At 40.0% G+C, this 57,671-nt stretch carries 52 protein-coding genes (1 of these 52 cut by a window edge); 24 read left to right on the top strand and 28 right to left on the bottom strand.

All coding sequences use genetic code 11. The features are described 5' to 3' along the window. A protein-coding gene (locus AB4153_RS13290; protein WP_371997785.1) for an ABC transporter transmembrane domain-containing protein crosses the window boundary here: on the top strand, positions 1 to 385 show its 3' portion. Its footprint begins 1,355 nt before the window's first position; only the last 385 of its 1,740 coding nucleotides appear in the window; its start codon lies beyond the left edge, outside the window; its stop codon occupies positions 383 to 385. 123 nt (positions 386 to 508) lie between these two features. On the opposite strand, the gene AB4153_RS13285 is transcribed toward AB4153_RS13290, so the two are convergent. Beyond that, on the bottom strand, positions 509 to 2,107 hold the full coding sequence (locus AB4153_RS13285; protein WP_248954449.1) for an AMP-binding protein: 1,599 nt from the start codon (positions 2,105 to 2,107) through the stop codon (positions 509 to 511). 480 nt (positions 2,108 to 2,587) lie between these two features. Between AB4153_RS13285 and AB4153_RS13280 the strand changes: the two genes are divergently transcribed. Next, positions 2,588 to 5,155 (top strand): TonB-dependent receptor plug domain-containing protein, encoded by a 2,568-nt coding sequence (locus tag AB4153_RS13280; RefSeq protein ID WP_371997748.1) that lies wholly within the window; start codon positions 2,588 to 2,590, stop codon positions 5,153 to 5,155. A 97-nt stretch (positions 5,156 to 5,252) separates the two neighbouring features. On the opposite strand, the gene AB4153_RS13275 is transcribed toward AB4153_RS13280, so the two are convergent. Next, complete coding sequence (locus AB4153_RS13275) at positions 5,253 to 5,783, bottom strand: thioredoxin family protein (protein WP_102529865.1); 531 nt, start codon at positions 5,781 to 5,783, stop codon at positions 5,253 to 5,255. A gap of 173 nt (positions 5,784 to 5,956) precedes the next feature. On the opposite strand from AB4153_RS13275, the gene AB4153_RS13270 reads away from it, so the two are divergent. Then, on the top strand, positions 5,957 to 6,574 hold the full coding sequence (locus AB4153_RS13270; RefSeq protein ID WP_102529864.1) for a LysE family translocator: 618 nt from the start codon (positions 5,957 to 5,959) through the stop codon (positions 6,572 to 6,574). 74 nt (positions 6,575 to 6,648) lie between these two features. On the opposite strand, the gene AB4153_RS13265 is transcribed toward AB4153_RS13270, so the two are convergent. Together AB4153_RS13265 and AB4153_RS13260 are read right to left on the bottom strand one after the other, a co-directional pair. Further along, positions 6,649 to 6,972, bottom strand: coding sequence for a DUF3144 domain-containing protein (locus tag AB4153_RS13265; RefSeq protein WP_102529863.1), 324 nt, complete (start codon positions 6,970 to 6,972; stop codon positions 6,649 to 6,651). A gap of 71 nt (positions 6,973 to 7,043) precedes the next feature. Further along, positions 7,044 to 7,589, bottom strand: a complete 546-nt coding sequence (locus AB4153_RS13260; protein WP_102529862.1) for a prepilin-type N-terminal cleavage/methylation domain-containing protein — start codon at positions 7,587 to 7,589, stop codon at positions 7,044 to 7,046. A 95-nt stretch (positions 7,590 to 7,684) separates the two neighbouring features. On the opposite strand from AB4153_RS13260, the gene ung reads away from it, so the two are divergent. After that, positions 7,685 to 8,344 carry a uracil-DNA glycosylase gene (gene ung / locus AB4153_RS13255; RefSeq protein ID WP_371997746.1) on the top strand — a complete coding sequence of 220 codons (660 nt, stop codon included), beginning with the start codon at positions 7,685 to 7,687 and terminating at the stop codon, positions 8,342 to 8,344. Between the two features lie 101 nt (positions 8,345 to 8,445). Here ung and ispB read toward each other — a convergent pair whose 3' ends face one another. Then, positions 8,446 to 9,417, bottom strand: coding sequence for an octaprenyl diphosphate synthase (gene ispB / locus AB4153_RS13250; RefSeq protein ID WP_102529860.1), 972 nt, complete (start codon positions 9,415 to 9,417; stop codon positions 8,446 to 8,448). A gap of 277 nt (positions 9,418 to 9,694) precedes the next feature. On the opposite strand from ispB, the gene rplU reads away from it, so the two are divergent. The 7 genes from rplU (at position 9,695) to AB4153_RS13215 (ending at position 13,950) form a co-directional block, all read left to right on the top strand. Beyond that, a complete protein-coding gene (gene rplU / locus AB4153_RS13245) occupies positions 9,695 to 10,006 on the top strand; it encodes a 50S ribosomal protein L21 (protein ID WP_102529859.1) in 312 nt (103 codons plus the stop codon). Between the two features lie 16 nt (positions 10,007 to 10,022). Continuing rightward, positions 10,023 to 10,277 (top strand): 50S ribosomal protein L27, encoded by a 255-nt coding sequence (gene rpmA, locus AB4153_RS13240; protein WP_055024328.1) that lies wholly within the window; start codon positions 10,023 to 10,025, stop codon positions 10,275 to 10,277. Positions 10,278 to 10,508: 231 nt separating this feature from the next. Further along, the gene (gene cgtA, locus AB4153_RS13235) at positions 10,509 to 11,675 is read left to right on the top strand and encodes an Obg family GTPase CgtA (protein ID WP_102529858.1); all 1,167 of its coding nucleotides are present in this window, start codon (positions 10,509 to 10,511) and stop codon (positions 11,673 to 11,675) included. A gap of 62 nt (positions 11,676 to 11,737) precedes the next feature. After that, complete coding sequence (locus AB4153_RS13230; RefSeq protein WP_102529857.1) at positions 11,738 to 12,502, top strand: threonine/serine exporter ThrE family protein; 765 nt, start codon at positions 11,738 to 11,740, stop codon at positions 12,500 to 12,502. Further along, the gene (locus AB4153_RS13225; protein WP_102529856.1) at positions 12,499 to 12,966 is read left to right on the top strand and encodes a threonine/serine exporter family protein; all 468 of its coding nucleotides are present in this window, start codon (positions 12,499 to 12,501) and stop codon (positions 12,964 to 12,966) included. Before AB4153_RS13230 ends, AB4153_RS13225 begins: the two co-directional genes overlap by 4 nt. A gap of 27 nt (positions 12,967 to 12,993) precedes the next feature. Beyond that, positions 12,994 to 13,470 carry a type 3 dihydrofolate reductase gene (folA, locus tag AB4153_RS13220; RefSeq protein WP_102529855.1) on the top strand — a complete coding sequence of 159 codons (477 nt, stop codon included), beginning with the start codon at positions 12,994 to 12,996 and terminating at the stop codon, positions 13,468 to 13,470. An 87-nt stretch (positions 13,471 to 13,557) separates the two neighbouring features. Beyond that, on the top strand, positions 13,558 to 13,950 hold the full coding sequence (locus AB4153_RS13215; protein ID WP_102529854.1) for a DUF3718 domain-containing protein: 393 nt from the start codon (positions 13,558 to 13,560) through the stop codon (positions 13,948 to 13,950). A 435-nt stretch (positions 13,951 to 14,385) separates the two neighbouring features. Here AB4153_RS13215 and AB4153_RS13210 read toward each other — a convergent pair whose 3' ends face one another. From AB4153_RS13210 to lptD, 7 genes are all read right to left on the bottom strand, one after another. Further along, positions 14,386 to 16,407, bottom strand: a complete 2,022-nt coding sequence (locus AB4153_RS13210; protein WP_371997744.1) for a methyl-accepting chemotaxis protein — start codon at positions 16,405 to 16,407, stop codon at positions 14,386 to 14,388. 122 nt (positions 16,408 to 16,529) lie between these two features. Continuing rightward, a complete protein-coding gene (locus tag AB4153_RS13205; protein ID WP_371997743.1) occupies positions 16,530 to 17,345 on the bottom strand; it encodes a symmetrical bis(5'-nucleosyl)-tetraphosphatase in 816 nt (271 codons plus the stop codon). Positions 17,346 to 17,349: 4 nt separating this feature from the next. After that, complete coding sequence (gene apaG / locus AB4153_RS13200) at positions 17,350 to 17,730, bottom strand: Co2+/Mg2+ efflux protein ApaG (RefSeq protein ID WP_102529851.1); 381 nt, start codon at positions 17,728 to 17,730, stop codon at positions 17,350 to 17,352. Between the two features lie 48 nt (positions 17,731 to 17,778). Then, positions 17,779 to 18,585, bottom strand: coding sequence for a 16S rRNA (adenine(1518)-N(6)/adenine(1519)-N(6))-dimethyltransferase RsmA (gene rsmA / locus AB4153_RS13195; protein ID WP_371997740.1), 807 nt, complete (start codon positions 18,583 to 18,585; stop codon positions 17,779 to 17,781). A 7-nt stretch (positions 18,586 to 18,592) separates the two neighbouring features. Continuing rightward, complete coding sequence (gene pdxA, locus AB4153_RS13190; protein ID WP_102529849.1) at positions 18,593 to 19,579, bottom strand: 4-hydroxythreonine-4-phosphate dehydrogenase PdxA; 987 nt, start codon at positions 19,577 to 19,579, stop codon at positions 18,593 to 18,595. Positions 19,580 to 19,588: 9 nt separating this feature from the next. After that, positions 19,589 to 20,893 (bottom strand): peptidylprolyl isomerase SurA, encoded by a 1,305-nt coding sequence (gene surA / locus AB4153_RS13185; RefSeq protein ID WP_229367986.1) that lies wholly within the window; start codon positions 20,891 to 20,893, stop codon positions 19,589 to 19,591. A gap of 134 nt (positions 20,894 to 21,027) precedes the next feature. Next, positions 21,028 to 23,328 (bottom strand): LPS assembly protein LptD, encoded by a 2,301-nt coding sequence (lptD, locus tag AB4153_RS13180; protein ID WP_248954454.1) that lies wholly within the window; start codon positions 23,326 to 23,328, stop codon positions 21,028 to 21,030. A 176-nt stretch (positions 23,329 to 23,504) separates the two neighbouring features. Between lptD and AB4153_RS13175 the strand changes: the two genes are divergently transcribed. From AB4153_RS13175 to AB4153_RS13155, 5 genes are all read left to right on the top strand, one after another. After that, complete coding sequence (locus AB4153_RS13175) at positions 23,505 to 24,464, top strand: aminoglycoside phosphotransferase family protein (protein WP_371997737.1); 960 nt, start codon at positions 23,505 to 23,507, stop codon at positions 24,462 to 24,464. Between the two features lie 48 nt (positions 24,465 to 24,512). Then, positions 24,513 to 25,193: an N-acetylmuramate alpha-1-phosphate uridylyltransferase MurU gene (gene murU / locus AB4153_RS13170; protein ID WP_371997735.1), complete on the top strand. Its 681-nt coding sequence runs from the start codon at positions 24,513 to 24,515 to the stop codon at positions 25,191 to 25,193. 57 nt (positions 25,194 to 25,250) lie between these two features. Beyond that, positions 25,251 to 26,027 (top strand): co-chaperone DjlA, encoded by a 777-nt coding sequence (gene djlA, locus AB4153_RS13165; protein ID WP_371997734.1) that lies wholly within the window; start codon positions 25,251 to 25,253, stop codon positions 26,025 to 26,027. A gap of 171 nt (positions 26,028 to 26,198) precedes the next feature. Continuing rightward, a complete protein-coding gene (locus AB4153_RS13160; protein WP_102529844.1) occupies positions 26,199 to 26,822 on the top strand; it encodes an outer membrane beta-barrel protein in 624 nt (207 codons plus the stop codon). A gap of 14 nt (positions 26,823 to 26,836) precedes the next feature. Further along, positions 26,837 to 27,787 carry a D-2-hydroxyacid dehydrogenase gene (locus tag AB4153_RS13155; protein WP_371997731.1) on the top strand — a complete coding sequence of 317 codons (951 nt, stop codon included), beginning with the start codon at positions 26,837 to 26,839 and terminating at the stop codon, positions 27,785 to 27,787. A 92-nt stretch (positions 27,788 to 27,879) separates the two neighbouring features. On the opposite strand, the gene purT is transcribed toward AB4153_RS13155, so the two are convergent. Next, a complete protein-coding gene (purT, locus tag AB4153_RS13150) occupies positions 27,880 to 29,076 on the bottom strand; it encodes a formate-dependent phosphoribosylglycinamide formyltransferase (protein ID WP_371997730.1) in 1,197 nt (398 codons plus the stop codon). 265 nt (positions 29,077 to 29,341) lie between these two features. Here purT and AB4153_RS13145 point away from each other — a divergent pair, with 265 nt between their 5' ends. Continuing rightward, the gene (locus tag AB4153_RS13145; protein WP_102529841.1) at positions 29,342 to 29,725 is read left to right on the top strand and encodes a DUF3302 domain-containing protein; all 384 of its coding nucleotides are present in this window, start codon (positions 29,342 to 29,344) and stop codon (positions 29,723 to 29,725) included. A gap of 2 nt (positions 29,726 to 29,727) precedes the next feature. Continuing rightward, on the top strand, positions 29,728 to 30,876 hold the full coding sequence (locus AB4153_RS13140) for an HlyD family secretion protein (protein ID WP_303512323.1): 1,149 nt from the start codon (positions 29,728 to 29,730) through the stop codon (positions 30,874 to 30,876). A gap of 61 nt (positions 30,877 to 30,937) precedes the next feature. Here the strand turns inward: AB4153_RS13140 and AB4153_RS13135 are convergent, their stop codons facing one another. Beyond that, on the bottom strand, positions 30,938 to 31,480 hold the full coding sequence (locus tag AB4153_RS13135) for a DUF4136 domain-containing protein (protein ID WP_229367960.1): 543 nt from the start codon (positions 31,478 to 31,480) through the stop codon (positions 30,938 to 30,940). A gap of 235 nt (positions 31,481 to 31,715) precedes the next feature. Between AB4153_RS13135 and AB4153_RS13130 the strand changes: the two genes are divergently transcribed. Continuing rightward, positions 31,716 to 32,021, top strand: a complete 306-nt coding sequence (locus AB4153_RS13130; protein WP_102529838.1) for a DUF1289 domain-containing protein — start codon at positions 31,716 to 31,718, stop codon at positions 32,019 to 32,021. Between the two features lie 125 nt (positions 32,022 to 32,146). Here AB4153_RS13130 and AB4153_RS13125 read toward each other — a convergent pair whose 3' ends face one another. From AB4153_RS13125 to glnD, 7 genes are all read right to left on the bottom strand, one after another. Further along, on the bottom strand, positions 32,147 to 33,400 hold the full coding sequence (locus AB4153_RS13125; RefSeq protein ID WP_303512328.1) for an ATP-binding protein: 1,254 nt from the start codon (positions 33,398 to 33,400) through the stop codon (positions 32,147 to 32,149). Between the two features lie 17 nt (positions 33,401 to 33,417). Further along, positions 33,418 to 34,131 carry a winged helix-turn-helix domain-containing protein gene (locus tag AB4153_RS13120; protein WP_102529836.1) on the bottom strand — a complete coding sequence of 238 codons (714 nt, stop codon included), beginning with the start codon at positions 34,129 to 34,131 and terminating at the stop codon, positions 33,418 to 33,420. Continuing rightward, positions 34,131 to 34,547 (bottom strand): DUF3019 domain-containing protein, encoded by a 417-nt coding sequence (locus tag AB4153_RS13115; RefSeq protein ID WP_102529835.1) that lies wholly within the window; start codon positions 34,545 to 34,547, stop codon positions 34,131 to 34,133. Before AB4153_RS13115 ends, AB4153_RS13120 begins: the two co-directional genes overlap by 1 nt. A gap of 2 nt (positions 34,548 to 34,549) precedes the next feature. After that, the gene (locus tag AB4153_RS13110; protein ID WP_102529834.1) at positions 34,550 to 35,425 is read right to left on the bottom strand and encodes a MipA/OmpV family protein; all 876 of its coding nucleotides are present in this window, start codon (positions 35,423 to 35,425) and stop codon (positions 34,550 to 34,552) included. A 178-nt stretch (positions 35,426 to 35,603) separates the two neighbouring features. Continuing rightward, positions 35,604 to 35,864 carry a hypothetical protein gene (locus tag AB4153_RS13105; RefSeq protein WP_102529833.1) on the bottom strand — a complete coding sequence of 87 codons (261 nt, stop codon included), beginning with the start codon at positions 35,862 to 35,864 and terminating at the stop codon, positions 35,604 to 35,606. 150 nt (positions 35,865 to 36,014) lie between these two features. Further along, positions 36,015 to 36,533, bottom strand: a complete 519-nt coding sequence (locus tag AB4153_RS13100) for a YcxB family protein (protein ID WP_102529832.1) — start codon at positions 36,531 to 36,533, stop codon at positions 36,015 to 36,017. Positions 36,534 to 36,564: 31 nt separating this feature from the next. Beyond that, a complete protein-coding gene (gene glnD / locus AB4153_RS13095) occupies positions 36,565 to 39,213 on the bottom strand; it encodes a [protein-PII] uridylyltransferase (protein ID WP_371997727.1) in 2,649 nt (882 codons plus the stop codon). A 123-nt stretch (positions 39,214 to 39,336) separates the two neighbouring features. Between glnD and AB4153_RS13090 the strand changes: the two genes are divergently transcribed. The 4 genes from AB4153_RS13090 to AB4153_RS13075 all read left to right on the top strand — a co-directional run bounded on the left by AB4153_RS13090 (position 39,337) and on the right by AB4153_RS13075 (position 45,114). Then, complete coding sequence (locus AB4153_RS13090; RefSeq protein ID WP_102529830.1) at positions 39,337 to 40,059, top strand: pseudouridine synthase; 723 nt, start codon at positions 39,337 to 39,339, stop codon at positions 40,057 to 40,059. A gap of 76 nt (positions 40,060 to 40,135) precedes the next feature. Further along, positions 40,136 to 41,095, top strand: a complete 960-nt coding sequence (locus AB4153_RS13085; protein WP_102529829.1) for a LysR family transcriptional regulator — start codon at positions 40,136 to 40,138, stop codon at positions 41,093 to 41,095. A gap of 381 nt (positions 41,096 to 41,476) precedes the next feature. Beyond that, positions 41,477 to 43,846 carry an OmcA/MtrC family decaheme c-type cytochrome gene (locus AB4153_RS13080; RefSeq protein WP_371997724.1) on the top strand — a complete coding sequence of 790 codons (2,370 nt, stop codon included), beginning with the start codon at positions 41,477 to 41,479 and terminating at the stop codon, positions 43,844 to 43,846. 635 nt (positions 43,847 to 44,481) lie between these two features. After that, a complete protein-coding gene (locus tag AB4153_RS13075; protein ID WP_102529827.1) occupies positions 44,482 to 45,114 on the top strand; it encodes an acetate uptake transporter in 633 nt (210 codons plus the stop codon). A gap of 78 nt (positions 45,115 to 45,192) precedes the next feature. Here AB4153_RS13075 and AB4153_RS13070 read toward each other — a convergent pair whose 3' ends face one another. The 7 genes from AB4153_RS13070 to AB4153_RS13040 form a co-directional block, all read right to left on the bottom strand. Then, positions 45,193 to 46,719: an MFS transporter gene (locus AB4153_RS13070; RefSeq protein WP_229367936.1), complete on the bottom strand. Its 1,527-nt coding sequence runs from the start codon at positions 46,717 to 46,719 to the stop codon at positions 45,193 to 45,195. A gap of 485 nt (positions 46,720 to 47,204) precedes the next feature. Next, positions 47,205 to 50,249 (bottom strand): ImpA family metalloprotease, encoded by a 3,045-nt coding sequence (locus AB4153_RS13065; RefSeq protein WP_371997722.1) that lies wholly within the window; start codon positions 50,247 to 50,249, stop codon positions 47,205 to 47,207. A gap of 376 nt (positions 50,250 to 50,625) precedes the next feature. Then, positions 50,626 to 50,961 carry a PBPRA1643 family SWIM/SEC-C metal-binding motif protein gene (locus tag AB4153_RS13060; protein ID WP_229367928.1) on the bottom strand — a complete coding sequence of 112 codons (336 nt, stop codon included), beginning with the start codon at positions 50,959 to 50,961 and terminating at the stop codon, positions 50,626 to 50,628. Between the two features lie 305 nt (positions 50,962 to 51,266). Beyond that, positions 51,267 to 51,683 (bottom strand): DUF4402 domain-containing protein, encoded by a 417-nt coding sequence (locus AB4153_RS13055; RefSeq protein ID WP_371997720.1) that lies wholly within the window; start codon positions 51,681 to 51,683, stop codon positions 51,267 to 51,269. Positions 51,684 to 51,774: 91 nt separating this feature from the next. Then, positions 51,775 to 54,819 carry a carboxypeptidase regulatory-like domain-containing protein gene (locus AB4153_RS13050; RefSeq protein ID WP_371997719.1) on the bottom strand — a complete coding sequence of 1,015 codons (3,045 nt, stop codon included), beginning with the start codon at positions 54,817 to 54,819 and terminating at the stop codon, positions 51,775 to 51,777. Between the two features lie 141 nt (positions 54,820 to 54,960). Then, positions 54,961 to 55,755, bottom strand: coding sequence for a hypothetical protein (locus tag AB4153_RS13045; protein WP_371997717.1), 795 nt, complete (start codon positions 55,753 to 55,755; stop codon positions 54,961 to 54,963). Positions 55,756 to 55,989: 234 nt separating this feature from the next. Then, on the bottom strand, positions 55,990 to 56,457 hold the full coding sequence (locus AB4153_RS13040; protein WP_102529818.1) for a hypothetical protein: 468 nt from the start codon (positions 56,455 to 56,457) through the stop codon (positions 55,990 to 55,992). Between the two features lie 643 nt (positions 56,458 to 57,100). Here AB4153_RS13040 and AB4153_RS13035 point away from each other — a divergent pair. Then, complete coding sequence (locus tag AB4153_RS13035) at positions 57,101 to 57,595, top strand: hypothetical protein (RefSeq protein ID WP_371997716.1); 495 nt, start codon at positions 57,101 to 57,103, stop codon at positions 57,593 to 57,595. Positions 57,596 to 57,671: the final 76 nt, after the last annotated feature.

Raw genomic sequence — 57,671 nt, 5'->3', positions numbered from 1 at the left:
GGATGAGTTTATCCAGGAGTTATCGGACGGTTATGATACTTACCTTGGTGAGCGCGGGGTTAAGTTATCTGGCGGACAAAAACAGCGTATAGCCATTGCTAGGGCAATATTAGCTGATAGACCGATATTGTTATTAGATGAAGCCACGAGTGCGTTAGATGCTGTGAGCGAAGTCAAGGTTAAGCAAGGGTTAGACAACCTAATGCAGGGGAGAACAACGCTCATTATCGCCCATCGACTCGCGACAGTGATTAATGCCGACAGAATTGTCGTGCTTGAAAAAGGCCAAATAGTTGCCATAGGGACACATCAAGAGCTAATGCAGTCTAGTGATGTTTACCAAGAGTTTGCCAGCTTGCAGTTACTGACAGAGCAGAGTAGTTAATCGTAATTGACATGAGTTAAGCAATAACAACAAGAGTGTTTACATAAGCAAACGCCACTATCTAAGCTGATAGTGGCGTTTTTTATTAAGACTTGCCAATGAAGTATTAGCGACTTAATGAGATTACTTTCTGAGTTCACGCCTTAGAATTTTGCCCACAGTACTTTTAGGTAACTGGGGTGTAAATTCAATGATGCGCGGTACTTTATAAGCGGTTAATTGACTGCGGCAATAGTCAGATATTTGTTGCTTAGTTTGCGCTTCATCAGTTGTCGCTTCTTTTAATACAATAACAGCTTTGACTGCTTCACCTGACTTGTCATCTGCTACACCGACAACTGCACATTCAAGTACTAATTCATTTTGCGATAATACGTCTTCAACTTCGTTAGGGTACACATTAAAGCCTGATACGATGATCATGTCTTTTTTACGGTCAACTATTTTATGAAAGCCATCAGCTGTCGCGACAGCAATATCACCGGTTTTAAAGAAACCATCTTGGGTCATCACTTTGGCTGTTTCAGCTGGCTGTTGCCAATAGCCTTGCATAACTTGTGGCCCTTTTACTGCTAGTTCACCCGCATCTGCGAGTGGTACTTCTTCATCATTGATATCAAGGATCTTTACTTGAGTCTCAAGTACGGGTTTACCTATGGTACCTAGCTGCTGAAAACCCGGAGCATTAAGGCTTACAACTGGTGATGTCTCTGATAAACCGTAACCTTCTGAGATCATGCAATTGGTGGTTTGTTGCCAAATATTGGCTGCAGCGCTAGTGAGAGCGGTACCACCAGAGATAGTAATGGTCAACTTACTGAAGTCGAGAGCTTGAAATTCTGGCTGGTGGCATAAGCCAACAAATAAGGTATTTAGGCCGGCAAAACCGGTAAATGGGTAGCTGGCCATGGTCTTTATAAGGCCACTAATATCACGTGGGTTTGGAATGAGTACCGAGCAGCTGCCTGATTCAAAATACAGGACTAGATTCACCATGAATGCATAGATGTGATATATCGGTAAAGGCGCAACAAAAATATCTTCTCCTGGCGTCATGGTGCTAGCGATACGAGATTTAACTTGCGCTGAGTTAGCTAACATATTGCGATGACTTAACATTGCGCCTTTTGATAACCCTGTGGTGCCACCAGTGTATTGCAGTGCGGCAAGATCAGTTTGTAATGGTTTTACTGGGGTGTAATTGGATTGCGCGCCAAGTGCGAGCATCTGATTAAATTCAATCTTTTCAAATGGGGTATCAGCTTGAGGTTGCGGATTAATTAAGTCCAATGCATGCGTACTAATAACTAACGATACTGAAGTTTGTTCAATGACGTTATTTAGTGTTGGCAGTAAATCCGATAACACCACCAAGGCTTTGGCACCAGAATCATTAAATTGATGAATTAATTCACGCTCGGTATATAACGGGTTGGTATTAACAATAATCAGCCCTGCTCGAATCGCCCCGTAAGCTGCAATGACAAATTGGGTAATATTGGGAAGTTGAATTGCAATTCTATCTCCCACTTCAAGTCCACTGTGTTGTTGTAAGTAAGTGGCAAAATGACGTGATGCTGCTTCAATCTCATTAAAAGTGGTTTGCTTGCCTAAACAGGCATAAGCGACATTGTCTCCATACTGCTGACAAGTTTGTTCAATTAAATCTACCAGCGATTGATACTTTTCTAGGTTAAGTATTGTATCTGCGTCGTATGCCATGGTTATCACCTTTATTGTGTTTGTTCTTCTGATAATCAAACGAGCGTTTAGATTAGAGCTATTGTGCTCAAAAGGTCAACAGAATTCGCGATATATTTTTATTATCACATTAATATATATAGAGTTTTTACTCTACATATGTAATTTTATACTTGCACAACGAAGGTATTAATGCTGGTTTTTTAAACTAAATAAAGTTATCTGGATGGTGCTACTAATTAAGTAATGCCTAATTTGCAGGTTAATGTGCTGCTTAGTTGTATTTTTCTATATATATTTAGTTAATTTATCTTTTTTATTGGCTTAAAGGCGTTGATTATTTTGATGAATAATAGAAATTATTAGCAATTGTGTTTTATTTGTTATAAAAATGTAACTGCAAATGGAGTTACTTCATTTTGGGAGAGACGATGTTTACGTCATTGAATTGATTTAAACACCTGTCACAAGCATGAAATTATAATAAATAAAGAGACACCAATGATGACTAATTTAAAGAAAAGGAAGTTTGGCTTAAATTCATTAAGCCTTGCTGTAACAGTGGCTTTAGCCGGCTCTGTTATGTCAACACAAGTAATGGCCGAAGATGAAGAAGTCGCAGAGAATGTAGAAAAAATTGCTGTTGTGGGTAGTCGCGCAGCACCTCGTTCAGTGGGTGAGTCCCCAGTACCTGTGGATATTATTAGCGCTGATGATTTAAGGAAAAATGGCTCAACTGACATGATTGATATGTTAGTTACTTCTGTGCCTTCTTTTAACTCTCGTGCACAACCAATTAGTGATGCTGCAACCTTAGTTCGTCCAGTAAATTTACGTGGTCTTCCATCAGATAGTACTTTGATTTTAGTGAATGGCAAACGTCGCCATCGCGCTTCGGTAATTGCTTTCCAAGGTGGTGGTATTAACGATGGTGCTCAAGGGCCTGATATTTCAGTCATTCCAAGTATTGCTTTAAAGCAAGTTGAAGTACTTCGTGATGGAGCTGCTGCACAATACGGCTCAGATGCAATTGCAGGGGTGATGAACTTCCAATTAAAAGATAGCGCTGAAGGTGGCTCAATTAGTGTCAGCCATGGTGAGTATTATGAAGGCGACGGCGCAACAACGACAGTTGATGGTAACATCGGGTTACCACTAACAGATGCTGGTTTCGTGAATATTAGTGCACAATATAAAACCGCTGATGCTACAAGTCGAAGCGTACAGCGTCCGGATGCTGCGGGTTTAATTGCTGGAGGCAACACTTTTGTCAATGACCCTGCACAAGTATGGGGTAATCCAGAAATAAACGATGATTACACCATTTTTGCTAATCTTGGTTTTGATTTTAATGACAAACACAGGGTTTATGCATTTGGTAACGTTTCATCAAGAGAAGCAATTGGTGGCTTCTACTACCGTAACCCTCACAATCGTGGCAATGTCTATTCAGTTGACGGCGGAGAAACTTTATTAGTCGGTGCGGTCAATGGAGACCAATCAACTTGTGATGTTGTTCCTGCAAATGTTCCTAATGTACTTGATACGCCAGAGTATGCCGCTATGGTTGCGGATCCTAACTGTTTCTCTATGAACCAAGTTCGTCCAGGTGGTTACACGCCACAATTTGCCGGTACGATTGAAGATATGTCTTTCTTCTTCGGCTTTGAAGGTGAGATGGGTGAATGGAATTATGATGCTAGTGCTGGCACAGGTTCAAACAAATCTAGCTTTAGTCTTTATAATTCTTTAAACCCTTCACTTGGCCTTGCTGCTAACCCTGAAGATACGCAAACAGATTTTGATACTGGTGCTTATGAGCAGGTTGAAACAACGGTCAATTTGGATTTCTCTCGTTTCTTTACCCTAGGTTCAGTTGAAGATATTAGCTTTGCTACAGGTTTTGAATGGAGAGAAGAATCATTTGAAATTACTCAAGGTGAAGAAGCCTCTTGGATTGCTGGTCCTTATGCTGATCAAGGCTTTAATATCGGCTCACATGGTTTTAAGGGCTTTGGTCCAGAAGCAGCAGGTAAAAATGATCGTAGTAACATTGGTATTTATGCTGATGTTGAAGCCTATTTAACAGATGACTGGTTATTAGGTGTTGCACTTCGATATGAAGATTTCTCGACATTTGGTGATACGTTAAATTATAAAATCTCAACCCAATATTCATTTACTGATTATTGGTCTATGCGAGCATCTCACAGTACTGGATTTAGAGCGCCGACTGTAGGTCAGGAAAATGTTGTGAATACGCAAACATCGATTGTAAATGGCGATTTGATTCAGACATTTATTGCACCTCCAACGGATCCATTGGCGGCATTTTATGGCGGTGAAGTGTTAGAACCTGAAGAATCTGTAAACTATGCAATTGGTACAGTATTTGAGTATGAAGATTTCTTCTTAACAGTTGATTACTACAATATTGAAGTGACAGGTCGTATTGCGCAATCAAGTCAAATCGAAGTGAAAGCTGAAGATTATGATGACTTACGTGATGCAGGTGTTGAATTTCCTGAGTTGATTTCAGCGGTGACCTATTACACCAATGATTTTGATACAACGACTCAGGGTGTGGATATTGTCGGCTCTTACGAGACAGAGTTGATGTCTGGTGACACAATGTTCAGTCTTGCTTATGGCTGGACAGATACAAACGTTGATAAGTTCGATCCGGATACAACTGATGAGGGTAAGGTACGCCGTCTAGAAGATGGTATTCCAGCTCATCGTGCAACCCTGACATGGAATCAAACTTGGGATGATTTAAACGTTTCATTACGTGGTAATTACTTCGGTGAATACTACGCTACTCATGCAGATGATACTTCTGACTGGGGTTCTGAAACGGCTGATTCTGCAGTGACAGTAGATTTAGAGGTTAGCTACACAATGTTCGATCAGTTAACCCTTTCTGTCGGAGCAAACAACTTGTTTGATCAAGAAGCACAAGAGTTAAAAGATGGTACTCAAGGTGTGCTAGGTGCAGTTTACTATGAAAGTGGTCCATTTGATTACAATGGCGGTTTTTACTACGGTAAAGTTAGTTATGTATTCTAAGTTTATGGATATGATTTAATAAAAAACCTTGCCAGTTGGCAAGGTTTTTTTTTGGCTGATAGGTAGGTTTACATTTAACTTATCTTAATCAGACTGATTACTTAGCTGCTTCTAAAGATTGAAATACAGCGTTCATGGTTAACTCTACAGGAAGTAATATTCCTTGAGGATGACTGGGACCATAGACTTTGTTAAATGGTGTACCCATTCCACCATTTTTGCCTACATAGCTTTCAATCATGGGGTTGGGCTCTGTCCAGTTACCTTTCATTAGTACAATATTATCTGCTTCTAATGCATTTACTATCGTTTCACGACGAGTGACATTCGCTTTATTGCTTCGACACGGTAAACACCAGTCAGCGTATATATCCACAAAAACGGTATAACCTTGATCGACCAATGGGGCTATCTGTGCAGGGTTGAGAGGCTGCCATTGTAGTCGTTTATATGCATTATAATCTTCAGTTTTTTGTAAAAATGCATATATCCCAGTAAAGCATATCGTCATAAAACCTAACAATATAATAATGGCGGTCGGAATATTTTTCCCTTTGATTTTAAAGAAAATAAGTAACGCAATACCAGCAAGCAATAAACCAAGTAATATAGGAAACATTAAGGTCATGATGATGTTCTCTGAGATGTGTACAGTATATTGATATTCACTATATCAAGGATTACTTAATTTGAGGTTAAATGAATGTTGTTAATAGAAATTCATGGTAACGTACGGCTTTTAATGAGTTGATTCATACAGACTCAAAGAGTTAACAATGCAAAATATGGGAATCGAGTGTAATGGCGTTTAGTACTTGGTTAGGTTTACTAGCCATTTGTTGTTTAGGGGCGATGTCACCAGGGCCAAGTTTAGCTATGGTATTGAGGCATACTTTGTCAGGCGGGCGATTACATGGCGTTGTTTGTGCTTGGGCGCACTCAATCGGTATTGGCGTTTATGCATTGGTGACGTTATTAGGACTGGCTGTTGTTTTAGAAAAATCACCCATTATTTTTAACGCCATTGCGGTTGTTGGGGCACTTTATCTTGCATGGATGGGTTTTCAAGCACTTCAATCTAAAGGAGGCATGGAGCAAAAACTGCAATCTGGTGAGCCAAGTTCATTGCTTCAAGCGGCGAGAGATGGCTTAGCAATTTCATTATTTAACCCGAAAATCTTACTGTTTTTTCTCGCCCTATTTAGTCAATTCGTTATAGCGGCTGAAACGCTTACAGGGCAAACTTTGATTGTACTAACCCCGCTTGTGGTCGATGGTTTGTGGTATACGATTATTGCAGTGGTGTTGTCTCACGGGCCTGTTTTGTCACGGCTTCGCGACAAGGCGGCGATAATTGATAAGTTGTCAGGGGTAGTGCTTATTTTACTAGCAGTTAGGGTGATTATTAATTTGTTCTAGTGTTACAAGGTTGGTTTAGCCGAAAAATACAAAGCCATCGGTTAGATGGCTTTTTCGTATATTAAGTCTATCAATTAGCCTTTGAAGACTTGCACTGAATCATCAGCTTTTTCTTCTGTGGCTTTTTGTCCGCCTGGAGGGTTCTTGATATGGTCATTCAAGTTTTCGTTCAGCATGCCTTTGTATTCATCAGAGAACCAATTTAAGGCATTTTCTTTTTCTGCTTCTAAATCTGAAGACTTGATTGCAGCTTCGAAGGCATTGTAGCGCGCAGCAGCAAAGCGAAGCGCAGTACCGACTTTACCGATATCATTTTCAGTTTGACCAAGTTGATTTGCCAGGGCAATAAATTGATCCGCTAATTGGTACATGGTTGTTTCTGTTTTTTCTTCAGACATGAAAATCTTCTCACAATGATTTAAAAATTAGCCAAGAGTCTACCTACTTTACCGACAGAATAAAGTAGCAATTACGTATTCGGGTCAGAATCTGTGATCACTTGACCATTGCGTGAGTCGTAATAGATTGAGAGTGTGGCTAATGGATTATAGAAATACCGACATTGATCTGGATTGATATAAGTGGCTCTGTAAACTGAGTCGTCAGGGTTAGTGCTGGTTGTAATGGAAGGAGCATCTTGCAAGATAGTCTCCCAAACGGAAATACAGTCATTGGTGTTATTGAGTCTTGGGGATGATTCAAAAGGAGGCCAATTTTGCGCCGGATAGCCCCATTGATTAATGTCTAGCTGACCATCAGTACCTGCGTTTTCAAAAATCTGAAGATTATCAGCAGGGCCAGAATTTCCTAACGCTGCCCATTTCATATTAGCCAATGAAATACCGCTGGAAAAAGCGCCGCCAGTCCCTTGGACTGTAGAAACTTCAGCATCTTGTTTAATATTGATAAACTTGGGTAATGCGATAACGGCAATAACGCCTAATATAATAATAACAACGACTAATTCTATTAGGGTAAAACCAAATGTCTTTTTGGTGTTCAGTTTCTTGGGCATCAACGAACATCCTTTTTATTTTGTTATGAAATTAATTTTAAGTTAAAAAATATTTTTATGCGAGTTGTTGGCAATTCAATGGAGTAAATAATCTGATGGACAGTTGGATAGAGTTCATAGCACTAGAAAAAAAGAAAGCGTACTTTGTCGCGCTCGAGCAGTTTCTAGATAATCAAAGACGACTTGATAAAGTCATCTTTCCGCCATCGGAAGATATCTATAATGCGTTTGATTTAACCCCACTAGATAAGGTTAAAGTGGTAATTCTTGGGCAAGACCCTTATCACGGTGCAGGACAAGCTCATGGCTTATGCTTCTCGGTCCAAGCTGGAGTGAAAACGCCACCTTCATTGGTAAATATTTATAAAGAGCTGAAACAAGATATTGCAGGTTTTGAGATCCCGAAACAAGGTAACTTAACCCATTGGGCCGAACAAGGTGTGTTGTTGCTCAATACAGTATTAACGGTTGAAGAAAGTAAGGCTCACTCACACTCAAAGGCTGGCTGGGAGACTTTTACCGATAATGCCATGCATTGTCTTAATGAACGTGAGGAGTCTATTATATTTGTGTTGTGGGGCGCTCATGCCATTAAGAAGGGCAAGTTAATTAATGCTCCGCAGCATCAGGTTCTAACTGGGCCACATCCATCACCTTTATCAGCCTATCGTGGCTTCTTTGGCTGTCAGCATTTTTCAAAAGTTAATCAACTGCTGGCACAGAAGGGCAATATGCCGATTGATTGGCAGGTCTAGATATTCAGTAAATCTAACAAACATTTTTTGAACATAATAAAAATGCACTTGGCTAATGAAAGCGAAGTGCATTTTTTTATCGCAAACTTAACAGCTATAAATTAGTTGTTACGTTGAACTGATATTTTAGCTAATGAAATTAACGCTGTTTTATATTCACTATCTGGGATCGGAGCGAGTGCTGCGATCGCTTTATCAGCTTCTTGATCTGCTTTCTGCTTAGTGTATTCAAGCGCACCAGATTCTTTAAGTGCTGCAACAATCTCATCGATAGCCTTAGTACCGTCACCTTTTTCAATGGCTTCTTTAATCAGTGCTTTTGCAGTGTCGTTACCGTGTGCCATAGCGTAAATCAATGGCAATGTCGGTTTGCCTTCAGCTAAGTCATCACCGATATTTTTACCAAGCTCATCAGCATCAGCAGTGTAATCTAATAAGTCGTCGGTTAACTGGAATGCAGTTCCGAGGAATTTACCGTATTCGCCTAATGCGGTTTGCTGTTCTTGACTCACATCTGCAATCACACCTGTGAGTAAGGTCGCGGCTTCGAATAATTTAGCTGTTTTGCAGTAAATCACTCGCATATAATTTTCTTCCGTGGTTTCAGGGTCATTACAATTCATTAATTGTAAGACTTCACCTTCAGCAAGAATATTGGTGGTATCTGCTAAAACTCTTAGCACTTTCATGCTATCGAGTTCAGTCATCATCTGGAATGAACGGGTATATAAGAAGTCACCAACAAGTACGCTAGCACTATTTCCAAAAAGCGCATTAGCAGTTTTGCGGCCGCGCCTTAGGGTCGATTCATCTACTACATCATCATGCAATAAAGAAGCTGTGTGGATAAATTCAATAATGGCAGCTAACTTAAGATGTTCTTCACCTTTATAGTCAATAGCGCGAGCGGCTAATACAGAAAGCAGTGGACGAAGTCTCTTACCACCACCATTGATAATGTAAAAACCCAGTTGGTTTATTAATGCAACATCAGACTCAAGTTGTTTGTAAATTAACTGATTGACGGCTTGCATGTCATTATCAGCTAGTTGACGAATGGCGTTCAAATCCATAATGGTCTCTAGTTATTAGGCTATTGGGCAAATTATATTGCCCACTATATAAGGTTCAAATTGTATATTAACAAATTTTAACTAATTTTCATGCCTTAGACAGCTTTTGTTCTTAGATAGTGAGAGTTAAACCGAGCTTTTTTTAATGATTCAAATTTAACGCTTGCCAGACTGCTAATCTTGCCGTAGAATCCGCGCCCATTGTCATTAAAAGTTTTTAGCACCCGATATCTACTATTACGAATCGGAGTGTTAGTCCATTTGGAGTGAAATAGCTATGTACGCTGTTTTTCAAAGTGGCGGAAAGCAACATCGTGTTGCTGAAGGTCATACAGTTCGTTTAGAGAAAATTGAAGTTGCTACTGGTGAAACTGTAGAGTTTGATCAAGTATTATTGGTTGCTGATGGTGAGAACGTTCACGTTGGTACTCCTCTAGTTGCTAGTGGTAAAGTTGTTGCTGAAGTGGTTAGCCACGGTCGCGGTGAGAAAGTAACTATTCAAAAGTTCAATCGTCGTAAGCATCACGAAAAGAAAATGGGCCATCGTCAATGGTTCACTGAAGTTAAAATCACTGCGATCAGCGCATAATTTAGGAGTCTAACTCATGGCACATAAAAAAGCTGGCGGTTCTACTCGTAACGGCCGCGATTCAGAAAGCAAACGTCTTGGTGTTAAGCGTTTCGGTGGCGAATCAGTTGTTGCTGGTAACATCATCGTACGTCAACGTGGTACTAAGTTCCACGCTGGTGTAAACGTAGGTATCGGTCGTGACCATACTTTGTTTGCATTAACAGACGGTAAAGTTAAGTTTCAAGTAAAAGGTCCTAATAACCGTAAGTTTATTAGCATCGAAGCTTAATTCTAGACTCTAATCAGTCTTTGAAAGCCCCGCCTTCTGGCGGGGCTTTTGTGTTTTTTACCTCATTGTTGAATTTAGTTAACTAAACTTCAATGAAGTATTTCGATGTATCACATCGATAGTTATTTTTTTGCAGTAAGCGATTTATGGTGATTGTATCTTCTACGCTTCCCTGCACATCTCAGTCTTTTGAGGTTATAATTGGCACATTAAGTGGTGTCAGGAGTATGTATGAAGTTTATAGATGAGGCTAAAATCAAAGTTGAAGCGGGTAACGGTGGCAGTGGCTGCGTTAGCTTCAGACGTGAGAAATATGTGCCAGACGGCGGCCCAGACGGTGGTGACGGCGGTGATGGCGGTAACGTATTTTTAGTCGCAGACGAAAACATGAACACGCTTATTGATTTTCGATTTGTACGTTCTTATATCGCTGAACGCGGTAAGAATGGTCGTGGTCGTGACTGTACCGGTCATGGCGGCGAAGATACGTTATTAAAAGTACCAGTAGGTACGCGTGCAATGGATTTTGAAACTGAAGAGTTGCTAGGTGATTTAACCACTCATGGTCAGAAATTATTAGTGGCTAAAGGTGGTTTCCACGGTTTAGGTAATACTCGCTTTAAAAGCAGTACTAACCGCGCTCCAAGACAAAAAACCTTAGGAACAGCAGGCGAAGTACGCATGCTTAAACTTGAGTTATTGCTATTGGCTGACGTTGGTTTATTGGGATTACCTAATGCAGGTAAATCAACCTTTATACGTTCAGTTTCTCGTGCAACGCCAAAGGTTGCTGATTACCCGTTCACGACATTAGTACCTAACCTTGGTGTAGTAAACCCACGCCCAGGCCAAAGCTTTGTCATCGCAGATATCCCAGGTTTGATTGAAGGTGCTTCTGACGGTGCAGGTTTAGGTATTCGATTCTTAAAGCATTTAGAGCGTTGTCGTGTGTTATTACACATCATCGATATCGATCCTATTGATGGCAGCGATCCTGTTGAATCTGCTCGCTCAATTGTGGCTGAACTTGAGAAATACTCTCCAAAGTTAGCAGCCAAGCCTCGTTGGTTAGTGTTTAACAAAATAGACTTACTTCAAGAAGATGAGCTTGCTGAGAAAATGGAGCACATCGTTAAGGAAATCGATTGGAAAGGCGACATTTATACCATGTCGGCATTCAACCGTACCAATACAGAAGACCTCAGTCTGAAATTGTTAGACTTTATTTCTGCACTTCCTGCAGAAGATGAACTCGCAAATCCTGAAGATGAAGTTGAATTCAAGTGGGATAATTATCATCAAGCAAACGTTGAATCAGTCAATGAAGATTATGATGACGATTTTGATGATGACTTTGACGAAGATGATTATGATGTAGAGATTATTTATCAACGTTAATATTGAGAGATAAAATCGCCTAGATTATTATGGTGTTATTAATAGGGTAATAAGAGAGACCAGTGTACGCAGAAACTCAAAATGATATCACTCGTCTTGTGGTACGCAGTGCGCAATTACTCTTAGCTTACGGCGCTGAATCTGATCTTGTTGAAGAGATCAGCCAGCGCTTAGGCAAAGCTCTCGGCTTAGCCAGTATCGAACTTTCCATCTCCTCCAACTCCCTCGTTTTAACCAGCCTAGTTCATGGGCGTTGTATCACCACCACAAGACGTATTAGAGAGCATGGCATCAATATGATGATTGTGTGTGAGGTGCAACGAATTTGCCTACTTGCAGAAAAGGGCATTTATGGCGCGAAGCAGGTCAAAAGACGTTTAGAAAAAATTGAACCGAGGAGCTACCCAGCCAAGTATGTTATTGGCATGATAGGCCTATCTTGTGCGAGTTTTTGTCACTTATTTGGTGGTGATGTCGCGTCATGTATCATTACCTTTATCGCCTCAGCTGTCGGGATGTCAGTACGACTGTCATTAGTTAAAAAGCATTTTAATTTACTGATTATTTTTTCAATAACCGCTTTCATCACCACATTAATCGCCCAGCTTGGCTATGTCATTGATGTAACTGATACGCCTAAAACAGCCATGGCAGCCAGTGTACTAATGTTGGTGCCAGGTTTTCCCTTGATTAACGCTATTTCAGATATGGTTAAAGGCCATATGAATGTTGGAATATCCCGGTGGGGACATGCCACGTTGTTAACTCTGTCTACAGTGATAGGGATTACGTTGGCGATGGCACTGGGAGGGGAGTTTTTTCTATGAATCTCTTCCTAGAGTTACTCCATGATGCTTTCTTTTCTGCTATACCAGCGATCGGCTTTGCAATGGTGTTTAATGTTCCAAAGCGATTTTTACCTTACTGTGGTTTAGCTGGCGCCATTGGCCATAGCTTTCGATCTTTATTGATGCACTTTGATATGCCTATTGAGTGGGCAACCTTTGCTGCAGCTGCACTTGTTGGCGTGATGACTATCCGTTTTGCTAAGAAACATTTAGCGCCTCCGCTTATGTATTCTGTTGCTGCCATTATTCCTATGGTGCCTGGCACATACGCATACAATACTTTGATATCAATTGTACAACTCAGTGTTCAAGAACAAATAAGCAGTGATTTAACTTCGCTAGTGATTTTTAACGGCTTAAAAACGGTATTTATTCTGGGTGCTATCGCGGTGGGGCTGGCTATGCCATCACTGGTTTATTATCGCACTCGACCCATTATTTAAATTCTTAAGCATTTATAAGGACTATACATGCGCATCGCAATGATTGCCGCCATGGCAAATAATCGTGTTATCGGTAAAGACAATAAAATGCCTTGGCATTTACCTGAAGACTTAAAACACTTTAAAGCCATGACATTAGGAAAACCTGTGGTGATGGGGCGCAAGACTTTTGAATCTATTGGAAGGCCACTCCCAGGGCGTCATAATATTGTGATAACTCGTCAGAATGATTATCAGCCTGAAGGAGTCAGTTGCGTAAATTCTTTTGAGGCAGCAAAAGAACTTGTTAGCGATTGTGAGGAAATAGTTGTGATTGGTGGTGGACAACTCTATAAAGAAATTCTACCGCTAGCCGATACCCTTTATCTAACCTTCATAGAGTTAACTGTTGATGGTGACACCTTTTTTCCTGAGTGGGATGATGGTAGTTGGACATTAACTGAGAAGGTTGTTGAGATAAATGAATCACAATTGCAATATAGCTTTAACACTTTGGTGAAATAATGTTAAATTGTGTCCTGTGTTACCCTGAATTGATACTTACCCTTGATGGTAGGTACAAAAATAAAAATACCTAAAAAGGAGTGTCAGATGCGTTTATTGCCAGTGGCCTTAGCAGCCCTAATTGCAGCATCTTTTGTGTCAACCCCTGCCGAAGCGAATACCGATCAACTTGTCGCAAACATTTGTGATTATGTAAAATCTAATGACAAAAACCGTTTACGTAAAAAGTTGAAAGAAAGCCGCGTAAAATTACGCAATATTTACACTGGTGTTTCTTGTGACGGTAACAGCTTATTAAGAACAGCTTACAACTCTAATTCATTAGAAGTAGGTGAGTATATTGCAAAGCGTCTTCCTGCCGGTGACTTAAGCACACCAGAAGCTGACGGTAAAAGCATTCTTGATTGGGCAAATGCAAATGGTCATAGCGGAAGTGCTATTACTGCTGCAGTTCAAGATCGTATCAGCGGTGGTGAATAAACGTTAGTTTACGTATTGAGTCATTTGTTACGGTTTGGTGCAATAGAAAGTGTATTGCGTCATAACGAGCTAGATTGATTGTTGATTTGCGTCTTTCGTTAGTACAAATAGCAATTAATCTAAAAACCGCCATCATGGCGGTTTTTTTATGGCTTTAATTTGATGATTAATAACCGTCTTAAAAATGTTGGATATAGATGTTTGTTCACTGAACAAGCTAGCGTTACAAACTCACTTGCCTAACTAGTCAGCATAATTGAAGGAAGTGGTGGGTAAACGGCTTTATTCTTATCTGCTTCATGCTTCTTCGAAACCCTTTTCATCCTCTGAAGTGTTAAGTTGTGGCTGCAGGCGAAACGTCGGCTTTAAAGTGAATTTAAGGTATTAAAAAAGGCTCCTAAGAGCCTTTTTGTTTAAATGGTGATAGTTGGGTGTTTATACTCTAAATTCACCCACCGAGCTTTGTAGCTCTTCAGATAGCATTGCTACTTGATGGCTTGACTGCGCAGTTTGATCTGCACCTGTTGCCGTTTCTTCAGATATAGCGGCAATATGTTCTAGCATTTCTGATACTTGCTGGCTGACAAGGTTTTGCTCTTGTGCAGCTTGAGCAATATGATTACCAGAATCATAGGCTTTGTGAACCGATTGGCTAATGGTTTCTAGTGCTAAGTTCGCTTGCTCTGTTTTATCAACACAGCTACTTGCTTGTGAGCGACCTAATTCCATCACTGACACAGCTTGTTGAGCACCTTGCTGCAGTATCTCAATCATTTGCTGAATCTCACTTGTCGATTCTTGAGTTCGAGATGCTAAGCTTCTCACTTCATCTGCTACGACAGCGAATCCGCGCCCTTGTTCACCTGCACGTGCAGCTTCAATTGCAGCATTAAGTGCAAGTAAGTTTGTTTGTTCTGCAATACCACGAATAACATCAAGAATTGAACCAATAGAAGCACTATCAGAATGAACTTTATTAATCACTTGACCTGCTTTAGCAACTTCATCAGCGAGGGCAAGAATCGTTAGCTTGTTTTCTTCAGCAATTGTGCGCATATGCTGTGTTTCTTCATCAGCCTGTTTAATTTGCTCTAGTGCTTGATCAGCGCTCATTGACACTTGCTGAGCACTTGAACTTAATTGTGTTGTGGCTGTAGCGACTTGGTCAACTTGGCTCTTTTGCTCTTGGATACCACTGGTTGTTTGAGTGGTGATTGCAGACGTTTCTTCAGCTGCTGCTGCAAGTTGGTTTGAGCGGTCTAGAATACCAACAATCAGATTTCGTAGGCTATCGACTAAACTGTTACAGTTTTTAGCAAGCTCTGCAAATTCATCATGTCCCGTGTCATCAAGCTTATGAGTTAGATCACCCGAGGCGAGAATATTTAATGCCTGATTCACTTTCGCTAATGAACGAGTCAGTGGTTTAACCACTGCAATACTTACAACAATCGAAACGAGAATGGCAAGAATGACAACAAACATTGTTTTCAAACTTGCAGAGTCGATATTCTGAATAGCGCTGTCACTAATTTCACCTGTAAAACCTTCGATATTATTAGCTAAGTTAATCATCTTAGCGTTAACATCTAAACGGGCTTTATCGGTAGCAGCGAGCATTTTTTCAGCTTGTTGATCGTGACTCAGTTGCTGCCCTTTTATAGCAATAATGCCATTATTGTCGTTAATTAATTTAAAGACAGCTTCACTTTCAGTATTCAAGTCATTTAAGGTATTGTCACTGACGATACCGCGCCCCTGACGATTGATATGTTCAATCTTAACTCGTGTATCACTGACCATATAGTCAAGCTCATTAACTATTACGTTGTACTTGCTGTTGTCTTTTGCTGCAACTAAGTCGTATACCGTAGTGATAATGTTGATAAAGGTACTGTCTACAACGCTGGCTGTTGCAGCAATACTTTGCTCGGTTGCATCTTCACTCATTTCTAGATCAATCAGATCTAACAGAATTGACGATGCTTCATCTGCACTATCTTCTAAGTCACTTCGTAGTGATAAAAGCGTTTCATGCTTAATAAGTGCGCTTTCATGCTCTTCTAGCATGAGCTTGCTGTTTTTATCAAAACTTGAATAGCTAGATTTTAATTGCGAAAGATTACTTGAAAACTCTTGTCTATCGGAGATGAGGTTAGACAGCTTATTCAAGGTTTTAGTGAATTCTGCTGATTCTGTCTGGATCTTTTTCTCAACAGCTGGGATTTGTGCAGACTGATCTGTGTAATAGCCAAATAAAATTTGAATTTGCTGAGCACTTAAGTTTTGGGTTAATTCACCCGTTGCAGTGAGGGCTGGTAGGCTAACTCTTTGCAACGTTGTAGTGCTATCTTTAATGGTACTATTGGTAAGCAGTGATACACCTCCCAATATGATTAAAAGAAGTGTTACAACAGTAAAACCGCCAATGACTCTGGTGGCAACATTAATTTTCATAGCATACTCCGGCTGTTATTATTTTATCCCGAATTTATCTCTTGATCGCTCAGGGTAATGTGATCATGTGAGATCTATTAGCTTTATCGGCTAAGGTTATTATTAGTTTAACAATTTATTAATTATTTTAGTTTTTGCTGAATTATTTTTTCATTGGTTTCAGCATGCCAAAGTGTCATATATTCTCCCCAACAACAGCCCGTATCCAATGCCAAAACGTTATCTTGTTGAGTCACTCCCATAAGAGCGGCCCAATGGCCAAATACTAAAGTGTGGTTGTCTTTAAGCTCTGAATCGAATTCAAACCAAGGTGTTAACCCTGAGTTTTTATCTTTTATTGGCTTTTTACATCCAAAATCCAAACTACCATCTGGATGTAAGTAACGCATTCGCGTCAGCGCATTAATGCAGTACCTTAATCTAGGTAGCCCTTTAGACTTACTATCCCATAAATCAGGCGCTTCAGTGTACATTTTTGCGATAAGAGAGTTTAGATAATCATTCTCTTTTAGCGCATTGCTCACTGCAAGGGCTTCAGTTTGCAGTGTGGTTAAATCCCATTGCGGTGGGACACCTGCATGGGTCATGATGATATTATGCGAAGGTAGGGTTTGTACCAAGGGCTGTTGTCTTAGCCAATCAATCAAGTTAGAAATGTCATCAGCCGCGAGTAGTTCAGCTAGGTTATCTTTGGGGTTAGCTCTTTTAAGCTTACCGTGTAAAGCCAGTAAATGGAGGTCATGATTACCAAGGGTGACTTTAGCGCTGCCTTCTAAGGATTTTAAATAACGAAGCGTTTGCAGAGAACCATGGCCACGAGCAACTAAGTCACCGACTGCCCAAAGTTCATCCTTAGCTGGATTGAAGTCTACCTTTGCTAGCAGCAATTTAAGTTCGTCAAAACAGCCCTGTATATCGCCAACAAAATAATGTGCCATAGTGCTACTGTAAAATACCTGGAATCGCGAGTCTAAAAGTAGGAATACTAGCTTTAAAAGGCTCACCTTGTTCGGTCACCATGCCGTAGCTGCCTTCCATAAAGCCAACAGGGGTTTCCATAACGGTGCCACTTGAATATTGATAAGCGGTATCAGGAGCAATAGTTGGGGTTTCACCGACAACACCCGGCCCTTTGACTTCGCTAGTATCACCATTGGCGTTAGTGATGATCCAGTGACGGTCTTTTAGCGTGATTGGGATTTCGCTGAGATTAATGATGGTGATGGTATAACTGAACAAATACTTTTCATCTTCTGCTGATGATTGTTCTTCAAGGTAATTTGTTTCAACTTTTATTTTTACGTTAGCAGCTACAGAGGTCATCAAACTTCCTAAAAAAAGAAAGGGCATTTAATTAAAATGCCCTTGAATTTACTCACCTTTATCACAAACCAAATTGGCTAGCGCAACATATTGTTCAACGCTTATTTGCTCTGGTCTGAGTGTTGAATCAATGTTTAATTGACCAAACTCTTCGTCAGTGATCATTTGCTTTAAGTTATTTCTTAATGTTTTACGACGCATGTTAAAGGCTGTGGTACATAAATGGCGTAAAACATTCACATCTTTACAGGGGAAAGGCTTCACATCGTAAGGCAATAAACGCACCACTGCAGAATCTACTTTTGGTGCAGGCTTAAAGCTCTCTGGCGGAACTTCTAGAACAGGAACCACTTTACAGAAATACTGAGCCATGACAGTTAAGCGGCCATAAGCTTTTGTACCTGGACTTGCAGACAAGCGCAGTACCACTTCTTTTTGCAGCATAAAGTGCATGGTTTCGATGATTTCGGCAAATTCGAAAAGATGAAACATCAACGGCGTTGAGATGTTGTATGGCAAGTTGCCAAATACTTTCATCTTTTTACCGTCTTGTTGAAGCTGGCTAAAATCAAAATTAAGCGCATCACCTTGGTTAATGGTTAATTTATCTTTTAATACTGGGTGATTTTGTAAACGCTCTACAAGATCCTTATCCAGTTCAACAACAGTTAAATTATCAACTGCATCTGCAACGGGTTCAGTTAATGCACCTAAACCAGGACCAATTTCAACCATTACATGATCGTTGTCTGGTGAGATTGCGCCCACAATTCTACTGATGACACTTTCATCAGTTAAAAAGTTTTGCCCGAAACGTTTTCTAGCCGTGTGGCCTAAATGTACTTTATTGCTCATTGGAAATTTATTTACTTACTTTTGAGGCCAATTCAATGGCTTTGTTTAATGCACAGGTAAAACTACCGCAATCTGCTTCGCCAGTGCCCGCAAGTTCTAATGCAGTGCCATGATCGACAGAGGTTCTGATATACGGAAGACCTAAGGTGATATTAACCGATTTTCCAAAACCTAATGATTTAAGTACTGGAAGTCCTTGGTCGTGATACATAGCAAGAACCACATCTGCTTCTTGTAAGTATTTAGGTTGGAATAGTGTATCAGCAGGCAAAGGCCCGACAATATCAATACCCTGTTCACGCAGCTCATTAAGTGCTGGGATCATGATATCAATTTCTTCCCTTCCTAAGTGTCCATCTTCACCTGCATGAGGATTTAATCCACACACATATATTTTAGGTGAAGTGATGCCAAACTTTTGCACTAATTCGCTGTGCAAAATTTGGATAATATGGTGTAAACGTTCGCGAGTTATTGCCTTGGCAACATACGCTAATGGAATATGTGTGGTCATTAGCGCCACTTGTAAACCTGGCGCGGCAAGCATCATAACTACATCTTGGCAATTTGCTTGTAATGCAAAGAATTCAGTGTGGCCACTAAAAGGAATGCCTGCTTGGTTAATAATGCCTTTATGAACTGGGCCAGTGACCACTGCAGCAAATTCATTGCTCATGTTCTTTTCACCGGCATAACGCAGGGTATCTACAACATAAGCGCTGTTTATTTCGTTTAGTTTTCCGCATTCAACTTCTGCGGCTAATGTAAACGGAGCGATGGTCAATGTGCCAGCTTCTTGTGGTTTAGCATCAAGTGTAGGCTGGTAAGGACGTAGACTCAGCGGCAAACCTAACATTTTAGCTCGGCTGGTTAATAATTCCGGATCTGCACAAACAACTAACTCAGCAGGCCAAGCCTGCTGAGCAAGTTTAATTACAATATCTGGGCCGATACTCGCCGGTTCACCCGGCGTAATCGCAATTCTTTGTGTCATTAAATTAGGTTAACCTCGAGTACTCTCTGGTTCAAAAACTTCAATGTAAGCTTCTGTACGCATTTCATCTAACCAGTTCTGCAGTTCTTCGTTAAATTTACGACGATAGATTAACTGATGAGCACGGTTACTATTAAACTGATCCGTTGCATCAGTTGTACGCTTTTCTTCTAATTGAGCAATGTGCCAGCCGTGTGTGGTGCGGAATGGCTCACTTATCTCATATATTTCAAGACTGTTTAGTGTTTGAGCAAACTCAGGTACGTAAACTGTTGGTTCAGCCCAACCTAATTCGCCGCCTTTAGCCCCTGAACCAGGATCTTCTGAATATTGACGGGCTAGGTCTGCAAAGTCAGCTTCACCTGAACGAATTTGTGATAAGAAGCTTTCTAGCATTGCCTTGGCGCGATCTTCAGAAAGGATTGGTGACGGTTTCAGCAGAATATGGCGTGAACGTACTTCACTGATTTCTTGGGTTTGTAGACCTCGGGCATCCATGATTTTAATAATATGGAATCCAGAACCACTTTTAATTGGACCGATAACATCGCCATTTTTCGCATCAGTAACCACCTCAGCAAAAAGTGTAGGCATTTCATTGATGCTCATATAATCCCAAATACCGCCTTCTAGCGCTTTAGGTCCTGAAGAAGAGGCAATAGCTGTACGTCTGAAATCTTCACCCTCATTTAAGCGATCAAGTACGATGTTAGCACGCTTGCTTGATGCTTCAAGTTGCTCACTGGTTGGGTTGCTAGGCACTTCAATTAAGATATGACCTACTTGGAACTCAACATCTTTAAGGCCTTGCTCTTGAATCATCTTAACTAAGTTATTAATTTCTTGCGGAGAAACTTGAATACGACGCTGAACTTGAATACGTTGAATTTCACCAATGGTAATTTCTTCACGAAGTTGTTCACGGTATTGTCCGAAGCTCATGCCTTCGCTTTCGATCTGTTGTTGCATTTGGCTAACAGTTAACTGTTGCTCTTTAGCAATATTTTCGATGGTTTGATCTAATTGTAAATCACCAATTGAAAGGCCGATTCGTTCAGCCATTTGTAACTGTAAATGAGTTAAAATTAAGCGTTCAATAACTTGAGTGCGTAAGGCATTATCTGAAGGCAGACCTTGACCCGCTTTTTCAGCATTTGATTTAACCGAAGTGATCATATGGCTGATTTCGCTTTCGAGTATGATACCTTCATTGATTTGCACGGCAACGCTGTCTAGCGGCACAGGAGCAGCTATCGATACTTGGCTTGCAGCCAGAGTAAATAAAGCAAAAATCATTTTCTTACAGTGTTTCATCCACAGAATCCTTGGCACTTAAATTTTCTAATTATTATTGGCACTGTCGCCAAAATAGTGTTGTTAACGTTTAATAGGACTATTTGTTTTCCACTAGGTTCAGCAATCTATCACAAATGGTGCATAAATGATGGCTAATTGCTTAAGTAAAGTGGTTTGCGATAGTTAAATAATCCTTCGTTTAGCATATCTTCAACACCGAGAGGACCAGAACCACCTAAACCTTTAATAATAAAGTTGAGGTATACGCCACTCTCAAATTGTTCTCTAGTATCAATACTAGGGTTTAAATCATCGTCGTAATTGGTCTTGATGCGGTAATGATAACTTAAACGCATTGCCCAGCAACAAGCCTCATATTGCACCCCAGTGTAGGTTTCAATACTACGAGATTCGTTGAGGTCGTAATAAAAATTACCCACAAAATACAAATCGTCGCTAATAGGCCATGAGGTACGCATACCCACCTGAGAAATATCTACTCGGTCGTTGGTATTGGTATTTAATAGGTCTGGCACATAGCGATAACTAAACTGAAGCAACTTATCATTACTTGGACGAAAATCTAATGTCACTTCACTTTTCTTGGTTTCACCTTGTTCACTATCAAATTGCACAGCACCACTAATGAACCAATCTTGGTAAAGGTTAGCATCCACTTCAGCGGCTAATACTGAGGTTGACGGTGATACTTCAACATTCTCATCAGCAAAGTTAATTTTACTGTCTTGGAAATAAATAATTTGACCAATACTGACTTTTAATTTCTCGATATTCGCGTCATCAAATAAACGCGTTGTGAGACCTAATGTCATTTGGTTTGCATCAGCGATTCTATCAAGACCTGAGTAACGTCGGTCGCGGAATAAACCAAAGTAATCTTCTTGTAATTTAGCTGAATCGTAAATGCCAATACCATCTTGGTCTTCATAGCCGACATAAAGGTATTGAAATTGTGGCTCTAGTGTTTGCCTAAAATCGGCGTCAAACATATGGGTTTCACGCTCAAAGTTAATTTGACCGTGCAGTCGGGCTTGAGGGATGGTACGACTCACCGTATCTTCAAGTTCACTATCACTGGCAATATTATTTTGCCAATATTGAGTTTGAAGTAACTTTATTTCACTGGTCAATGAACCCGCTGGGCCCTGAATAGGTAGGGTAATACTCGGCTCCATGTGGAAACGCGTTGCCGTTGAGTATTCATTTTCTTTGTGCTGAAAGTTTGTTAATTCAGAATTAAATTTGAAATCTAACCCTTCCCAGAAATCATTAGTTTGATAATTAAAGTTAAGCTGTGGCATGACTTGATACGGCACTTCGTCTTCGCCCAGCACTTTAATATCTTGGACTTTCATACCAAAATCCCAATCTTTTTCAAAGTAATTGATTTCACCCACTCGCGATAACTGATTATCGGTAGAACGATTGACATCTGAACTTAAATCATTGAAATAGTTATTATCTGATACGTCTGTAAAGTTCGCTTGTACACGCCAATTTTCATTAATTGAACCTTGGTGACGCCAGTGGTAAAGGTAACGATCTGGACTATTGTCTAATTTGTCATCATTGGCGAGATATTCTAGGTTAAATTGGCCATCTTGGTCTTCACCTGCTAAATATCGAAATTCTGTTTTAGAGTAAAAACCACGTGCAGACATATAAGTCGGCGTGAAGGTTAGGTCATACTCAGGCGAAATATTCCAGTAATAAGGCGTGCTAACTTCAACACCATTGGTGGTGCTGGTGCTAAAGTCAGGGAATAAGAAACCCGACTTACGCTTATCAGAAATTGGAATCGTCATATAAGGCACATACATCACGGGTACACCCGCAATACGGATTTTAGCATCCCAAATTTCGCCCCACTCTTCAGTGCTATCAATGCGGATTTCTTCCGCTTCTAACAGCCACGAATTATCGCCTACAGGACAAGTGGTAAAATTGGTGTTGCGTAACTCAAGGTTATTTTGTTCAGTGACTTTTAGTTGTTCAGCATCGCCATGAATTTGCTGACCATGCAACCAATATTGCGCACCATTAAGTGTCGCGCTACTGGAAACCATTTGCGCATTGAGGGAGTCCGCTGTAACAGTGAACATCTCATCTGAGAAAATTAAGTTACCATTGGCATCTAATTGTTCATTTTTTTGGTCCAAAATAGCTTCGTCAGCGCTGATATGACGAGTACCTTGGCTAAAACTGACGTTACCTGAGAAATGTGCTTTATCGCCCATAGCAGCTTCTGAACGATCAGAAATGATCACAATATCTTCAGCTGATAAATTAGGGACTTGTTGGCGTTCGTCAATCGAACTAGAAACCGGTGGGTTAATCACACAATGAAGCTCAACCGCTTCTGTGTCAGTGGGTTCTTGTGCCGAGACTAGGTTAGGTAACAGGCTCAATGCCAGAAAGTAGCGGATCTGCATTTTAATTAATGATTATGAATTCTTAGTCTAGACAAAATGAATCGAAAAAAAGCCGCAGCTAACAATTTATCTTTAGCTGTTTCCAAATGTTATGTTGGCTATAATAAAGCAATTTTCCCATAAGAGCCATTGAGATGAGTTTATCAGATAGAAGATTTATTTTACTAAGGAGTTGGTTGAGTCAATATTTTAAGACAGAGGTGTCTATTGAACTCATTTGTGGGGATGCCAGTTTTCGTCGCTATTTTCGAGTTAAACATTTAGCAAACTCTTATATAGTCTCAGATTCACCGATTGAATTGGTGCCGATTATGCCTTTCATTTATATGGCGCAAGCTTATGAAAAGGCTGGTTTGATAGCCCCGAAGATAATTGCACAAGATGAGCTAAACGGGTTTGTTTTACAGTCTGACTTAGGTGATGAGCAGCTTTTAAATCAATTAAACGAGCATTCAGTGACCGATTTGTACCGCAAAGCTTTGGGGTTATTACCTAAAGTCGCCACTGTCACTGAAACTGAACAAGGCGTATTACCTGTTTATGACCAAGCATTTGTGGCGCGAGAATTAGACATTTTTACTGAATGGCTGTTAATTAAACATTTGGGTTTGACTTTAAGCCACAGTGATAAAAAGATTATTGAGCATGCATTCAGTGTATTAACAACAAGTGCGCTTGAACAGCCAAGTGCCGGAATGCATCGAGATTTTCATAGTCGCAATATCCTCGTTGTTGATAATGAGCTAGCACTGATTGATTTTCAGGATGCCGTGTTAGGGCCGGTTACTTATGATGCTGTTTCTTTACTAAGAGACTGCTATATCAAATGGCCAAACGAGATCATTGATTCATTAAAACAAGAGCATTGGCAGTTGTGTCTACAACAAGGGTTAATTTCTAACAGTGTTACTTTTACACAATATCAAACATGGTTTGATTTAATGGGCTTACAACGACATGTTAAAGCCGCAGGCATTTTTGCTCGACTGAATCATAGGGATGGAAAAGCGGGTTACCTAAAAGATATTCCGTTAACTTTAACCTATATCGTAGAAGTTGCCGCTTTATATCCTCAGCTACATCAGTTTGGTGACTGGGTTAAACAACATGTATTACCAAAAGTTAACTGTGCGTAACAGCATGAATTCTAGATGTGTAAGCCATTTTTATTAAAGAGGTTATAGATGAAGGCGATGATTTTGGCTGCTGGGCGGGGAGAGCGCTTAAGACCTTTAACGGATAAAGTGCCTAAGCCATTAGTTAAGGCCGCAGGTAAATCCTTGATAGTTTATCATCTCGAAAAGCTGGCTAAAGCCGGCATCAAAGAGGTAGTGATTAATCATGCTTGGTTAGGCCACAAGTTGCCGGAAGCATTAGGTGACGGCAGTCGCTGGGGATTATCAATTGAGTATAGCGCAGAAGAAAAAGCCTTAGAAACAGCAGGCGGGATTAAGCAAGCATTGGCGTTATTGGGAGACAAGCCTTTCTTACTTATCAATGGCGATATATATATCGATGAATTACCTGATCTAGAGCAGGCAAAGTCTGTAATGCGTGCCAATTCAGAATTAGATGCTTTTTTATGGTTAGTTGATAATCCTAAGCATAATCCACAAGGGGATTTTGCTATTATTGATCAACAAGTGTCTGAATCTGAGAGTAATAAGTTTACCTATTCAGGAATGGGAATATATCACCCCAAAATGTTTACTGAATTAGCTCCTGGAAAAAGCGCTTTAGGTCCTTTATTGAGACAAAAAATATCGCTTGATAAAATAGCGGGTAGCTATTCTGGCTCATATTGGTGTGACGTAGGAACAGTAGAGAGATTGGCACAGCTCACACACTATATTGAAAATCATTAATGTATTCACTTAACCAAGGCGTTCGTAGCAGCTTGGTGTAATTTAGCGGGAAGTTTGATGCGTATTTGGGGCAAAGTTTTTGGGTTTATCATTGGCTATATGTTTGGCAGAGGTTTTGGTGCTGTTTTAGGGCTGTGGTTAGGTCATTTATTTGATAAACGAGCAGGGTTTGCGGATATGATGCGCAAAGGTCAAGCCCGCCAAGCTCAGTTTTTTAATACGACCTTCACAGTAATGGGCCATGTGGCTAAAGCCTCTGGTCACGTCACTGATGTTGATATTCGTATCGCGTCAATGTTGATGGATCAAATGAAGCTCACTGGTGATGCCAGAAAGGATGCCCAGACGGCATTCAGAAAAGGTCGTGATGCCGATTTTGATTTAGTAGAAACCTTACGTGAATTTCGTGCTATGAGCCAAGGTCGAACAGAAATTCTGCAAATGTTTTTGGAAATTCAAATTCAAACTGCGTTATCCGATGGTGAATTACACAGCAAAGAAAAACAAATTTTATCTACAGTTGCCAAAGAGTTAGGTTTAGGCCAAGCTCACTTAGACGCGCTACTTAATCGCTGGCAAGCCGAGTTTCATCATCACCAGTCAGGAGCTGGCAGTGCAATGCAACTTGATGATGCTTATTCGATGCTGGGTAAAGAAGAACCTTCAAGTGACCAAGAAATTAAACGGGCTTATCGCAAATTGATGAATGAACATCATCCCGATAAATTAGTCGCTAAAGGTTTGCCAGAAGAAATGATGGAGCTTGCTAAAGCCAAAGCACAAGACATTCAGTCGGCATATGAAACCGTCAAAACATCCCGAGGAATGCGCTAAAAATATTCACGAAAAAAGTATGAGTTAGCTCGGGATTATTATTCTAGTTATTGTTCGAACTAATATTCGAACTAATATTCGAACTAATATTCGAGCTAATGTTCGAGCTATTATTCAAACAATTTCCCGAGCTATTTCAATGATAATTGCTTGTTGTATACGGAGTTACACATGAAATTAACCGCTATTGCGAGTTTCGTTACTATTGTCAGCACTGCTGCAATATCTTTTTCATCTCAAGCTGAAATTTATGTTTCCCCTTTTGGTGGTTATAGTTTTGGTAGTAGTGAATTTGATATTTCAGATCCTAATACCAGTGAGAGCGGTAAGTTAAAAATTTCAGAGTCAGAACATTATGGCGTCATGATTGGTACGACAACCAAAGATCCTGGCAATATCTATTTTCTATACAGTACGCAAGCAACTGATGTGAGAAATGGTGCTTTTAGCAATGAAGTGTTTAACGAGCTTGATGTTGATTATTTCCATTTAGGTGGCAGTTTATATTTTCCAAATGGCAAGTTTAAACCTTACGTAACAGTTACAGCAGGGGCAACTCATATGCGCCCAAGCGGTGATTACTCATCAGAGACACGCTTTTCGATGGGCTTTGGTGGTGGTGCAGCATATGAAATCACGCCGCAAGTGGCATTATTTGCTGATGTAAGAGGCTATGCGACATTCGTTAATTCAGATAACACATTCTTTTGTGGCCCTAATGAGTGCGTTTGGCATATATCTGCTGATGTCATGTGGCAAGGGCAGGCCAATGTCGGTTTAGAGATTAAATTTTAAATAGGTGACCGAGCATGAAAATAGTCGTACTTGATGGCTATACACTCAACCCTGGCGATCTGAAATGGGCATCTTTGTCTTCACTAGGTGAAGTGGAAGTATTTGAACATAGTTCAAATGATCAAATAATACCTCGCTGTCATCAAGCTGATATTGTGCTTACTAATAAAGCTGTAATCTCTGAAAATGTGATACTGCAGTGCCCACAACTTAAATATATTGGTGTCACAGCAACAGGGACGAACGTTGTTGATATGAATGCTGCTAGTGAACGTAATATCGTGGTAACCAACGTGCCTGCTTATGGACCTGATGCCGTAGCTCAGATGGTATTTGCCCTTATTTTACAGCACTGCCAACAAGTCTCTTTGCATGATTGCGCAGTTAAGCAAGGCCAGTGGACAAGCTCTCGGGACTTTTGCTTCACTTTATCTCCTTTAATGTCGCTCAAAGGAAAAACCATTGGTATTGTGGGCTATGGTGATATTGGCCAACAAGTGGCTTCATTAGCGACTGCATTTAACATGAAAGTGATTATTACCAGTGCTCATGAAAAAACGGATTTACCTGAAAATGTTACCTGGCAACCTTTGGATGTTCTACTCTCTCAATCAGATATCATTTCATTACACTGCCCGTTAAATGAAGCGACTGATAAGATGATTAATCAAGGCAGTTTATCTTTATTGAAAGTTGGGGCGTTGCTAGTGAATACAGCACGTGGTGGTCTGATTGATGAAGCGGCATTAGCACAAGCGTTGAATCAGCAGCAACTCTTCGCCGCTGTTGATGTACTTTCTACTGAACCGCCAGAAAAAAATAATCCTTTGTTATCAGCCGATAATATTATTATCACTCCACATATTGCTTGGGCAACAATAGAAGCTAGGCAGAATCTATTGAACATTGCAGTAAATAACGTGAAGCAGTTTTTGAATGGCTCACCGATTAACACAGTGAACTAGCATGTCTTAAGCAATGCTCTAGTAAAAAGCCTAACACTCACATGTTAGGCTTTTTCGTTTTACCAATAAGGTACTCAGCATTCAAATGCGAGCTAAAAAACGACCTTTACTTCAGCTGCAGAGCGTTTGGCTTTAGCGATTGATGAGTCGATGTCTTTATCTCTTGCAAGCGCGACACCTAGTCTTCTGCGGCCATCTATGTCAGGTTTACCAAACAATTTAACTTGAGTGTCTGCTTCCAATAGAGCATTTTCTACACCTTGATATCGAATGTTACTTGATTGGCCTTCAGCAAGAATAACTGCAGATGCACTGGCACCATGCTGCCTGATTTCCGTGATTGGCAGGCCTAAAATAGCGCGAACATGTAATGCAAATTCAGAGATATCCTGGCTAATGAGTGTAACTAAACCAGTGTCGTGTGGTCTTGGCGATACTTCAGAAAAGTAAACTTTATCACCTTTGATAAAGAGCTCTACTCCAAAGAGGCCAAATCCACCTAAGGCTTTTACTACTTGTTCACCAATTTGTTGTGCTTTTTCAATCGCGACAGCTGACATTGCTTGTGGCTGCCATGACTCACGGTAGTCACCATCTTCTTGTCGATGACCAATCGGGTCGCAATAATGAATGCCATTGATAGCACTAATGGTTAGTAGCGTAATTTCATAATCAAAATCAATAAAACCTTCGACAATCACGCGGCCGCCGCCAGCACGTCCGCCTTCTTGTGCATATTGCCAAGCTTGCTCTATTTGCTGCTCGTTTTTAATGACGCTTTGCCCTTTTCCAGAAGAGCTCATAACAGGCTTCACGACACAAGGTAATCCAATTTTAATTATTGCTGCTTTAAATTCGCTTAAGGTATCGCAAAAGAAATAAGGTGAGGTTGGGATGCCTAACGTTTCAGCTGCAAGTCTTCTAATGCCTTCACGGTTCATGGTTAATTGTGTGGCTTTTGCTGTTGGAATCACATTGACCCCAGTGGCTTCGATTTCCACTAGTGCTTGTGTGGCAATGGCTTCAATTTCAGGGATAACCAGATGAGGCTGCTCAAGTTCAATTACCGCTTTTAATGCGACTTCATCGAGCATATTGACGATATGAGAGCGGTGTGCAATTTGCATTGCTGGAGCATTAGGGTAACGGTCGACTCCAATGACTTCAACGCCGAAGCGCTGCAGCTCAATGGCTACTTCTTTTCCGAGTTCGCCGCAACCTAGCAGCATGGCTTTTATAGAGCCTTCAGTACCGGCAGTACCAAAGTTGAAAGGAGTATGAGCGTTCATTGTTTTACCTTGTTAGGAAGCTTGTAGGGATATCACTGCTTCATTTTATCTTTTATTCGTAATCGATTGATTAGCAAAGGCTATAAATGTGTAAAAGATCACGAGAAAAGAGTTATTTTTTTAGCGAATAAACAGGGTATTACAGTTATTTTATTGTTGAACGTGTGTTATCTTTGGGTTGTAACCGTGTTACTTAGTTGTCGGGTGACACTTTGGATTTATTTTGGTTCGATTAACTTGCTTTACCTTCTAGTAGGAGAGTTATATGTTTTTGGATTATTTTGCTTTGGGACTTTTGTTCTTTGTAGCATTAGTTATTTTCTATGGTGTGATTGCCATTCATGATATTCCCTATGAGATTGCCAAGAAGCGTAATCACCCACAACAAGATGCACTTCATATTGCTGGCTGGGTCAGCTTATTTACCATGCATGCTATTTGGCCATTTTTATGGATTTGGGCAACCTTATATCGTGAAGATAGAGGCTGGGGGTTTAGTAATGGCAAAAAGCGTGAATTAATCCTCGAAGGTGAGGTGAGGGAGCTGATGGAAAAAGTTGAACAGTTAAATCAACGTTTAGGCAATCTTGAATCTCCAGAAACCAAGCAGTCTCAAACAGAGACCACCACACCACAACAAGAGGCGTAATTATGGATCTGTTACTGATTTTAACTTACACCGCGCTATGTGTTGCTGTTTTTAAGATATTCAAGATCCCGTTGACTAAATGGACGGTCCCCACAGCTGTTTTAGGTGGCATAGCATTAATCGGTACCTTATTGGTATTGATGAACTATAACCACCCCTACACTAAGTATACACGTGAATACTTTGTGTCTATTCCAATTAACCCTGCGGTTCGTGGCTTAGTGGTTGAGGTAAATGTAAAGCCTAATGTTCCTGTAAAAAAAGGCGACATATTATTTAAAATTGACCCCACTCCTTTTATCGCGGAAGTTAAAGAAAAGCAGGCCGCACTGGAAGATGCTAAACAAGCTGTACCGCAACTGAAAGCGTCGTGGGACAGTGCGATTGCCAAAGTGACCCAAGCTGAAGCTAACCGTGATAGAGCTAAGCAAGCTTATGAACGTTATGACGAAGGTAAACGAAAAGGTGGCAAAAACTCGCCATTTTCTGAAATTGAACTGGATAATAAGCGCCAAACTTATTTAGCTTCAGAGGCTCAGTTTAAAGCTGCTCAAGCTGATGAAATTCGTTTCCGCTTAGCTTTTCAATCGAATATTGATGGCGTAAATACCGATGTTGCAGTTATTCAAGCTCAATTAGACGAAGCGCAATTTAATCTTGAGCGTACTGAGGTTAAAGCGCCTGTAGATGGTGTTGTCACTCAGATGGCACTTCGCCCTGGTGTTATGGCAGTGCCTATTCCACTGCGTCCCGCGATGACATTTATACCTGATGAAGATAGATATTTTGCAGGCGCGTTCTGGCAAAACTCATTGCTGCGTTTAAAAGAAGGTGACGAAGCCGAGCTTATCTTAGATGCTATGCCGGGTGTGGTTCATAAAGGGAGAGTCGTTAAAGTCTTACCTGCAATGGCTGAAGGCGAGTTGCAATTTGGTGGCACATTACGATCTTCAAATGAGTTGTTTAAGCGAGGCCGCGCGCTCGTGCTTATTGAACTTGATGACGAAAATGAATTGTTAGCCAATTTACCTGCGGGCGTAGCAGGGCAATCTGCGATATATACAGAGCATTTCACTCATGTATCGATCATTCGAAAAGTATTGCTACGAATGCAAGGTTGGCTGAACTACTTGTTTGCTGAAGGGCATTAAAACTAAGCTAATATAAAAAAGTCCGCGATTGCGGACTTTTTATTATTAGTTGGTAGTTAGTTTAGCTTTTCGGCTGTGGCGGGAATAGAGCAAGTATTTGGTTGATAGTTTTGCTGGTTTCTGCCACTTTTTCATCGCCACCGGCTTCAAAATCGAATTCATCAGTGCCGCGCCAAATCAGTCGATTTTCTTTTGTATCAATCATATCAACTTGAATCACTTGAATTTTAGCACTGTCGCTGCCAATAGGAATGCCCATGCTAGTGCCAACACCCACTCCACCATGACTACCACTAGTGCCAGTACCTAGGCCAATAGAAAGGCCTGAACTCTTAGGTTTGTCTTTAGTGAGGAAGGCATAGCTGACAAGAAAGTCACTTTGCTCTGCTTGTTCTGTGAAGCCTTTTGCAATTAATGTTGTTCGTATATTAGCTCGAATTCGTTCGGCGCTCAGTTGGTCACCTTGGTCGGGAGTTTCAATGAAGTGGAAACTCTTTAACTGACTAAAATCGTACTTTGTGTCGTAGTCGGAGTTACTTTTGGTACTTTGGCAAGCACTGATAGTGAGTATAAAACAGAGTAATAAAAGATGGCGAAAAATCATAGGAACTCCAAAGGTGTTTGCTGCTAATAACCGATAAAAGGTTGGGGAAAGTTTCATCATTTTGACGGTATAGCCGTAGTCTTATTGTTAATAGCTTAATTCAATTTAGCCTAGTTAACCAATGTTATACCTATATTAAACTATGATTTATATGATGATTAAGGTCTTTCGAATATGCCTTTTACTAAATTAGTGCTAGATTAGAACAATAATTGTTCAATGATAAAGCGAGGATATGGAGCAGCTCAGTTTTCTTTCGGTACCAAGTCCGTGTGTAGGTGTGTGTCAAACTGATGCGCGCGGTTATTGTGTGGGCTGCCTTAGAAACAGAGATGAGCGTTTTAACTGGCTCCATTTCAATGATGCGCAAAAGCACAATATTATTCGTTTATGCTTGCAACGCAAACGTCGTCGACAATACGCAAAATATAAAGCTCATCAAATTGCTGTTAAAGAACAACAAGCTAAAGTGAATCCTCAGTTGGATTTTGAAGAAGAAAAAGAAGATAAATTAGATTTTGGCGATTTTTCTTTAGACTAATTACATTTGGACTTTTTGAAACAATCCTCAACGGTAGCCCTTAAACCTTACTCATTTTCTGAGTTAGTTATTGATTATGCTTGCGTTTAGATATCAGTCGCAGGCTTAAGTTTTACATTTCAATGCTATCTAGGCCAAATCAAAGTAAATGACGTGTTATCTTCATCACTCACTAGGTTCACTCTGCCTTTATGACGATGCATAATTCGCTTAATAATGGCCAAACCTAAGCCGTGACCTTTATTGCCTTTATGTTGTGACTTACTGCGGTAGAAAGGTTCAAATAATTTTTCTTGGTCTTCTTCTGGAATCGCTTCACCGTCATTAACCACAGATAAAAACACTAACCTTTCATCATAACTTAAATACAGCTCAATGCTGGTTTGAGTATATCTTTGTGCATTAGTGATAAGGTTTTGGATTGCACGTTCTACCAGTGGAGGCTCTGCCATGATGCACATTTCATTCCTCGCATAATGGAAATTAATTGGTTTATCACTGAGTGGCGTCAAGCGCGCTGAAAGTTCTTCAATCATGCTGATTAATTCGCATTTTTCTAGGCTTGGTTCTTGTTGAACTTCAAGGCTGGCGTAGGTAAGTAACTCCTGTAATAGCGTTTCCATTTCTTTGATATCTAACTGCATTTCATCAAGGAAATCTTGTCTTCGCTGCTCATCACTTTTCGGCTGACAATACTGTGGCAGAAGTGCGAGGGCAAATTTCAATCTTGCTAATGGCGTTCTAATTTCATGCGAAACGGCATTTGATAGATGTTTCTGATTATCGATTAAGTCACTGATATGTTGTGCCATATCGTTAAAGGTATTTGCAAGCGGCGCAACTTGAGAGCTGGCATTTAGTTCAATGCGGGTATTCCATTTGGCTTCGCCAAAATTTTGAGTGGCCTTTTTTAAGGTTTTTAAATCTTTTGATAGCGGCCAAACCCAAATTAAAGCAACAAAAGCTAAGGATAAATAGAAGCCGATAGTGAATATGTTACGTAACTGTCCACGGGGATCAATATCCACAGGTCCAGCCATTAGGACTTGATCACCTACAGCGATGAATTGTAGTTCGTGACTATTATCTGCTGTGGTCGTGATAATTTGATTGGTAGAAAAGACCACATCCCCACTTAATGCAATTTCATTTTTTTCGAACAACTGCAACGGATAAGGAAACTGATTATTAATGAGATTTAACTGATGCTGGCGATCAGCTTTGGGCTGCTGAGCTAGGAGTAAGGCAAAGGCGATTAAAGGTGAGTCAATATTGTCGTTTTCTTCAACTTGTTGCTGCCAGAGGCTATCTAATGTCCAGCCTATACCCAAAAAGCTTAAGCTTAATAATAGGTATAGGCTGATGAAGAGTCTTTTCAAAGTCTTCTATAACTCGATTAGTTATTCCACGCTTCTGGCGCGAATAAGTAACCTTGTCCCCATACAGTTTTGATCCTGAATGGTGTTTCGATGCTATCGCCTAATTTCTTACGCAAGCGAGAAATACGCACATCAATTTTTCTATCTTTACCGTCAAAGTCGATATTAAGCAGGTATTGGTATATGTACTGACGACTTAATACTTGTCCTGCTTGCGATGCAAGTAGCCATAATAATTCAAACTCATGACTGGTAAGATCAACTTCAGTGTTACCTAAACGAATCGCTTGTGTATGAGGGTCAATACTTAATTTACCGAAACTTAAGCAGTGAGACTCTGGTTTTGATGGTTGTGCCTGACGGCGCAGTAAATTATTGATACGGGCAACTAATAAGCTAGGATCTACAGGCTTAACCACGTAATCATCAGCACCTAATTCTAGGCCTTTGATTTGGTCTTCCGGAGAGCCTAATGCGCTCATTAATAATATTGGACCCGAAAAATAATCAGGTAGTTTTTCACACAGGCTTAATCCATCAAGTCCAGGTAACATGATATCAAGTAAAATAATATCAGGCTTGTAACTAATCAATCGTGTTAAAACGGTATCGCCACGTCGTTCAACTTCAACGTGCATATCGTGTGACTTTAGGTAGTCCACAATTAAGTTGGCGAGACGGATATCATCTTCTACCAACAAAACTCTATGAGTTGATTGGGGGGTTGCCATTAAAATAAACTCCAAGGGTTACGGTAACGTCGACGAACTTTCGTTTCTGACGTTGTGGTGACTTTTAATCGTACGTCCGCCAATTCATTATTATTATTTTTATTTATTAAGACAAAATGAATATTTTTGTCTGTTTTTACAGAAATTTGCAATGAGTGTTCATTAACTGAGTCACTACACCACTGAGCCATGGATGGGTAATTTGAAGTGATACACACCAATTGTTCAGTGTCGAGCTGCCATTTTAGCAAAATGTCAATTTCACAAATGCTGTCACCAGCATCAATAAGACATAAACGTGGGGTAGCCGAAAACTGTGCTTGCCCGGTAAGCGTATCAGCTTTGGCATAGAAAGCACTAAAAATCAGTATTAATATACCGAAAAAGTGATAGACTTTTTGCTCTTTAACGAACAAGCTTAAAACCTATATGCAGCTCCAACGAAATAGGAGCTCGAGTAATCTTCATCAATAATTGGGCTGTCGATTATTTCATCGGCTAATTGGGTATAACGCGCAGCAAGAAGCAAATCCCAGCTAGTTGAAATACTATAACGCGTTGTCAGTTCTATTGAATTACTCCAACCAGAACTCGGTTGGTATTCTTCGCTCCAGTATGCACTCTCACTGGCTCTAAGACCAAAGTAATAGTCAATAACTTCTGAACTTTTCCATGTTGTTTTCAAGGCTAAATCAAAGCGCCAATCAGTAACCGCAAGTGAGTAAGTCCAACTTACATCCACTTCCTGACCATTATGTACATTTAATAAGTCATGAGCAGCAGCAATTTTTAATATACCTAATTTGCCATACCAGAAAAGTTCTACCCCACCATATACGGTGAAGTTTCTACTTTCAAGTTCATTTAAAACAGGAGGTTGGCTAACATCCTGAGTTCCAAAACTACCTATGGGTGGTAAGTCTTCTGTGGTATCGAAATTTACTGATTGGGGTAGGAAAATATTTGCAGGATCCCAACGATAGAAATAGGCTCGTTCATCACTATAACTTGTGGCTAGGTTTATGGTGAAATTTTCTTGTTCGGTTAGTGTATAACCGAAATTAAAATTATCGAAAAACCAATTTTCACCATAGTAAGCTATTGATGGTATTACATAAAGAGGTATGTCGTCGTAGCTCATTAACGGGTTTGTTTTGTTACCATAGCCAAAAGCTACACTGATATCCCATTCGCCCACAGCAATACAATCACCTTCACTTTGACAAGGTTCATCTGCCATTGCTGGTGCAACTGCTAGGAAAAAGATAATTAAAACAACAAAAATTCGATACATTAAAAACAAACGACCTATTTATATCAAAAATAAAACAGCTAATGAGTGCGACTTTATCATTAAATTAAGGTCGGAAATATTGCTTTAAATAAATTGATACAAACTGATACTTATGAGTGCCGAGTGTGAATAGTGTTACCTAGGATGTTATTTTGTGGTATCACTATGTTTTTAATGGTTATAAATTCTCTTTTGATAAGTTTGTTTTTGCTATCGCCTCTTGGCGTTGGTAACCCATTTCAATCAATTGTGCATTAACGCAATCAGATACAAATTGTTGCTTTTCAATCGAGTCAATTTGTTCTTCGCTGGCCATTTTAGTACACGCATCAGTGAGCGATATTAAGGTTTCTTTTGGTGCTTCAGCGTTATTGGCAAAAGCTATCGGACTCAAAAGTGTGCCAGTCAAAATAGTGATTATTATAGATAGTTTTTTCATGGATTGACCTTTATAGATTGACCTTTATCGATTGACCTTTGCAGGTTGTCCTTTATGGGAACTTATTATTAATGATTAATTTTTCAAACTTGTTCTGTTTAATCTTTTCGCTTGTTAATTGAGCAACTGATTAGTCAAAAGAAAACGAAATTAGTTCAATTTTTGTTGCACAAACGCTATAGCTGCATCATTTAGGCAGCGTTTAGAAACATAATGTTTAAGCTTTTCAGTGGTTAATAAGAAACCCTGTTCAGTTTCTTTACCGCGAACGATATCAGTCCATTTTAGTAAATGGTCAATATAAGCCGACTTAGAATGGATGCCTTGTTCACTGATGGTTAATGTTACTGGGTTATTGGCAGATTTACTGATGAGTTGTCTCATTAACCACCATGCACGATTGAAACGAACTTGTAGTCCCTCAACAGCGCCAAGACCAATAAAGAAGTATGCAAGGTAAGGCGACACGTCAGTTTGAGTCATTAAAAAGCCAGCTACAATAAAGGCGATAGCTTTTAAATATCGCTTGGGACTGTTATTGATGACGACTGACTGATCAAATGTCTCTGCGAAATGAGATTTATCTAAAATGTATTCTTGAGAAAAGCTGAAACCGATATCAGTTAAGTTATCGGTTTCAGAAGTAGATGGTGTATTGCTAGTTGACATATTGCACTCATAATCGACTTTAATGGCGCAATTATAAGGTTGAAGTGATCGATTTGACTAATTTTTCCTGTAACTCTATTTGCTCTAACTCAGTTAACTGAGCCCCATGCTGGTTAGATAAGGCAAAAACATTATCCGCACGCTCACCCACCGTACTGATTGCTGCAGAGTGAATGTTGAGATCCAGCGTTCTGAAAGCACTCGCAATTTGTCCCATAAATTCATGGGTTTCTAATGCCAATATATGTACTAGAGTTCTATCTGCTTTTTTAGAATGAATAAATTCAATTGTCGGTTTATTGTCAAAGTTTTTAGTGTGTCTTGATGGTCGGTTTTTAGGTGGTGACATATTGTCATCTAATATTTGGCGTAGCTTTTTAGTCACTTGTTTGCGTCTTTGGTCACTAAAAATAGGCTTGCCGTCAAAATCGAGCACTTTAAATGCCTCAACAACATAACCATCTTTGGTTTTAGATATCTGCGCTTGGTTAACCGATATTTTTAGTGTCGACAGGGTGTTAAACAGCGAAATAAACAGCCCAGGTCTATCTTTGGTATAAACGAAGACGTCGCTACAACCTTTTACGCTACTGTCATCAAGTATAATTAATGATGGCGGCTCAGTGACATTTTCTTCTGTAGAGGATAACTGATGTTCAAAGGCTGACTCATGTTCTAAAATGCCCAACGTATATTTAGCTATTTCTGTTGGAATAGCATTACTGAAAAATGACAGCGGTAGGCGTTTCCATAGTCGGTTAACAGCAACGAGTTGCGTTTCATCAGCGTTAATTAATCCTAAAGCTTCTTGTTTATGCTCTCTGACTACCGTTCTTAATTGCAATACATTTTCAAGGCCATTACGTAAAGCTTTACGTGTTGCAAAGTATAAGTCAGTGAGTAAGCTGGCTTTCCAGTCATTCCATAAGTCATCATTTGTCGCTTGAATATCTGCAACCGTTAGACAATACAGTGCATCAAGTTTGGTAATACTCCCTACAGATTTAGCAAAAGTTTTAACCACTTCAGGATCGTGAATATCCATACGTTGAGAGGTGATAGACATTAATAAATGCTGCTCAACTAGCCAACTGATTAACTGTTGCTGGGACGTCTTAAGTCCGTGGAATTTGGCAAATAACTTAGCATCTACTGCGCCTAATTCGCTGTGATCTCCACCGCGGCCTTTAGCAAGATCATGGAATAATGCAGCAAATAAGATGGACTCTTTAGCTTGAAAACGTTCAAAAATATCCGCTGCTAATTTTTGATCGCTTGGGACGGTATCTTGAGTTAATTTATACAAGTTTTTAAGCAGTTTATGAGTATGCTCATCGACTGTATAGGCATGAAATAAATCAAACTGCATTTGACCAACGACTTCACGCCATTGGGGTAAATATGACGCTAAAATACCGTGCTGATGCATTAAGGTTATCGCTAAACCCATGCCATGAGGGTTCTTAAATAAGCTTACAAAAAGTTCGCGACACACCTGGTAATCTTGTAAATCGCCCATCAAACGTCGACGCACTTGTCTAAGCAATCTTAGTGTTTCAGGCGTTATCCCAGTGACTTTCTCATGATGGATAGCAATGTAGTTAAACATAGACATGATTTGTGAACGGTCAATAAATACATCTTGATTTTCAGCATGTATCTGACCGTTGTAAATTTGAAAGTTTTCATTTATTTGAATTATGTCAGGCTTTTTCTGCGGCACGATTTCACGTTCGAAATAGGCCATTAACATCAGGTTAAGTTCGCGAATACGCTTCATGGCTCTGAATAACTGACGCATCATTTTTTCAATAGCGATATTGCCACTATCGCCAAAGCCTTGCAGACGAGCGACTTCTGCTTGATGTTGAAGTAACAACCGGTTTTCAGGTCGGTTAGAGGCTTGGTGCAGTGCAAAGCGCACTCGCCAAATGAAGTTTTGACACTCCATTAATTCGGCATATTCATCATCGGTTAAAAATTTGAGCCGGCGCAAATCTTTAAGGTCATCAATGGAGAAATGTTTTCTTGCTATCCAGGTGATGGTTTGAATATCACGCATACCACCAGGGCTGTTTTTTAAATTTGGCTCAATATTGAATGCGGTGCCTTGAGCTTTATTGTGGCGGCCTTTTTGTTCATCATATTTTGCCACAAAAAATGCTTCGCTTGACCAGACGGTTTCACCATATAGCTTACTAATGACTTGGTGTTGATGGTTTTCGTGGCCGCAAATATGTCTGATTTCAAGTAAGGTAGTAGCAATGGTGACATCTTCACGGCAGGCTAGATACGTGTCATCTAAACGCCTGACAGCATGGCCCAAATCTAAGCCTAAATCCCATAATTGGGTTAAAAAATCACTTAGCGTGCTGGCATCAGTCGCAGATAAATCGTCATCGTGAATAATACAAATATCTATGTCTGAAAAAGGGTGAAGCGTTTTGCGACCGTAGCCACCGACAGCATTGAGGGAGATAGTGTCGGTTTCGAATTGAAAGGCTTGCCAAAGGTGGTTTAGTAATATGTCGAAAAACTGCGCTCGGTGCTGCAGAATTTCTGCGATAGAACAACTGCTGATTTGTTGTTCTAACCAGGTATCAAACTCAGTAATGGCTTGTTTAAGCTCTACAATACTCATTTCTGGCTGTAAAATCGGATAAGCTGGTTGCAAAGACATATTACTCCTTATTGTTTTGCCCACAAACAGGGTATTCGATCTGGTTTATTAACTCAAACGAACCGATAAAATGAATAAGAATAAGTTAATTCTTTTAAATAGTTAAATGAGAAAAAATTATTTATGCGTAGTAAAAGAAGTCGACTGGACCAATTCATTGCTCAGAAATTACAGGTTTCTAAAAAAGCAGTTAGGTTGCTATTGCTTGAAAATAGGGTGCAAGTCGATGGACAAATCTGTAAAGAGGTTGATAAGCAGATTAATGAATTTAGCCAAATCCTATTAGATGGAAATGGCTTACAACAACATTCTCGCCAGTACTACATGCTTAACAAACCGACAGGGGTTGTCAGTGCAACTAAAGATGATATTCATCCGACGGCATTATCTTTACTTGATGGCATCGATTTTGAGCTAATGCATATCGCTGGACGTTTAGATTTAAATTCGACAGGGTTATTATTAATCACCAATGACAGTCAATGGTCGCAAGCGCTAATGGCGCCTGAAACCAAGGTTGATAAACAATACCTTGTCACGCTTGCTAATCCAATTGACGATTCCTATATCAGTGCCTTTAGTGACGGAATGTATTTTGGTTATGAAGACATCACCACTAAACCTGCAAAGCTTGAGGTTGTGTCGGAATTTCAAGCAAGGGTGACTCTGCAAGAAGGTAAATATCATCAAATAAAACGAATGTTTGGTCGATTTAGAAACCCTGTGGTTGCACTTCATCGAGAATCCATTGGTAACATTTTGTTAGATAACGCCTTGAAACAGGGCGAGTATCGGCCTTTAGACGAGGTTGAGGTGCACGTCACAGAAAGCTTAATTGAAACTTAATTGTTTGGGGGCGGATCAATAAATCTTTACATTGTTCATGATATGTTTTGATGAATGTATCTTTTTAGGTTATCTAATGGACATAAAAGCGCTAAAAGAAATCAGTGAATTAGACATATTCAGTTTAATGGTGTTTAAACTTATTTACGAAACTGGATTTGCTAACCTTGCTGCTAGACAGCTAAACGTCTCAGCTCCTAAAATTAGTCGTTGCTTAACAACATTAAGGTTAACTTTTGATGATGAATTATTTTACCGGCGTCAGCAGGGGCTAAAACCCACCGCATTAGCTGAACATTTATACCTACCAATTTGCGATTTTTGTGAGTCGGCAATGAATATTGAACGAATTGCCTGCGAGGGCAACAATACCAACTCGTCAAAAGTACTCAATATCGCCGTAACGCCAATCATTATGACTTCTTTGTCAATGAGCTTAGGTCGTGAAGAGATCATGGAGCAATTGGGTAAAGTTAGAATCCATATGTGGGATGAAAATACGGAAGAGCAAATTCATCAAGGTGATATTGATTTAGGCATCAACTTTGGTCCTGCTGCCATTTCAGAACTAGAGTCTGAAGTCATTGGAACATCACTATCGACTTCAATCATAGCGAGACGAAATCACTCTATTTGGGATAGCAGTCATATTAGTCTAGATAATGTCGCTAACCATCATTTTTTAATTCTCGAAGGTAAGGGGTTTAATGATAAATTGGATCCATTTCAGATATTTTGCCGTCAGCTCGGAGTAGAGCTACCAAACGTTAGTAGAGTAAAGTCTATCGAAGAGTGGTTTTGTCACTTACTGACAATGAGAAGTATCAGCTTTATGAGTACAGCTGAGTCTAATGCGTTAGTAAACTTTACCGACCTTCGCGTGGAGAAATTACCTGCGTATGAAAGGCAAAAGCTGGTAGGTAACAGCCTTATACCTGAGTACAATTTGATTGAAAGAGGTTTGCCGTACAGACGTTATTGTGAAACAAGTCGCAAAATAATCCTCGATTCAGTTCTTGAGTTAGTTGTCCAATAATCAAGACATTCATCTTTAGTTAGACATTTAAAACGAAGAACTTAGTTCTTCGTTTTTTTTGGTTTTCATCTTTTTTGATGTTCTTTTTAGCGCTGAAAAACTGTAAAAGTCAGCCACCGCTTTCAATTAGTAATGTTCTTAAGACGGTTTTATTCTGTTTTGGATATGATCTAAATCAATGTTTTTTGAATGTATCACATTGATAGTAATCTGGATTTTAGATATAGAAATTACCAAAATCGAATTGTAAAATTTTGTAGTAAGCATCTTTCAATTCTAGTCACAAATGCAATACAAGAATAATACATCTAAAGAGGTATCTTTTATATTTAGGTTACTGCTAAAGCAGAATCAAATACCTAAAAATAAAGGGATACGATAATGAGAACATATAAAAAGTCGATACTCGCGGTTGCCTTAATGGCAGCTATCGGGTTAACCGGGTGTAGTGATGGTGATGATGGGCAAGATGGCGCACCTGGAGAACCAGGTGCCCCTGGCGAACCTGGTACATCTATAGGTAATGTTGTTGATACAGTTGATGTTGCAGCAGATTTCACGCTGACGTTAGCGCCTGAAGATATTGTGGTGGTAGGTAGTGATGAATTTGCCGTCAAATTTACAGTAACGGGCAAGAATGCTAAAGGTCAAACGCTTCCATTTACAGGTTTAGAAAAAGTTGGTTTTTATGTATTGAACCAAGCAGCTAATACCACAGACACTGGCGCGCCAGTATTGTGGGAAAATAATGCAATGGCTAACGATGCTGGCTATTACATGTATTGTACTCCTGAGGGCTCAACCACATCTTGGGGCAGCGTAGTTGATGCTTGTACGTTAGTTGAAGATGAAGCAATTCCTGGCACTTATACAGGTACTTGGGAGCATGATGGTGCAGCCCCAATCGTACTTGCTGATGGCGATGCTAATAATCTTTATCGTGTGATGGTTCGTTCGTATGATGTGCTAGACAGTTCAGGCGCAGATGTCTCAGATAAGTTACTTTCCACACCGATTGACTTCATTCCTGCAACTGGTGCATTAGCTATTTCTGTTAAGGATTCAGTATCAAATGAAGCGTGTATCAAATGTCATAGTCAATTAGACGGCTACGCAGATACAGATACGCGCATTGCAAACATCGGCGCACATCATAACTATCAAAAAGTAGAAAATTGTGTTGCTTGTCATAACCCTGCTATCGCTGGCGGTGAAGATGATCCAGCGGTTGGTTGGAATGCCAACTGGAATACAATGATCCACACACTTCATGCGGGTCATCATCTCGATCTTGAAGGTGAAGCTGAAGAAATGTTTGGTGAAGTTGGTTTCCCTGCTGAGCTAAATGAATGTACAACATGTCACGATAGCGGCACACAATGGAATGACAATGTATACGCTGAAGCTTGTGTGTCTTGTCATACCGATGTTGACTTCGAAACTGGCGATAATCACCGCGGTATCGTGCCAGAAAGTGATGCATCGTGTTCAGGTTGTCATGGCGCTGGTAGTTTGAGCCCAGTTGAAGCTCACGCAGTGGGTGCTCGTGGAACGTTAAAAGACGGTGTTGTATTTGATGTTATGTCTGCTGAAGTTGCAGCTGATCAATTAACTGTTGTTGTCGACGTAAAGATCAATGGCGAAACACCTGCAGATGGTACCGTTTTAGCCGATTATTTAGCTGCTGAAGGCTATGCTCATGCAATTATGATGGGTACTTTAGATGAAAATGGTGATTATGTTCGTGGTTTAAGCCTTGATACTAGTTCAGGTTTATTTGTTACTACTGGCGGTAAACTCACTTTATCTCAAGCTATTGATGCCAACTCTCTTGACGGAAAAACCTTATCAGTAAGTTCTGAGTTCAACATGTGTGGTGACATTGAGTCAGGTATGGTCATTGATAGAACGACTTTAGGCACAGATGAAGAGTGTGAAATCGCTATTCCAGCTAATATCGTGACTAAGTTCTTCATGTTTGACGATGTTGCAGCTGTCGGTGTTGAAACAGAAGAAAATTTACGCTTTGTGCCTTCTTCACTTGAAAACTTCACCATGCCAACACAAGCGATGAATGATCGCACTAGTGCTGATGAAGCTAAGTGTAATGCTTGTCATGACAACATGTCTCACATTAAAGCCCCTCGCCATGGTGTGACTGACTTTACTCAGTGTGCAGATTGTCACAACAATAACTATCCAGGTTCGTATCATGCCGATGTTTATAAGCAAGCTGGTACTGACGAAGATGGCGAACCTACATTTGAACTAATTGAAGGTTTAGAGTACTACAACCGTGATTTAGCAACTGTAGCTCACCGTTTCCATAGTGGTATGTTTGCGGGTAGCACAGGCGGCGGTATCTACTTAGGTGAAGATGGTGAAACTTGGGTTAATTACCCTGCATCTAAAACTGACTGTCAAGCTTGTCATAAAGATGTCGATTCAAACGGTGATGACATGACCTTCTTTGCTGGTGACGGTGAATTAACGTCTGGACGCACTGCAATCGCTGAAAGTAATGATTACGGAGCTACTGTTAATTACATTTCTCCAGTAACAGAAGCTTGTCGTACTTGTCATGCTCACTCAGGTGCAGCAGCGTTAGCTCACTTTAAGAGTAATGGCGCGACAGTTTATGAAGATGGCGTTGAATCTGCCGCTGATGTACCAGTTGAGTCTTGTTCTACTTGTCACGCTGAAGGTAAAACTTACGGTGTTGATGTAATGCATTCTGGTGCAGCTCACTAGTCTTAAATGTTAAGTTGTAAAGTGAACATTTTTCTGTAGTCCTGCAAGATGCAGATAAATGTAAAAGGAGCCTTCTGGGCTCCTTTTTCTTTTGCTAAAACGATCATTAGTCAGTTCATTGCAGCATCGTTTAACTAATGTTTGATAATGTGAACTTGAGCAATTATTCATCATTACAAGCTGACTTTACAAAGGCGTTTATTCATACAAAACCCCTTTAATTGTGAGTCAAGACAACCATTGTTTATAAATGTGACTTAAGCCCAACTGACGAGAAGTGATTATTTTCAGATTGTGAAGAGCACGCGTATTGTATTTTGTCAGTTGAATGTTTTAGGTCTGATACCAATTATTATTCACTCGAAATCATTCAGTTATTTGTATTTAAAGAGTTTTATATGTGTCAATTTCATATTGGCAATTAAAGCTGAGTTACGATTGTCCTGTAAAAATTGCTAATCATGGTCTTCTACTGCCAATTTGTCTGTTTTCGTTTGCTTCCTTACAATGCGCCGCAGTTTAATTAACTTATCTTAATGTTTGTGTTTATAGCGGGCTTTTATACCGATTTGCCCACCAAGGACCCCTACATTAAAACCTGCCCATACTCAGTGAGTATCATTTAGGAGCAAGCCATGTCGACACCGTTACCAGTATCTCAACCATTAGCTAACCCAGCACCTTTAGGTTTAATGGGATTTGGTATGACCACCATATTATTGAACATTCACAATGCGGGCTTTTTTCCGATTGATGCAATGATCCTTGCTATGGGGATATTTTATGGCGGTATTGGTCAAGTGATTGTTGGCATGATGTGTTTCAAGCGTGGTGACACATTTGGCACCACTGCATTTACTTCTTATGGTTTATTCTGGTTAACGTTAGTGGGCTTGTTAGTTATGCCTGAAATGGGCATTTCACAAGCAAGTCCTGCAAGCTTTATGGGGTGGTATTTAGGTTTGTGGGGCGTATTTACTGCGTTTATGTTCGTCGGTTCATTGCGTTACCCTCGTGCTAAGCAGGTGGTATTTGGTTCATTAACAATATTATTTTTCCTACTTGCAGCCCGTGATTTCACCGGTTCAGCACTAATAGGTACGATTGCAGGTTTTGAAGGCATTTTTTGTGGCGCAAGTGCAATTTATTTTGCCATGGCACAAGTATTAAACGCTGAATATGGCCGGGTGATTTTACCTGTTGGTGAGCTAAAGCAAGCTCAAGTTGTCTCTGTAGCAGACACTAACGAGACATTGAAAGCAGCTTAATTACGTTTTAATAGCTCGGTTCATAATAAAAAAGCTGACCTTTGGGTCAGCTTTTTTGTTTGGGTTTAACTCAGTTTATTAGCTTTGCTGCAGACGATACAACCACTTACCGTACAAGAAAATACCCACAGCTGAGATAGTGCCAATAGCAGCAATGATGTACCACGCCATACCGATATTATGTGTGTTATACAATAATGTTGTTAGCTCTTGTGCAGGTTCACCAGTGTACGCGACTAGTGTACTAAAGGCTTCACCTTGAGGAATTGCTGCAACACTTGCTGCATCCATACCTCGTTCGCCTAACAGCTGCAAAGAGAAAATTTCTTTCGATGCATAGATTTCATATAGCTTAGGGCCGAAATAACCTTCCAGTGTCCAGCCTATCCCTTGCGGAAGCATTACAAAGCCTAAATACATGGCTTTTTTGCCCTCAGGGGCGATGTTACCCATAAACTCATTTTTCTTAGGGCTAATCATCATTTCGCCAAAAGAGAAAAGCGCAATGGCCAAAACAATCATCCAAGCTGCATTGGTAGCTCCTATCAATACAAATGCCAAAATACTCAATAAGCAACCACCTAACATAGCGGTGGTAATCCGATATTTCGCAGTAAGCGCAGCCACTAAGAAACAGGTGGTCATGATCATGCCGGCATTGAGGTTAAGCATTCCCTCTGGCATGACTTTTGTGCCTGTATTATCGAGTCCTAACCAAAACTGGAAGAAGCCATTAGAAGTACCTTCAGGGCCAAATAAAGAGGTCACAATCACGCTGGTATCAACCCACTCAGCAATATGAATCGGCAATACATCAAATAGGGCATTAAATAAGAACCAGAAGCCAGCAAACACTAACATGTAGTAAATGACCACAGGTTTTTTAAGTTCGTGTAAAGCATCACGCCACAGTGCTTCTTGTTTAATTTCGCCGCTTTTAATTTTGCGGTTGCGTTCAAGTCTTTCTTCTTTACCTGGCTCTTTATAAGCCAATAAAAACAAGAAATTGAATGAAATTATCGCTGCACAGGCATAAAACACGTTATCCCAGGATAGCTGGCGCATATGTACAGCGACTAACGGACCAAGGAAACCACCAATATTGACCACTTGATAAAATATCCCCCAAGCCATTGATGTATTCTGTCGTCCTGTAGATAAGACTAAGGTACCTTGAATACCTGGCTTAAATACCCCGGTACCCGCAGCGAGCAAAATTGCCCCTATCAAAAAACCATAAAAACTTGGAAACATAGCCATCACTAGATAGCCCATAATTTTGATTATGGTGGAAGCAAAGATGGTTTCTTTATAGCCGACGCGGTCAGAAATACCGCCGGTAAACACGGGAATGAAGGTTTGCATCATTGCCCATATCGCAATAATGACACCATAGTCGCTTAGGCTAATCCCTAAACCACCTTCAGAAACTGGTGTTTTAGCGTATAACCCCGCACTGGCTTTAACGCCATAGTAAGCGATACGCTCAACCAGCTCCATGCCGCCCACTATCCAAAATATATAGCTCAAGCTGGCAATGGACGCCCACATGCCTAGCTGCTTTACTTCACTTAGGTCGTTACCCGAGTGTGAACTTTCACTCATATGTCACCCTTTATTATGATTATTATTAACATAGGTCGGCTGACACTTTACCTAATTTGTGAGGATTTACCAAAGGAACGGTTACAGAAAGTTAGACTAGTTGTGATATTGGGCTGTTTGGCAAACAAAATGAATAGAAATTAGCCTGTTCATTTAACAACGAATGAATGTAAAAATTCGTTACTCGCTCTATTGAAAGTAACCACAAAAGAGGTGGTATCACAGTCATCAAGGTGATGAGTGGCCAGTTAATCTTTAAGTAACGAATCAGATGTTTATACCCAACTAAGCTTGTTCATTTTGATAATGAGTGAGAGGACATTCTAAAGGGATATTTTAAATGGTTATTATTGTTAAAGGGAGAGGTGAACTTCAACGTTTAGCAAAAGTCGTCATCGTTGAATGAATAAAACTATTTGATGACATGGTAAGAGAATCACTCTCTCAACATGTCATCATTTATCATAAAATAGTTAGTTAAACGGCTAGTTAAATGGCCAACTTTGCTCGCCATCTACTTCTACAGTATCTAAATCTAGCCCATAACAATATCCATCAGCTTCAAAAACAAATACTTGTTCTGGTACTGCAGGATAACCAGCATCGTTAACTTGTTGCTTAGCTTTATCAGTGACAGTGAGCCCCCATAATTGGTAAAGGGGAAGGTAATTGAGTTTTGTTGCATGACTCATTGCAATGGCCAAGAAATCATTTTGGCTCATTGCATCAGCTTCTTCATTGGTATAATTATTAAAACCAATATTGGCCTTGATAGCATTCCAATTGTCAGCATTGCCTTTATTAGCATTAAACTCATTTAAGATGATGTGCAAACGTGGAACAAGATGCCAGCCATTACTTAGCGCGCCTTGATCTTGAGCCATAGCATACATTTGAACCATGATAGACATCCCCTGGTTCCATGCCGTGAAATTAGCACTTTGCATATAAGCGAAAGGATCCGCCTCTTTTTTGCTTTGTTGCAGTAGTGCAAATTCATTTTCTATTGGCAGATTTTGACAATTAGGTAGCTCACCATGCTCAAGGTAGTTCATATATTTTGTGTAATATGAATATGGATTAGTAGAGGCGTGACTATCGAAATCATCAAACCTCAGTCGCTTATTTTCAAGGCCATGACCAAGTTCGTGAATATCTCCATGCCCTAAAGGGTTAAAAGACCAAAATGCATCATATGGGTTTCCGGAACAACCAGAACCACAGGTCGCTTGATCGGCATTCATATGTTTCACTATATCTAACTCAACCACCTCAATATTATGTGCAGTGGCAAAGTTGCTTATTTCGTCCACCGTATTGATATTAGGGCCTTGGAATCCAGCTAAAATATGAGGATAGTTGTGTAAATTACTATTCATAGCTTGCGCCATGGTATCGGCAGTTGACCAGCGAGGGTATTGTTCCATGGTTTGCTGCATTTTTGCTGTTTGAGAATGCACTTCAAAATGCGGGCTAGCAATTTCCGCCCAGTCAAAATTTGCGCTGGCAAGATCTGCTGCAAACTTGACTGCATCATCGCCTTCTCGCCAGTAAGGGTGTTGTCCTACTTGTTCAAAGTCTAATAATACTGGTAAGTCATTTTGATCAAATTTAACTTGAATTGGGCCGCCATAAGCTGAAGAGAGAGTTAAGGTTTCTCCCGCTTCAATTTCAATATGTTGAGATTGTAAATACTTAGGGCGGTTATAACTACTAGCATCAAATTCTTTGGTTGAACCTGAACGCTGGGTGTTAATAAATACCCATGCTTTTACTGCGCTTTGGTCATTACGAGTCACAGTAAATGCTTGTCCTGGGATGGCGTAGACACCGGCTGAACGGAAGTTTTTCTTACTGGTTATTGAGACATTCTTATCAACTAGGTTGATATGGGAAAAATCTGTTCGGCTAAAGTTGCCTAGCGATTGAGGCGTAAGACTTATAGGTCGCTGATAAGCCATGGTATGGTCGGCAAAATACGCTTTGGCAAATAACATATTATCAAGGGTGGTTACGTCCATTGGATAATTGATGCCATCGCGGAATAAATCACCGAGCACGATGAGAGATTTATACACAATAAATTGACCATCATGCGTAAAGATATTTTCTTTACTGGTATCAAGCGCATTTATCCGGCTTTTGATGGTTTGTAAACTCGGCTTATATTCATCGTCATACAATTGAGCGCAATCATCAGCACATGTTGAAAAGTTAAAAGGCAGAGTATTGTTTTTAAATGCATTTACCCAGCGATATTCATCAACAAATGCTGGAAATTGCTCAAGCATTTCAGAAGCTGACGCCCACAGTGCTTTATCATCTGCAAAATAATTACCAGGGCCTCCAATTGATTGCATAGCAAAGTTCATATGTCCCAACACAATAGGGGTTTGTGCTGAGCTATTCCAAGAGTGCTGGTGGGTATATAACGTCGGGATGCTCTGTGTACTGGCGACCGACAGACCAAAGCTTAGTTGCTCATCGGTGAGCATAGCGTCAGAGGCAACCACAACTAAATCTACTTCAGAAAAACATTGGCTTATTTGCTCATTGCTAAAGCTAGTGTCTGAGCATGATGAAAACGAAACATTGGGATAATGTGTGCTAAACCAGGTTTGAACGTTATTGCTGTGGTTCTCAGTCAAACTAAATGTAGCAACATTAAAGGCTGATTCACTTGATAGCGTTTGTTTAACTTGCCAACTTAGTAACCGTTGGAAGCTATTTTCAAAGTCTGTAAATTGACCCGCATTGAATTTTGAAAAAATATTGGTACCAAATGCAGCGTGTCGCACAGTATCTTGCTCAGTTGCAGCGGCTAAGATGCGTCCTTGATTGCCTCGAATTAACTCGTATGTAGGCGCCGAAGGAAAGCCATGAATCGCATCATTAATGATGATCATTTGAGAGTTTTTACCAGGCGAATAATCAATAGTGTCACTAGCATAAACCGTACTTAAGAATTGCCTCTGCTGTTCTTGAGCATCAATAATAACCTGTTCAGTTCGTTCTATTAATGACTGAGTGAATTGCTCTGTTTTACTTGATGAAAGTAAATCTGAAGCATCCCCTGATTTCAGTGCGGCGCTTATGCGATCGTTTAACGTAACCGTGATGTTGATATTAGCAGTTAGGTTGTTACTGTCAGTGACAGTGAAACTTAATTCTATCGTTTCATTTTGCTGTAGTTGTTGCCCATCAATGGTGACTGTCTGGGTTTCAGCCCCGCTAAGGTTGACGTTTTCTCCAGCAGTTTGTTGCCATAGGTATGTTGCCGTAGCATTAGCATCAATAGACACTAGCGCAGTTACCTCAATCAATTCATCATTCCACGAAGTGATCGAAGAAATTGTTTCAATGCTAGGTGCTGTTGGTTCTGGTGTAGGAGGTTCGGTCGTTGGCGGCTCTGTAGTCGGGGGCTCAGTTGTAGGGGGGTCAATTGGCAAGTCCTCTGAAGAATCTCCTCCACAAGCGGTGGTTAATACAAGTATGGTAAATAAACTTATCAGCTGTAATTTCTGTTTCATTTTTTACTTCTTATTATTATTTTGTATTGATATTTTACTGATTATGGCGCTTTGTTACGTCGCTGTAAACGCGGCAATTTGGGTGAATGTGATACACTTTGTAACGGGCTATAGGTGGTTGGAAGGGGTAGGCAAAAGCGATTGAAAATACCAACGTGTAGCCAGTTGATATTGCTGTTCAGTTAACGTTGAAGGTAAATTCTGCTCAATGCGAGCAGGGCGTGTAGATTGGAGGTGATTATATTTAGCCTGAATAAAAACGTAATAATTTCTAACACCTTTATATAGAACCCAAAAAAGCAAAACCGAAGTTTTGCTTTAATAAATATTTATTATGTACACAAGTGGTTTTTGACTCTTAGGTCTAGGTCAACTTCTAACCACAACATTTCTTATATTTTTTACCGCTGCCACAGGTGCATGGGTCATTACGGTTAATCTTAGCTTCCGCTGTAACCGCTGTGGGTTTATTTAATATACCTTCCAATTGCAAGATATCTTCCGCGACATCAGAGTTAACAGTTATGTTTGCAAGTAATTTACGTTGCTCAACCATTTGCTGAACTTCTTGCATGCGGGCTTCTGTTTGCACGCTTAATACTAACGGGTTTGCTTCAGTGCCTATTTTGGCTTGGCGCTTGGTATTGTAGCCACTTTGACCGTAAGCAGGTTTTGGCGTTTGACGGCCTTTAAAGAAAAATTTATCTGACATAATTGTACCTGCCCATCATTTAATATTAAGAGATTAAAACGGTTTTAATAACGGCAGTCATGCTTGTTTATAGCAACACCAGTCATACCATTAGTGAAAAATCTAACTAGAGGCGAAGCTTATACAGGAATTAGGTGCATTTGACTAATTAAATGGCGAATAAATGCTGAATATTAGGTATCTGTGCTGAAATTGCGACGATTGATTTCAGATGCCGGTGATTGGTGTGGACGATTGATGATTTCGAAGTTGCTCATTTTATAATTAAATTCAATTGATAGTTAAATTCAATTGATAGTGAGTTTCTATTGATAGTTTACTTCGACGGTATACGACAAGGTTTGATGGCCACTGGCTTGCTCGTGTAATACATCGACCTTTCCACCGACTTCGATCATGGTGCTTTGCTGGGTTAATTGAAATGTTTGTTGCTGACTACCGTTAGGTAAAATAGGCGTAAATAAAATATCATCGCCGCTGTTAGCATAAACAATCACTTCAACATTGGATTGTTCATTACCAGTGAGCATGAACTGACCCAGTTGATTATCAGAAGCAATACAACCATTACCTTGTCTCTGATGCTGGTCTAACTGACAATACACGCTCATTTGATTGGTAATATTACCTAAATTTAGTTCTTGAGTTTGTTCTATGGCGACAGGCGCAACGAGGGTGAAATTTGCTTGGGCAATGGCTGTTGCGAGCATAAAAAGTGACATCAGCAATTCCCTATTAGTGATTTTAATTTAATTCATCATATAGAGTGTAATAGCTGGTGGATTTATAAACAGTGTTATTGATTGATTATTACTATCTGGCAATCGTTTGTGTGGGAAAGGTCACATATTCACCAGGCGCTAAGGTTACGGTTTCTGATTGTAATTGGTTATTAATTTCTATTTGGTACTCGCCAGGTATTAGTTGCTCAAAAATAAATACCCCATCATATTCCACCCGAGCATGATACTTTGTTTTATCGGCATGAATTAGGGTGACAGAGACACCTTTAGCGGCAACGTCGTTTTCATAATAAACCTCCCCATCAAGTTCAGCGGTAAATAGAACAGGAAATAGTACTTCGGCCACATTACCTGGGTGCGCTTCAATCATCAAAATACTATTGAGTGGTAATAGAAAAGGGTCAGGCAGTGAGCGCTCATTGAGAACTAATTTATGGGGTCTTGAGGTTTGAATATGAGTAATTAATAATTGACCGTTATCGTCAGTTTCATTATCTGAGTTGGTGTGACCAGAAAACCTTAATCCTGCCATCGGTAATTCATTGTCATCAAATTGGCCATTATTGTTGTCGTCTTGAAAAGCGACAATTTTAACACTGCCAGTGTTTAAATGACTGACTCGATCTAGCAACCAAGTATTATCTGCCGAAATAAATAACGCTGAACTGCTCCATTTAAATTGCGCAAACCAATCACCTTCAGAGTCATTTTCTACGGTCAGTCTTAAGGTGCTAGAATCGAGGAAATAGGATAGTGAGTTTCTGAACGTGACTTCGGCCTCTGCTAAAGGTTGATAGCGCACTTCAAACTGGTAGTTACTTCTATCTGAAAAGGAAGTGCTCACATTAGAGACTAACTGAGTTAGCTCTGTAGTTGGCAATAAGGCGATATCTGCGTAGCTACGCAAGTACCAGTCATCAACCCGTCCCGAAAGAGCCAATCTATTGGCCCACTTTTCATTTTCGGCACTATTTTGCCAGCTGAGTTCATTGCTTAAGGATAGATGCTGCAACTGCCCTGCAATCGTCGTTGCAAGATAGAGGCTATCATTAGCAACATTTTGGTCCTGCCAACGGCCATTGACTCCCCAGCTCATATTGGTGTCGCTGATGTTGCCACTGAGGTTTATATTCGCGCGTTGTTTTAGGCGATTATTTTCATTGTCCCAAGACTCAAAATTATCATACTGTGCCCATTCCGCCTGCCAATCCACCAAACTATTACTGCCTTGGGCGATAATATTGGCAGCCGATCCTGTATCGTTTCCAGTTAGATTAATTTGCCAGACACTGTTATCAGTCAGAAAATTTACAGAGACTGTAGGACTAAACAGCCACTTATCTTGTGATATTTGTTGTTCAATTATTGCCACACCAGCACTGAAGTTATCAGTCACAGCCCAGTTTGCGCTGGCATAGACTTGTTGAAGATCATCTTGTTCTCGCTGCATGACACCGAAATTCATCCCGAAACTATTAGCTTGCATTTGAGAAGGGTCTAATAACTTACTGAAAGATTCTGTACGGGTTTCACCATTGGGACCAAAGAAGCGCAGTTGATATTGATTTAAACCAATATAGTAAGGCACTTGTTCAAATCGGTATTGGCCATTATCTGTCACTCTTTGAACTGAGATTAATCCACCATTTCGATACAGTTCAACATCCCAGCCAGGTTCAAGTTCACCATCGACAACAAGGTAACGAATATCATCGATAAAGCTATCTCCCGCATTGATAATAACTCCATCGCCGGAGCTCGCACTGGAAACTAGCGCTAAATTATGGGAATCAATACTGCCTAAACGATAGTAATTAACCCAAGTATCGGCCATTTCTTTCTCGATATAGGCGTTGAGGGATTCACCATATTCTGACCACGAATACCCTGCATATGCACTATGACCGAGGATATCGGTTCTAGCTTGTATAAAGCCATCAAAACGGACTCTATCAGTGTCAGTTTGTTTGCGTTGAGAAACGCCTAAATCTGCATGCACGGCTAAATCGCCGATATTGGCATAACCCGTATCAATATGGCGTTGGTTAATTGGAACGTTGGCTTTTTTCTGATCATTGAATTGCTGAAACCGCTTTTGACGGGCGATTAACTGGCTCAACGGAATCAAGCTATTTTCGGTGATATTGATCAGTTGCCTTGCATTATCAAATGTAATTTCAAGCCCCAACATTTGTTTTACGACTGAAAGTTCCAAGTACATATCCCAGTCATCTTTGAATACTGAACTTGGGCTATGATTACACTGACTATTTTGCGTGGTATAACGCATTAAACCTTGGCTTACATCAATACTGTTATCGGATGATAAGTACCAGCCTGTCAGCGTGAGAGGCGCTATTTCAACTTGTAATGGCAGCATTAAGTTGTCTGCAAGAAACTGCATGGGTAAATAGATTACGCCGTTATCGTGATAAATAAACATCTCATCACTTAGCCGTTCAGAACCATAGTTAAATTGGGTAACAAGAAACTGCTCTTCATTGGTTGTTGATTCAATGTAAGTGCGGTTAATAATATTTGAGCAGGTTTCAAACGAGTTAGTTTCAGCGATGTTGGTGCTAGATTTCACTTCAGTGGTGATGTCTTTGGGAGCCACTTTATCTACTATGGGATGCGTCGGTGCTGATAGGGTGAGAATATTGGGCTCTTGAGCAACATGGTGCTTTTTATTGGAAATTGATTCAGTTATCACTTCAAGAGTTGATTGAGATGATATCTGTGGTTTGGCTTGAGCCTTTTCTATGAAAGGTGCAGCCACAGGTGTAGTTACAGACTTTTGCTTAGAGCTAGAGTTAACGGAACTGATTTTTTGTTGCGGTAAATTTGATTCAGTCTGAGTTTTAATGATTGTTTTGGGAATCTCTGACTTACGAAAAATATGACTTGAAGAGCTCTTTGGTACAACTTCTTTAACTGTTTCATTTATATGCGCAGTTTGATTTGGCAAGGCTGCACTGGCTAAATCAGGTGTTGGTGGATGCTCACTGGCGGTATCGTGAATATAGGCAGTATCGCGAATATAAAGAGTATTTTGCTGTGCAGGGATACTTTTTAATGTGGCTAGAAAAGTGTCAGAATCAGTTTTCCAGGGCATTGATGACTCAAGCCCTGGGTTCACCAGTTCGATATAAAGTAGCAGTATGACTATGGCAAAGGTGTACTTTAGTAATCGATTTACATGCTGTAATAGCATTTGTTCTAGTTAATTCTCTATCTATATGATGCCTTTAAAGTACTAGAGCGTTATTTTCTGTTCGATAGTTTGTGGCTTAAATAATCCGTCATTTTCAACGTATTTAATGACTAAATCAGTGCCAGGTTTAATCTTGTTATTAAGGGTAACCGCAAACGCCCGATGGGTCATTTCAGTATAAATCGCCGCATTTTTTGAGCTACCGATCAATTCATCACTCTTGGCATCAAATACTTCAATATCACCATAACTACTGCGTTCACCTTGGCGGGCAATAGACACAATAAGCTGTTGTTGCCCTTCAGTATCGGATATTTGATGATTAGCGATATTAAGTTGAGCGGTTAATTCGCCTACTCGCATAATGACAGGAATAGCGATGCGTAAGTAAGCTGTCACAGATAAGCTTAAACTATCGGTTTTATCGGTAGTTTGCTCGCTACTGGTAGGCGCGAGGGGAATTTGATGGAAGACAATATAACTGCGATATTCACCCTGTTTAATGTCTTTTGGCGGTCTCACTGCCAGTCTCACCCGCGTGCCTTGTTCAGGTGTTAAGCTCACTCTTCTTGGGGAATAACGGGTAAAGCTTGCAAGTGATGTGGTGCTCGTTTCAGAGTCTATGATTTCAAATTCACCAGAAGGTAATAACTGTTTGTCTTCAAGATAAATTTCATATCGTGATGTTTGGTTGCTCTTGTTTACTAAAGAAAATACCGCGCTTTTATCTCGTTTGTTATCGAGTTCAACACGGGTAGGTGTCACAAGAAGATTGGCATGTGCGAAAGAGGTGAGATTAATCACAATCGTGATTAGTAATATTATTTTAAGTTTCATGATGTTGCCCAGCTAAATTTACATGCAATAGTCTGCAATTATTATAATTTTTGTCGTTAGCTTACTTCGAGCTTACTTGAATCTAGATTAACGTATTATTTAAAAATTAATATAGCGCTTTATTGTTAAAGATTGAGATTAGATCAAAATCTCGCGGCGATCCATTCTGAATCTACACCGCGAAATTTTACTCACGACTAATCCGTGTTACTCAATAAAGAGGTAATGATGAGATTAGTAAGTAACTGAAAGTGTGTAACTTAATCCGTGGGTTCCAGGAGTTGCTGTAGCCGCAACGATATCTAACGTTCCACCAACATCAACAGCTAAAGTATTACTTGCAACAGTACCAGTTGCACTAGCAAGTGTTGGAGTGAATGTAACACCTGGAACTGAGGTATCTGCGGCTGAAAGAGAAAGGTTAACGGTTCCGTCAGCAGCGGTTACAGTGAAAAGACCTGTATTAGCTGTTGCGCCGCCAGCAACACAAGCTGCACCAGTTACAGCATCTGAATAATCTAAAGCACATTGGCCATCAGCAGCGATAGATACATCACCAAATTCCATTTCTTCAGTTTCAGAAACAGTAATAGGGTACACAAGTTGGAAGTTAGCTGTACCAGTAGCATCTTCTGCACCAGCTTGAGTTGAAAGTAGAAGGGTTGATGCGATAAGTGTAGATAATAGTAATTTATGAGTCATTTTAGTGTTCCAAGGTAATAATTTTATAGTTTTAGTATGCCCGCATTTTTTGTATGGGTTATTGTCTCTTGTAAACAAGGACTTATTTACTTGGGCAAAATAAAAGTAACAGCATTGAAATATTTTGCAACACTATTGTTACACTTGTGACTAGGGATTCTGTTATCGCTAAATCTTATAAGGTATAACGGATTGAGATTAAAGTTTTCTAATTCATTAGTATTAGGTACTGGAAAAATTAATAAGTTACTGAAAATACATGTGATCGCTATCTATAAGATTTAAAGACTCTTATTCTCAATTTTGTTGCTTTAGTAGTAATCAAGGTCAGTACTGGGTTTGTGGCGGGCTGACTGCAGTGATTAATAAGTGTTTGACTGCTTGTTAAATGTACAGCTAGTTTGGTTTGAGTCATAAAGTTAGTCGGGAAAGGCTCGATTGGATCGCTTGCTGATCGTTTCTGTGTTGTTGACCTTTTGTAACACCGATGCAATGATGTCATTCAAATACGAGGGATATTGGTCATTAATAACTGCTAATTTTGAAGCTTTAAGCTATTTGTTGATTATTAATTGGTATTTTTGTGTGTTATTTAATTAACTAACTAATAATAAGAATAATTTTATATGCAATGTGGTTTTATATGATTAAACAAAATCTAATGATAACTTCGAAATTATTGAAGTCTATTTGCATTATTGGTTTGGTTTGTATAACGAAAACGGTTTCAGCTCAAATTTCTATTACTGAAATTCAGCCAATTACTTTTCCGACGGTATTACAAAATAGCGGTAGTAGTACAACTGTTGTGGTTAACTGGAAGGGGGCAATTGGCAACTCTACCAATTCTACCTTGCTTGATAATGACTACTCACAAGGCCGATATTACATTACTTCAGACTCGACAGCCCCTATTGATATCAACTTTATTAGCCTAGCGAACGAACCTCTTATTCAACTTAAAAACTTCAGAGTACGCTATAAAAATGTAACCTACAAAACCTTTCCCATTCTTGGGCTAGAAAACCCAGGGGCTGCTGGAGAATATATTGATATTGGAGCCAAGGTTGTTGCCAATAAGAAATCTAGCCAAGGGGCTAAGTTTTTACAGTACTCCTTAAGTGTTGAAGAGCAATAAACCCTCATCATAAAATAGATGTTTAGGGTTTAGGGTTTAGGGTTTAGGGTTTAGGGTTTAGGTTTTAGGTTTTAGG

It is taken from the genome of Shewanella sp. 10N.286.52.E4, from assembly GCF_041468785.1.
GTDB lineage: Bacteria > Pseudomonadota > Gammaproteobacteria > Enterobacterales > Shewanellaceae > Shewanella > Shewanella electrodiphila.
The sequence above is the reverse complement of the archived record's forward strand: the minus strand, read 5'-3'. Positions and strand labels throughout refer to the sequence as shown.

Coding starts and splice junctions, on each gene's coding strand:
- AB4153_RS13285 (WP_248954449.1), bottom strand. CDS start 2,107: ATGGCATACGACGCAGATACAATACTTAACCTAGAAAAGTATCAATCG.
- AB4153_RS13280 (WP_371997748.1), top strand. CDS start 2,588: ATGATGACTAATTTAAAGAAAAGGAAGTTTGGCTTAAATTCATTAAGC.
- AB4153_RS13275 (WP_102529865.1), bottom strand. CDS start 5,783: ATGACCTTAATGTTTCCTATATTACTTGGTTTATTGCTTGCTGGTATT.
- AB4153_RS13270 (WP_102529864.1), top strand. CDS start 5,957: ATGGCGTTTAGTACTTGGTTAGGTTTACTAGCCATTTGTTGTTTAGGG.
- AB4153_RS13265 (WP_102529863.1), bottom strand. CDS start 6,972: ATGTCTGAAGAAAAAACAGAAACAACCATGTACCAATTAGCGGATCAA.
- AB4153_RS13260 (WP_102529862.1), bottom strand. CDS start 7,589: ATGCCCAAGAAACTGAACACCAAAAAGACATTTGGTTTTACCCTAATA.
- ung (WP_371997746.1), top strand. CDS start 7,685: ATGGACAGTTGGATAGAGTTCATAGCACTAGAAAAAAAGAAAGCGTAC.
- ispB (WP_102529860.1), bottom strand. CDS start 9,417: ATGGATTTGAACGCCATTCGTCAACTAGCTGATAATGACATGCAAGCC.
- rplU (WP_102529859.1), top strand. CDS start 9,695: ATGTACGCTGTTTTTCAAAGTGGCGGAAAGCAACATCGTGTTGCTGAA.
- rpmA (WP_055024328.1), top strand. CDS start 10,023: ATGGCACATAAAAAAGCTGGCGGTTCTACTCGTAACGGCCGCGATTCA.
- cgtA (WP_102529858.1), top strand. CDS start 10,509: ATGAAGTTTATAGATGAGGCTAAAATCAAAGTTGAAGCGGGTAACGGT.
- AB4153_RS13225 (WP_102529856.1), top strand. CDS start 12,499: ATGAATCTCTTCCTAGAGTTACTCCATGATGCTTTCTTTTCTGCTATA.
- folA (WP_102529855.1), top strand. CDS start 12,994: ATGCGCATCGCAATGATTGCCGCCATGGCAAATAATCGTGTTATCGGT.
- AB4153_RS13215 (WP_102529854.1), top strand. CDS start 13,558: ATGCGTTTATTGCCAGTGGCCTTAGCAGCCCTAATTGCAGCATCTTTT.
- AB4153_RS13210 (WP_371997744.1), bottom strand. CDS start 16,407: ATGAAAATTAATGTTGCCACCAGAGTCATTGGCGGTTTTACTGTTGTA.
- AB4153_RS13205 (WP_371997743.1), bottom strand. CDS start 17,345: ATGGCACATTATTTTGTTGGCGATATACAGGGCTGTTTTGACGAACTT.
- apaG (WP_102529851.1), bottom strand. CDS start 17,730: ATGACCTCTGTAGCTGCTAACGTAAAAATAAAAGTTGAAACAAATTAC.
- rsmA (WP_371997740.1), bottom strand. CDS start 18,585: ATGAGCAATAAAGTACATTTAGGCCACACGGCTAGAAAACGTTTCGGG.
- pdxA (WP_102529849.1), bottom strand. CDS start 19,579: ATGACACAAAGAATTGCGATTACGCCGGGTGAACCGGCGAGTATCGGC.
- surA (WP_229367986.1), bottom strand. CDS start 20,893: ATGAAACACTGTAAGAAAATGATTTTTGCTTTATTTACTCTGGCTGCA.
- lptD (WP_248954454.1), bottom strand. CDS start 23,328: ATGCAGATCCGCTACTTTCTGGCATTGAGCCTGTTACCTAACCTAGTC.
- murU (WP_371997735.1), top strand. CDS start 24,513: ATGAAGGCGATGATTTTGGCTGCTGGGCGGGGAGAGCGCTTAAGACCT.
- djlA (WP_371997734.1), top strand. CDS start 25,251: ATGCGTATTTGGGGCAAAGTTTTTGGGTTTATCATTGGCTATATGTTT.
- AB4153_RS13160 (WP_102529844.1), top strand. CDS start 26,199: ATGAAATTAACCGCTATTGCGAGTTTCGTTACTATTGTCAGCACTGCT.
- AB4153_RS13155 (WP_371997731.1), top strand. CDS start 26,837: ATGAAAATAGTCGTACTTGATGGCTATACACTCAACCCTGGCGATCTG.
- purT (WP_371997730.1), bottom strand. CDS start 29,076: ATGAACGCTCATACTCCTTTCAACTTTGGTACTGCCGGTACTGAAGGC.
- AB4153_RS13145 (WP_102529841.1), top strand. CDS start 29,342: ATGTTTTTGGATTATTTTGCTTTGGGACTTTTGTTCTTTGTAGCATTA.
- AB4153_RS13140 (WP_303512323.1), top strand. CDS start 29,728: ATGGATCTGTTACTGATTTTAACTTACACCGCGCTATGTGTTGCTGTT.
- AB4153_RS13135 (WP_229367960.1), bottom strand. CDS start 31,480: ATGATTTTTCGCCATCTTTTATTACTCTGTTTTATACTCACTATCAGT.
- AB4153_RS13130 (WP_102529838.1), top strand. CDS start 31,716: ATGGAGCAGCTCAGTTTTCTTTCGGTACCAAGTCCGTGTGTAGGTGTG.
- AB4153_RS13120 (WP_102529836.1), bottom strand. CDS start 34,131: ATGGCAACCCCCCAATCAACTCATAGAGTTTTGTTGGTAGAAGATGAT.
- AB4153_RS13110 (WP_102529834.1), bottom strand. CDS start 35,425: ATGTATCGAATTTTTGTTGTTTTAATTATCTTTTTCCTAGCAGTTGCA.
- AB4153_RS13105 (WP_102529833.1), bottom strand. CDS start 35,864: ATGAAAAAACTATCTATAATAATCACTATTTTGACTGGCACACTTTTG.
- AB4153_RS13100 (WP_102529832.1), bottom strand. CDS start 36,533: ATGTCAACTAGCAATACACCATCTACTTCTGAAACCGATAACTTAACT.
- glnD (WP_371997727.1), bottom strand. CDS start 39,213: ATGTCTTTGCAACCAGCTTATCCGATTTTACAGCCAGAAATGAGTATT.
- AB4153_RS13090 (WP_102529830.1), top strand. CDS start 39,337: ATGCGTAGTAAAAGAAGTCGACTGGACCAATTCATTGCTCAGAAATTA.
- AB4153_RS13085 (WP_102529829.1), top strand. CDS start 40,136: ATGGACATAAAAGCGCTAAAAGAAATCAGTGAATTAGACATATTCAGT.
- AB4153_RS13080 (WP_371997724.1), top strand. CDS start 41,477: ATGAGAACATATAAAAAGTCGATACTCGCGGTTGCCTTAATGGCAGCT.
- AB4153_RS13075 (WP_102529827.1), top strand. CDS start 44,482: ATGTCGACACCGTTACCAGTATCTCAACCATTAGCTAACCCAGCACCT.
- AB4153_RS13070 (WP_229367936.1), bottom strand. CDS start 46,719: ATGAGTGAAAGTTCACACTCGGGTAACGACCTAAGTGAAGTAAAGCAG.
- AB4153_RS13065 (WP_371997722.1), bottom strand. CDS start 50,249: ATGAAACAGAAATTACAGCTGATAAGTTTATTTACCATACTTGTATTA.
- AB4153_RS13060 (WP_229367928.1), bottom strand. CDS start 50,961: ATGTCAGATAAATTTTTCTTTAAAGGCCGTCAAACGCCAAAACCTGCT.
- AB4153_RS13055 (WP_371997720.1), bottom strand. CDS start 51,683: ATGTCACTTTTTATGCTCGCAACAGCCATTGCCCAAGCAAATTTCACC.
- AB4153_RS13050 (WP_371997719.1), bottom strand. CDS start 54,819: ATGCCCTGGAAAACTGATTCTGACACTTTTCTAGCCACATTAAAAAGT.
- AB4153_RS13045 (WP_371997717.1), bottom strand. CDS start 55,755: ATGAAACTTAAAATAATATTACTAATCACGATTGTGATTAATCTCACC.
- AB4153_RS13040 (WP_102529818.1), bottom strand. CDS start 56,457: ATGACTCATAAATTACTATTATCTACACTTATCGCATCAACCCTTCTA.
- AB4153_RS13035 (WP_371997716.1), top strand. CDS start 57,101: ATGATTAAACAAAATCTAATGATAACTTCGAAATTATTGAAGTCTATT.